49 protein-coding genes (2 of these 49 cut by a window edge) are annotated in these 57,671 nt (G+C 73.7%); 35 read left to right on the top strand and 14 right to left on the bottom strand.

Features of this window, described 5'->3' with window-relative positions:
- Positions 1-517: the 3' portion of a UDP-glucose/GDP-mannose dehydrogenase family protein gene (locus tag ABZ858_RS22585; protein ID WP_361381343.1), read on the top strand. It extends 776 nt beyond the left edge of the window; the window shows 517 of its 1,293 coding nt (coding positions 777-1,293); the start codon falls outside the window, past its left edge; its stop codon occupies positions 515-517.
- 93 nt (positions 518-610) lie between these two features.
- Here the strand turns inward: ABZ858_RS22585 and ABZ858_RS22580 are convergent, their stop codons facing one another.
- Positions 611-1,495: a hypothetical protein gene (locus ABZ858_RS22580; protein ID WP_361381340.1), complete on the bottom strand. Its 885-nt coding sequence runs from the start codon at positions 1,493-1,495 to the stop codon at positions 611-613.
- Between the two features lie 299 nt (positions 1,496-1,794).
- On the opposite strand from ABZ858_RS22580, the gene rplM reads away from it, so the two are divergent.
- The 3 genes from rplM to glmM all read left to right on the top strand — a co-directional run bounded on the left by rplM (position 1,795) and on the right by glmM (position 4,395).
- Positions 1,795-2,238: a 50S ribosomal protein L13 gene (rplM, locus tag ABZ858_RS22575; protein WP_361381337.1), complete on the top strand. Its 444-nt coding sequence runs from the start codon at positions 1,795-1,797 to the stop codon at positions 2,236-2,238.
- A 42-nt stretch (positions 2,239-2,280) separates the two neighbouring features.
- Positions 2,281-2,793, top strand: coding sequence for a 30S ribosomal protein S9 (gene rpsI / locus ABZ858_RS22570; RefSeq protein WP_020276276.1), 513 nt, complete (start codon positions 2,281-2,283; stop codon positions 2,791-2,793).
- 243 nt (positions 2,794-3,036) lie between these two features.
- Positions 3,037-4,395 carry a phosphoglucosamine mutase gene (gene glmM, locus ABZ858_RS22565; protein ID WP_361381333.1) on the top strand — a complete coding sequence of 453 codons (1,359 nt, stop codon included), beginning with the start codon at positions 3,037-3,039 and terminating at the stop codon, positions 4,393-4,395.
- A gap of 72 nt (positions 4,396-4,467) precedes the next feature.
- Here the strand turns inward: glmM and coaA are convergent, their stop codons facing one another.
- Positions 4,468-5,436 (bottom strand): type I pantothenate kinase, encoded by a 969-nt coding sequence (gene coaA / locus ABZ858_RS22560; protein ID WP_361381330.1) that lies wholly within the window; start codon positions 5,434-5,436, stop codon positions 4,468-4,470.
- A 221-nt stretch (positions 5,437-5,657) separates the two neighbouring features.
- Here coaA and ABZ858_RS22555 point away from each other — a divergent pair, with 221 nt between their 5' ends.
- The 3 genes from ABZ858_RS22555 (at position 5,658) to ABZ858_RS22545 (ending at position 8,811) form a co-directional block, all read left to right on the top strand.
- On the top strand, positions 5,658-6,452 hold the full coding sequence (locus ABZ858_RS22555) for a hypothetical protein (RefSeq protein WP_361381327.1): 795 nt from the start codon (positions 5,658-5,660) through the stop codon (positions 6,450-6,452).
- A gap of 107 nt (positions 6,453-6,559) precedes the next feature.
- On the top strand, positions 6,560-8,407 hold the full coding sequence (gene glmS, locus ABZ858_RS22550; RefSeq protein ID WP_361381324.1) for a glutamine--fructose-6-phosphate transaminase (isomerizing): 1,848 nt from the start codon (positions 6,560-6,562) through the stop codon (positions 8,405-8,407).
- Between the two features lie 32 nt (positions 8,408-8,439).
- Complete coding sequence (locus ABZ858_RS22545; RefSeq protein ID WP_361381321.1) at positions 8,440-8,811, top strand: holo-ACP synthase; 372 nt, start codon at positions 8,440-8,442, stop codon at positions 8,809-8,811.
- A gap of 9 nt (positions 8,812-8,820) precedes the next feature.
- On the opposite strand, the gene ABZ858_RS22540 is transcribed toward ABZ858_RS22545, so the two are convergent.
- Positions 8,821-10,584 carry a PP2C family protein-serine/threonine phosphatase gene (locus tag ABZ858_RS22540; RefSeq protein ID WP_361381318.1) on the bottom strand — a complete coding sequence of 588 codons (1,764 nt, stop codon included), beginning with the start codon at positions 10,582-10,584 and terminating at the stop codon, positions 8,821-8,823.
- Between the two features lie 240 nt (positions 10,585-10,824).
- On the opposite strand from ABZ858_RS22540, the gene ABZ858_RS22535 reads away from it, so the two are divergent.
- The 5 genes from ABZ858_RS22535 to ABZ858_RS22515 all read left to right on the top strand — a co-directional run bounded on the left by ABZ858_RS22535 (position 10,825) and on the right by ABZ858_RS22515 (position 16,107).
- Positions 10,825-12,261, top strand: a complete 1,437-nt coding sequence (locus tag ABZ858_RS22535; RefSeq protein WP_361381315.1) for an NAD(P)H-hydrate dehydratase — start codon at positions 10,825-10,827, stop codon at positions 12,259-12,261.
- Between the two features lie 347 nt (positions 12,262-12,608).
- On the top strand, positions 12,609-13,859 hold the full coding sequence (gene alr, locus ABZ858_RS22530) for an alanine racemase (protein ID WP_361381312.1): 1,251 nt from the start codon (positions 12,609-12,611) through the stop codon (positions 13,857-13,859).
- 109 nt (positions 13,860-13,968) lie between these two features.
- Positions 13,969-15,198, top strand: a complete 1,230-nt coding sequence (locus ABZ858_RS22525) for an alpha/beta hydrolase (RefSeq protein ID WP_361381309.1) — start codon at positions 13,969-13,971, stop codon at positions 15,196-15,198.
- Positions 15,164-15,718 (top strand): tRNA (adenosine(37)-N6)-threonylcarbamoyltransferase complex ATPase subunit type 1 TsaE, encoded by a 555-nt coding sequence (gene tsaE, locus ABZ858_RS22520; RefSeq protein WP_361381306.1) that lies wholly within the window; start codon positions 15,164-15,166, stop codon positions 15,716-15,718. Before ABZ858_RS22525 ends, tsaE begins: the two co-directional genes overlap by 35 nt.
- Positions 15,719-15,897: 179 nt before the next feature.
- Positions 15,898-16,107 carry a hypothetical protein gene (locus ABZ858_RS22515; RefSeq protein ID WP_361381303.1) on the top strand — a complete coding sequence of 70 codons (210 nt, stop codon included), beginning with the start codon at positions 15,898-15,900 and terminating at the stop codon, positions 16,105-16,107.
- A 44-nt stretch (positions 16,108-16,151) separates the two neighbouring features.
- Here the strand turns inward: ABZ858_RS22515 and ABZ858_RS22510 are convergent, their stop codons facing one another.
- Positions 16,152-16,718 carry a hypothetical protein gene (locus ABZ858_RS22510; RefSeq protein WP_361381300.1) on the bottom strand — a complete coding sequence of 189 codons (567 nt, stop codon included), beginning with the start codon at positions 16,716-16,718 and terminating at the stop codon, positions 16,152-16,154.
- Between the two features lie 149 nt (positions 16,719-16,867).
- Here ABZ858_RS22510 and tsaB point away from each other — a divergent pair, with 149 nt between their 5' ends.
- The 4 genes from tsaB to ABZ858_RS22490 are packed head-to-tail and all read left to right on the top strand — an operon-like array spanning position 16,868 to position 19,444.
- Positions 16,868-17,521 (top strand): tRNA (adenosine(37)-N6)-threonylcarbamoyltransferase complex dimerization subunit type 1 TsaB, encoded by a 654-nt coding sequence (tsaB, locus tag ABZ858_RS22505; RefSeq protein WP_361381297.1) that lies wholly within the window; start codon positions 16,868-16,870, stop codon positions 17,519-17,521.
- Positions 17,522-17,565: 44 nt separating this feature from the next.
- Positions 17,566-18,036: a ribosomal protein S18-alanine N-acetyltransferase gene (gene rimI, locus ABZ858_RS22500; protein WP_361381544.1), complete on the top strand. Its 471-nt coding sequence runs from the start codon at positions 17,566-17,568 to the stop codon at positions 18,034-18,036.
- Between the two features lie 5 nt (positions 18,037-18,041).
- A complete protein-coding gene (gene tsaD, locus ABZ858_RS22495) occupies positions 18,042-19,172 on the top strand; it encodes a tRNA (adenosine(37)-N6)-threonylcarbamoyltransferase complex transferase subunit TsaD (protein ID WP_361381293.1) in 1,131 nt (376 codons plus the stop codon).
- The gene (locus tag ABZ858_RS22490; protein WP_361381290.1) at positions 19,169-19,444 is read left to right on the top strand and encodes a hypothetical protein; all 276 of its coding nucleotides are present in this window, start codon (positions 19,169-19,171) and stop codon (positions 19,442-19,444) included. The genes tsaD and ABZ858_RS22490 overlap by 4 nt, the downstream gene beginning before the upstream one ends.
- Positions 19,445-19,709: 265 nt before the next feature.
- Here ABZ858_RS22490 and ABZ858_RS22485 read toward each other — a convergent pair whose 3' ends face one another.
- The gene (locus ABZ858_RS22485) at positions 19,710-20,135 is read right to left on the bottom strand and encodes an MscL family protein (protein WP_361381287.1); all 426 of its coding nucleotides are present in this window, start codon (positions 20,133-20,135) and stop codon (positions 19,710-19,712) included.
- Positions 20,136-20,315: 180 nt separating this feature from the next.
- Positions 20,316-21,503 carry a methyltransferase domain-containing protein gene (locus tag ABZ858_RS22480; protein WP_361381285.1) on the bottom strand — a complete coding sequence of 396 codons (1,188 nt, stop codon included), beginning with the start codon at positions 21,501-21,503 and terminating at the stop codon, positions 20,316-20,318.
- A 91-nt stretch (positions 21,504-21,594) separates the two neighbouring features.
- Between ABZ858_RS22480 and ABZ858_RS22475 the strand changes: the two genes are divergently transcribed.
- The 4 genes from ABZ858_RS22475 to groL all read left to right on the top strand — a co-directional run bounded on the left by ABZ858_RS22475 (position 21,595) and on the right by groL (position 25,845).
- Complete coding sequence (locus ABZ858_RS22475; protein WP_361381283.1) at positions 21,595-22,572, top strand: polysaccharide deacetylase family protein; 978 nt, start codon at positions 21,595-21,597, stop codon at positions 22,570-22,572.
- Positions 22,569-23,393: a polysaccharide deacetylase family protein gene (locus tag ABZ858_RS22470; RefSeq protein WP_361381281.1), complete on the top strand. Its 825-nt coding sequence runs from the start codon at positions 22,569-22,571 to the stop codon at positions 23,391-23,393. The genes ABZ858_RS22475 and ABZ858_RS22470 overlap by 4 nt, the downstream gene beginning before the upstream one ends.
- A 400-nt stretch (positions 23,394-23,793) precedes the next feature.
- Entirely contained in the window at positions 23,794-24,102 is a 309-nt protein-coding gene (gene groES / locus ABZ858_RS22465; RefSeq protein WP_086729066.1) for a co-chaperone GroES, read from the top strand.
- A gap of 117 nt (positions 24,103-24,219) precedes the next feature.
- Entirely contained in the window at positions 24,220-25,845 is a 1,626-nt protein-coding gene (groL, locus tag ABZ858_RS22460) for a chaperonin GroEL (protein WP_361381276.1), read from the top strand.
- Between the two features lie 88 nt (positions 25,846-25,933).
- Here the strand turns inward: groL and ABZ858_RS22455 are convergent, their stop codons facing one another.
- From ABZ858_RS22455 to ABZ858_RS22445, 3 genes are all read right to left on the bottom strand, one after another.
- A complete protein-coding gene (locus ABZ858_RS22455) occupies positions 25,934-26,632 on the bottom strand; it encodes an ester cyclase (protein WP_361381273.1) in 699 nt (232 codons plus the stop codon).
- Positions 26,633-26,791: 159 nt separating this feature from the next.
- Entirely contained in the window at positions 26,792-27,565 is a 774-nt protein-coding gene (locus ABZ858_RS22450) for an SDR family oxidoreductase (RefSeq protein WP_361381270.1), read from the bottom strand.
- An 85-nt stretch (positions 27,566-27,650) separates the two neighbouring features.
- Entirely contained in the window at positions 27,651-28,331 is a 681-nt protein-coding gene (locus ABZ858_RS22445; RefSeq protein ID WP_361381267.1) for an MOSC domain-containing protein, read from the bottom strand.
- A 79-nt stretch (positions 28,332-28,410) separates the two neighbouring features.
- Here ABZ858_RS22445 and ABZ858_RS22440 point away from each other — a divergent pair, with 79 nt between their 5' ends.
- Positions 28,411-29,307, top strand: coding sequence for a LysR family transcriptional regulator (locus ABZ858_RS22440; protein WP_361381264.1), 897 nt, complete (start codon positions 28,411-28,413; stop codon positions 29,305-29,307).
- Between the two features lie 70 nt (positions 29,308-29,377).
- On the opposite strand, the gene ABZ858_RS22435 is transcribed toward ABZ858_RS22440, so the two are convergent.
- Positions 29,378-29,710: a WhiB family transcriptional regulator gene (locus ABZ858_RS22435; RefSeq protein WP_361381261.1), complete on the bottom strand. Its 333-nt coding sequence runs from the start codon at positions 29,708-29,710 to the stop codon at positions 29,378-29,380.
- A 382-nt stretch (positions 29,711-30,092) separates the two neighbouring features.
- Here ABZ858_RS22435 and ABZ858_RS22430 point away from each other — a divergent pair, with 382 nt between their 5' ends.
- The 4 genes from ABZ858_RS22430 (at position 30,093) to ABZ858_RS22415 (ending at position 35,014) form a co-directional block, all read left to right on the top strand.
- On the top strand, positions 30,093-30,704 hold the full coding sequence (locus ABZ858_RS22430; RefSeq protein WP_003948568.1) for a response regulator transcription factor: 612 nt from the start codon (positions 30,093-30,095) through the stop codon (positions 30,702-30,704).
- Between the two features lie 806 nt (positions 30,705-31,510).
- Complete coding sequence (locus ABZ858_RS22425; protein ID WP_361381258.1) at positions 31,511-32,098, top strand: sigma-70 family RNA polymerase sigma factor; 588 nt, start codon at positions 31,511-31,513, stop codon at positions 32,096-32,098.
- A gap of 169 nt (positions 32,099-32,267) precedes the next feature.
- Positions 32,268-33,770, top strand: a complete 1,503-nt coding sequence (gene guaB, locus ABZ858_RS22420; protein ID WP_361381255.1) for an IMP dehydrogenase — start codon at positions 32,268-32,270, stop codon at positions 33,768-33,770.
- 119 nt (positions 33,771-33,889) lie between these two features.
- Entirely contained in the window at positions 33,890-35,014 is a 1,125-nt protein-coding gene (locus ABZ858_RS22415; RefSeq protein ID WP_361381252.1) for a GuaB3 family IMP dehydrogenase-related protein, read from the top strand.
- Between the two features lie 315 nt (positions 35,015-35,329).
- Here the strand turns inward: ABZ858_RS22415 and ABZ858_RS22410 are convergent, their stop codons facing one another.
- The gene (locus tag ABZ858_RS22410; protein WP_361381249.1) at positions 35,330-36,538 is read right to left on the bottom strand and encodes a nucleotide sugar dehydrogenase; all 1,209 of its coding nucleotides are present in this window, start codon (positions 36,536-36,538) and stop codon (positions 35,330-35,332) included.
- 293 nt (positions 36,539-36,831) lie between these two features.
- Here ABZ858_RS22410 and ABZ858_RS22405 point away from each other — a divergent pair, with 293 nt between their 5' ends.
- From ABZ858_RS22405 to ABZ858_RS22370, 8 genes are all read left to right on the top strand, one after another.
- A complete protein-coding gene (locus ABZ858_RS22405) occupies positions 36,832-38,538 on the top strand; it encodes a glycerol-3-phosphate dehydrogenase/oxidase (RefSeq protein ID WP_361381246.1) in 1,707 nt (568 codons plus the stop codon).
- 235 nt (positions 38,539-38,773) lie between these two features.
- Positions 38,774-41,095, top strand: coding sequence for a serine/threonine-protein kinase (locus ABZ858_RS22400; RefSeq protein ID WP_361381243.1), 2,322 nt, complete (start codon positions 38,774-38,776; stop codon positions 41,093-41,095).
- 122 nt (positions 41,096-41,217) lie between these two features.
- Positions 41,218-44,181, top strand: coding sequence for a protein kinase (locus ABZ858_RS22395; protein WP_361381240.1), 2,964 nt, complete (start codon positions 41,218-41,220; stop codon positions 44,179-44,181).
- 143 nt (positions 44,182-44,324) lie between these two features.
- Entirely contained in the window at positions 44,325-46,031 is a 1,707-nt protein-coding gene (locus tag ABZ858_RS22390; protein ID WP_361381541.1) for a serine/threonine-protein kinase, read from the top strand.
- 262 nt (positions 46,032-46,293) lie between these two features.
- The gene (locus ABZ858_RS22385) at positions 46,294-48,015 is read left to right on the top strand and encodes a protein kinase (RefSeq protein WP_361381237.1); all 1,722 of its coding nucleotides are present in this window, start codon (positions 46,294-46,296) and stop codon (positions 48,013-48,015) included.
- Positions 48,016-48,089: 74 nt separating this feature from the next.
- Positions 48,090-49,883 (top strand): serine/threonine-protein kinase, encoded by a 1,794-nt coding sequence (locus ABZ858_RS22380; protein WP_361381234.1) that lies wholly within the window; start codon positions 48,090-48,092, stop codon positions 49,881-49,883.
- Positions 49,884-50,030: 147 nt separating this feature from the next.
- Positions 50,031-51,644: a succinic semialdehyde dehydrogenase gene (locus tag ABZ858_RS22375; protein WP_361381231.1), complete on the top strand. Its 1,614-nt coding sequence runs from the start codon at positions 50,031-50,033 to the stop codon at positions 51,642-51,644.
- A 189-nt stretch (positions 51,645-51,833) separates the two neighbouring features.
- Positions 51,834-53,582: a GMC family oxidoreductase gene (locus tag ABZ858_RS22370; RefSeq protein WP_361381538.1), complete on the top strand. Its 1,749-nt coding sequence runs from the start codon at positions 51,834-51,836 to the stop codon at positions 53,580-53,582.
- Between the two features lie 191 nt (positions 53,583-53,773).
- On the opposite strand, the gene ABZ858_RS22365 is transcribed toward ABZ858_RS22370, so the two are convergent.
- Entirely contained in the window at positions 53,774-54,445 is a 672-nt protein-coding gene (locus ABZ858_RS22365; protein ID WP_361381228.1) for an LAETG motif-containing sortase-dependent surface protein, read from the bottom strand.
- Here ABZ858_RS22365 and ABZ858_RS22360 point away from each other — a divergent pair.
- Positions 54,444-54,851 (top strand): hypothetical protein, encoded by a 408-nt coding sequence (locus ABZ858_RS22360; RefSeq protein WP_361381225.1) that lies wholly within the window; start codon positions 54,444-54,446, stop codon positions 54,849-54,851. The two genes, ABZ858_RS22365 and ABZ858_RS22360, sit on opposite strands and share 2 nt — an antisense overlap.
- 458 nt (positions 54,852-55,309) lie before the next feature.
- On the opposite strand, the gene ABZ858_RS22355 is transcribed toward ABZ858_RS22360, so the two are convergent.
- Positions 55,310-55,612: a chorismate mutase gene (locus ABZ858_RS22355; protein WP_361381222.1), complete on the bottom strand. Its 303-nt coding sequence runs from the start codon at positions 55,610-55,612 to the stop codon at positions 55,310-55,312.
- Between the two features lie 341 nt (positions 55,613-55,953).
- On the opposite strand from ABZ858_RS22355, the gene guaA reads away from it, so the two are divergent.
- Entirely contained in the window at positions 55,954-57,534 is a 1,581-nt protein-coding gene (gene guaA, locus ABZ858_RS22350; protein WP_361381219.1) for a glutamine-hydrolyzing GMP synthase, read from the top strand.
- Positions 57,535-57,570: 36 nt separating this feature from the next.
- On the opposite strand, the gene ABZ858_RS22345 is transcribed toward guaA, so the two are convergent.
- Positions 57,571-57,671 carry the final stretch of a pyridoxamine 5'-phosphate oxidase family protein gene (locus tag ABZ858_RS22345; protein ID WP_361381216.1) on the bottom strand. Its footprint extends 376 nt past the window's final position, so only the last 101 of its 477 coding nucleotides appear in the window; the start codon falls outside the window, past its right edge; it ends in the stop codon at positions 57,571-57,573.

Genomic DNA, 57,671 nt, shown 5'->3' with positions numbered 1-57,671 from the left:
CAAGGACATCCGCGCCTTCGCGCACCGCGCCGCCGAGCTGGGCGTGGACCTGGGGTTCCTGCGGCAGGTCGACGCGATCAACATGCGGCGCCGGGACCGGGTGATCGCGCTGGCCCGTGAGCTGTGCGCGGGCAGTGTGCTCGGGGCGCGGGTGGCCGTGCTGGGGGCGGCCTTCAAGCCGGACTCCGACGACATCCGCGACTCGCCCGCGCTGAACGTGGCGGCCCGCCTGGACCTGGACGGCGCCGATGTGACGGTCTACGACCCCGAGGCGATGGACAACGCGCGCAAGGCGTTCCCGCTGCTCGGGTACGCGCTCTCCGTCGAGGAGGCGCTGCGCGGGGCGGAGCTGGTGCTGCACCTGACCGAGTGGCCGCAGTTCCGCGAGGTCGATCCGCGGCGGGCCGGCACGCTGGTGGCCCGGTCGCGGATCGTGGACGGCCGGGGCGCGCTGGACGCGGACGCCTGGCGGGCGGCGGGGTGGCGGTTCCGGGCGCTGGGCACGCCCGCGCGGTGACGCGGCGGGTGCCGTGCGCGCCCGGGTCCTGTGCCCCGTGCCCCGGGCCTGCTGGTTCTGCCGGTTCTGCCGGTTCTGCCGGTTCTACCGGTTCTACCGGTTCGCCGCGGCCGACGCCTGGGCCTCGCCGCGCCGGCGGATCTGGCGGAAGGCGAACTCGGCGAGGTCGTCGCCGGTGCGGAACGCCTTGGTGTCCTTGGCCGTCACGTTCTTGGCGCCGGGGAGACCGGTGAGGGTGAAGTAGGCGTAGCGGCCGTAGGAGTTCGTGGTGGAGCGGCAGACCGCGCCGTCGCAGAAGGCCGCGACGCCGCCGCCGGCCAGCGGCGCGACGATGCTCTTCTTGTCGGCCTGGCCCTTGGCCTTGGTGGCCTGCGCCTCGGTGCCGAAGACGGCGACACCGACGGTGACGGCGACGCCGCTCTGCGTGTAGGTGGCGCGGATCAGGCGGGTGCAGCCGTTGTCGGTGAGGACCTTGGCCAGGGTGCCCTGGGCGGCGTCGGCGCAGCTCTTGGTGTCGGCCGTGGGGCCCTTCCGGTACACGTTCGCGCCCATGGTGAGGGTGGTGCCCGGGAAGAGCGTGTCCGGGCCGAGCGGGGCGGTGTCCTTCTTGGCGCTGGATATGAAGTCCTTGGGGTCCAGCGGCGGCGGGGCGCTGGTGGGCGCGAAGGAGGGGGCCGAGGCGGAGCCGCTCGGCAGGGCCGCGGTGGGCAGGCCGGAGGCGTGCGGGCCGGAGGTGCCGCCGCCGCTGTTCGCGGACACCACGGCCACGGCGACGGCCGCGCCGACCGCGACGGTGGCCAGCGCGCCACCGCCGATGAACAGCATCCGGCGCCGTTTGGCACGCGTCTCGGACGCCTCGGCCAGCGCCGCCCAGTCGGGGGTCCGGTCGCCGTCCGCGCTGTTCCACGGCTGCTGCTGGGAATTCGGTTTCCAGGGGTCCCACTGGGACTGTGAGCCGCCCCCCTGCCCATGAGTCATGGGCCGCATCCTAACGGCGGCTCCTGTCGGCGCCGGGGCGCCCGTACACTGGGGTGCGGAACACGCGGGACCAGCGGCGGCGCACCCGTTTTGACCGGGCCGAGCCGCCACGGGTATCCTGCCTGTTCGTTGTGTATTGGCTTGGCTCTTCTCACGGACCCGGCCCTTACACCGGTCCACCGGGCCGATGACCAGCGACCAGCACGCGGTTTGCGTCACCGCTGTGCGGTCAGGGCTGTCGTGATCGTCTTCGGTGACCTTGTCAGGACCATTCACTGAAGAAGCGAAGGCTACGAACCGTGCGTACGTACAGCCCCAAGCCCGGCGACATCACGCGCCAGTGGCATGTCATTGACGCCCAGGACGTCGTCCTGGGCCGCCTGGCGACCACCGCCGCCACCCTTCTGCGGGGCAAGCACAAGCCGATCTACGCGCCGCACGTCGACGCCGGTGACTTCGTCATCATCGTCAACGCCGACAAGGTGCACCTGTCCGGCAACAAGCGGACCCAGAAGATGGCGTACCGCCACTCCGGCTACCCGGGTGGTCTGCGGTCCGTCCGCTACGACGACCTGCTCGCGAACAACCCCGAGAAGGCCGTCGAGAAGGCCGTCAAGGGCATGCTCCCCAAGAACTCCCTGGGCCGTCAGATGCTCTCGAAGCTGAAGGTCTACAAGGGTGACCAGCACCCGCACGGCGCCCAGCAGCCGGTGCCGTTCGAGATCACCCAGGTCGCGCAGTAACTCCGGCCACCCCCAAGACCAGCAGAGAATCTGAGGAGAATCGTGGCCGAGACCACTGCCGAGCAGCCGCTCGAAGAGCTTGACATCGACAGCTACACCACCGAGTCCGAGGTCCCCGTCGAGGGTGAGTACACCTCGGAGTCCATGGCCTCCCGCTTCGGCGAGCCCCAGCCGGCCGCCGGCCTGGGCCGTCGCAAGAACGCCATCGCCCGCGTCCGGATCGTCCCGGGCACCGGCAAGTGGAAGATCAACGGCCGCACCCTTGAGGACTACTTCCCCAACAAGGTGCACCAGCAGGAAGTCAACGAGCCCTTCAAGGTGCTGGAGCTCGAAGGCCGTTACGACGTCGTCGCCCGCATCGCCGGTGGCGGTGTCTCCGGCCAGGCCGGTGCCCTGCGTCTCGGTGTCGCCCGCGCCCTGAACGAGGCCGACGTCGACAACAACCGCGGCCCGCTCAAGAAGGCCGGCTTCCTCAAGCGCGACGACCGTGCGGTCGAGCGCAAGAAGGCCGGTCTGAAGAAGGCCCGTAAGGCTCCGCAGTACAGCAAGCGCTAAACAGCGGCTGCCTGCGGACAGGCCCTACTCCGAACGCCCCGGCGGCACGCCACTGTGCCGCCGGGGCGTTCGTTTATCACCGGCCTTGGGCGTATAACGGCACAAGGTGCTCAACGGCTGGTGTGATCGGATGCCCGGGTCCGGGACCTGTGACGGCAGCGGCGACACGACCCGGTGAACAGTGAACGCGGGCCGCACACCCCCGGCACGGCTTCACGAACTGACGCTTTCTCAGGAGGACAAGTGGGACGACTCTTCGGCACGGACGGCGTGCGCGGCGTCGCCAACGCGGACCTGACCGCCGAGATGGCGCTCGGCCTCTCCGTCGCCGCGGCGCACGTGCTGGCCGAGGCGGGCACCTTCGAGGGCCACCGCCCCAAGGCCGTGGTCGGCCGCGACCCGCGTGCCTCCGGTGAGTTCCTGGAGGCCGCCGTGGTCGCGGGCCTGGCCAGCGCCGGGGTGGACGTGCTGCGCGTGGGTGTGCTGCCGACGCCCGCGGTGGCGTACCTGACCGGCGCGCTCGGCGCCGACCTCGGTGTGATGCTGTCGGCCAGCCACAACGCCATGCCCGACAACGGCATCAAGTTCTTCGCCCGCGGCGGCCACAAGCTCGCCGACGAGCTGGAGGACAGCATCGAGCGGATCTACGAGGAGCACCGCACCGGCGCCCCCTGGGACCGTCCGACCGGCTCGGGCGTCGGCCGGGTCCGCGAGTACGACGAGGGCTTCGACAAGTACGTCGCCCATCTCGTCGGTGTCCTGCCGAACCGTCTCGACGGCCTGAAGATCGTCCTGGACGAGGCGCACGGCGCCGCCGCCCGGGTCTCGCCCGAGGCGTTCGCGCGGGCCGGGGCCGAGATCGTCACCATCGGCGCGGAGCCGGACGGCCTCAACATCAACGACGGCTGCGGCTCCACCCACCTGGACAAGATCAAGGCCGCCGTCGTCGCGCACGGCGCCCACCTCGGCATCGCGCACGACGGCGACGCCGACCGCTGCCTGGCCGTGGACCACACCGGCGAGGAGGTCGACGGCGACCAGATCCTGGCCGTGCTGGCGCTGGCCATGCGCGAGCACGGCGCGCTGCGCTCCGAGACGGTGGTGGCCACCGTCATGTCGAACCTGGGCTTCAAGCTGGCCATGGAGCGCGAGGGCATCCGCCTCGTGCAGACCGCCGTCGGTGACCGCTATGTCCTGGAGGAGATGAAGGCCGAGGGGTTCGCGCTCGGCGGCGAGCAGTCCGGCCACGTCATCATCCTCGACCACGCCACCACCGGCGACGGCACGCTGACCGGCCTGATGCTGGCGGCCCGGGTCGCGGAGAGCGGCCGTACGCTGCGTGATCTGGCCGCGGTGATGGAGCGCCTGCCGCAGGTCCTGGTCAACGTCCCCGACGTGGACAAGTCCCGGGTGCGGACCTCCGCCGACCTGGCCGCCGCCGTCACCGAGGCGGAGCGCGAGCTGGGCGGCACCGGCCGGGTGCTGCTGCGCCCCTCGGGCACCGAGCCGCTGGTCCGGGTGATGGTCGAGGCCGCGGACATCGAGCAGGCCCGGTCGGTGGCCGGGCGGCTGGCCGACGCGGTGAAGTCGGCGCTGGGCTGACGTCCGGCCGGTACGGGGCCGCCGGCACCGCCGGTCCGGTGGCCCCGCCGCGGGATCCCGCGCGGTCTGGGCTCAGAGCTTGCGCAGGCTCAGGCGCTGCACCTTGTGGTCCGGCCCCTTGCGCACGACGAGCGTCGCCCGGCCCCGGGTGGGCGCGATGTTCTCCACCAGATTGGGCTTGTTGATGGTCCGCCACATGGTGCGGGCGTAGTCCAGCGCCTCGTCCTCGGAGACCTGCGTGTACTTGCGGAAGTACGAGGAGGGGTCCTGGAAGGCGGTCTCGCGCAGCTTGCGGAACCGGTTCAGGTACCAGCGCTCGATGTCCTCGGTGCGCGCGTCGACGTACACGCTGAAGTCGAAGTAGTCCGCGAGCCCGACCCGGGTGCGGCCGTCCTGGCCGGGCAGCGCGGGCTGGAGCACGTTCAGGCCCTCGACGATCAGGATGTCCGGGCGGCGGACGGTGAGCCGCTCGCCACGGACGATGTCGTAGATGAGGTGCGAGTAGACGGGCGCCGTCACCTCGGCCTTGCCGGCCTTGATGTCGGCGACGAACCGGGTCAGCGCCCTGCGGTCGTAGGACTCCGGGAAGCCCTTGCGGGACATCAGGCCGCGCGTCTCCAGCTCCCGCGTGGGCAGCAGGAAGCCGTCGGTGGTGACCAGTTCGACCCGGGGGTGCTCGGGCCAGCGCGAGAGCAGCGCCTGGAGCAGCCGGGCCACGGTCGACTTGCCGACCGCGACCGAGCCCGCCACTCCTATGACGAACGGGGTGCCCGACTGGGAGCCCTGCTCGCCGAGGAAGGTGTTCAGCGCGCCGCGCAGGGTGTCGGTGGCGCCGACGTAGAGGTTGAGGAGGCGGGAGAGCGGCAGATAGACGTCGCGCACCTCGTCGAGGTCGATGACATCGCCGAGGCCGCGCAGCCGCTCCACCTCCTGTGCGGTGAGCGGCAGCGGCGTCTTGTCACGCAGCGCGCTCCACTCGGCGCGGGTGAGGTCGACGTAGGGAGTCGCCTCCGGCTTGGACCGGTGGGCGCTCCGGGGCATCGAGGGGACCGGAGAGATCACAGTCCATTGTTAACGGAGTTCGAACGGGGCGGGGGGTGGGGTCGGTCACGTGCCCGCTGCCGCCGGGCCGTGATCACAGCGAAGTCACGGTCGGGTACCGGTGAGGCAAGGCCATGATCAGCTGTAGGGAAGCTGTGCGTAAAGTGCGGGCAAAGTGCTGCGGCGGCCTGTCGCAGCCCGTAGAGAAAGAGCCCCGCTCCGTGAGACCCACCTCGGTGCGCCGGACCGCGCTCGTCGCCTCCGCCGCCGCTCTCGCCCTGTTCGCCACCGCCTGCGGCTCCTCCGGCGACGGCGGCAAGGACACCGGCGGCAAGACCGTCCAGCCCGGCAGGACCGCTGCGCCGTCCTCGGCCGCGCCCGCCGCCGCGCCGCTGAGCGCCGCGGAACTGGAGAAGGCCGCGCTGACGCAGGCGGACGTGAAGAGCGGCAAGGTCGCCAAGGTCTCACCCAAGGAGGAGACGGCGCAGGATCAGGTGAAGGTGAATGACGCGGCCTGCGTACCGCTCGGTCACCTCCAGAGCGGTGCCTACGTCGGCAAGCCGTCGGCTGCGGCGGGGCGGCATTGGACCGGGGACCCGAAGAAGCCCGCCGCGGACGCCTCGGACGAGGAGAAGTTCCTCGCCGGCGTGGACAGGCCCGTCGTCGGGGTGACGCTGGCCGCCTACGCGGACGGAGGCGCCGAGCAGGCGATGAAGGACCTGAACGCAGCGGCGCGTTCCTGTGCCGGTGGCTTCGCGTCCACCGCGGACGGAGAGGAGACGAAGGTCCTGAAGGTGACGCGGACCGACGCGCCCGAGGGAGGTGACGAGGCACTGGCCGTGACCTTCACGCTGGACGTCAGTGACGGCGACAAGATGTCGGTGAAGGCTGCCGTGGTGCGTAAGGGAGCCACCCTGGCCCACTTCATCACGACCAACTTCGCCTCCGCCGGTGCGGGCAAGGACTTCCCCTTCCCCACCGAGATCGTCGACGCCCAGCTCGCCAAGCTGAAGTGACGGGGTGCCACCCTTCCCGCCGGGGTGTGCGTAACCCGGCGGGAATTTCCGATTTCGGGCACGGAGTGCCGCATTTCGGCGGCTGACGGGCCGTAGGCTGCGGAGCCATGTGCGGAATCGTGGGATACGTGGGGTCGCAGTCGGCGCTCGATGTCGTGATGGCCGGGCTGAAACGACTGGAGTACCGGGGCTACGACTCGGCGGGCGTCGCCGTGCTCGCGGACGGCGGCCTCGCGGCGGCGAAGCGGGCCGGGAAGCTGGTCAACCTGGAGAAGGAACTGGTCGAGCGGCCGCTGCCGGCCGGTTCCACCGGCATCGGGCACACCCGCTGGGCCACCCACGGCGGCCCCACGGACGCCAACGCCCACCCCCACCTCGACGACGCCGGGCGCGTGGCCGTCGTCCACAACGGCATCATCGAGAACTTCGCCCTGCTCCGCGCCGAACTGGCCGAGCGCGGCCACGACCTGTCCTCCGAGACCGACACCGAGGTCGTCGCGCACCTGCTCGCCGAGGAGTTCTCGGCCTGCGCCGACCTCGCGGAGGCGATGCGGCTGGTGTGCCGGCGCCTGGAGGGGGCGTTCACGCTGGTCGCCGTGCACGCCGACGAGCCCGGCGTGGTCGTCGGCGCCCGCCGCAACTCCCCGCTGGTGGTGGGCGTCGGCGAGGGCGAGGCGTTCCTCGCCTCGGACGTCGCCGCGTTCATCGCGCACACCCGCTCGGCCATCGAGCTGGGCCAGGACCAGGTGGTCGAGCTGCGCCGCGACGGCGTGAGCGTCACCGGCTTCGACGGGCGGCCCGCCGAGGTCCGCTCCTACACCGTCGACTGGGACGCCGCCGCCGCCGAGAAGGGCGGCTACGACTACTTCATGCTCAAGGAGATCGCCGAGCAGCCCAAGGCGGTCGCGGACACCCTGCTCGGCCGGATCGACGCGGCGGGCAGCCTGACCCTGGACGAGGTCCGCATCTCCGCGTCCGCACTGCGCGAGACCGACAAGGTCGTCATCGTCGCCTGCGGCACGGCCTTCCACGCGGGCCTGATCGCCAAGTACGCCATCGAGCACTGGACCCGGATCCCCTGCGAGGTCGAACTCGCCAGCGAGTTCCGCTACCGCGACCCGATCCTGGACGCGCAGACCCTGGTCATCGCCATCTCGCAGTCGGGCGAGACCATGGACACCCTGATGGCGCTGCGGCACGCCCGTGAACAGGGCGCCAAGGTGCTGGCCATCTGCAACACCAACGGCTCGACCATCCCGCGCGAGTCCGACGCGGTGCTCTACACGCACGCCGGGCCCGAGGTCGCGGTCGCCTCCACCAAGGCGTTCCTGACCCAGCTGGTCGCCTGCTATCTGGTCGCGCTGTACCTGGGCCAGGTCCGGGGCACCAAGTGGGGCGACGAGATCCGTGCCGTCATCCGCGACCTGTCGCAGATCGGCGGGGCCGTCGAACGGGTCCTGGAGACCATGGAGCCGGTACGGGAACTCGCCCGCTCGCTGGCCGGCAAGAACACGGTGCTCTTCCTGGGCCGGCACGTCGGCTACCCGGTCGCCCTCGAAGGCGCGCTCAAGCTCAAGGAACTCGCCTACATGCACGCCGAGGGCTTCGCCGCGGGCGAGCTGAAGCACGGGCCGATCGCCCTCATCGACGAGGACCTGCCGGTGGTCGTGGTGGTCCCGTCCCCGCGCGGCCGGTCCCTGCTGCACGACAAGATCGTCTCCAACATCCAGGAGATCCGCGCGCGGGGCGCCCGGACCATCGTGATCGCGGAGGAGGGCGACGAGGCGGTGGTCCCGTACGCCGACCACCTGATCCGGGTCCCCGCCACGCCGACGCTGCTCCAGCCGCTGGTGGCCACCGTGCCGTTGCAGGTGTTCGCCTGCGAGCTGGCGACCGCCCGCGGCAACGAGGTGGACCAGCCCCGGAACCTGGCGAAGTCGGTCACGGTGGAGTGAGCGGGCCGGGCACCGGCCCGTAGGCTGCGCGCATGAGCATCATCGGGGTCGGGATCGACGTGGCCGAGATCGACCGGTTCGCGGTGTCCCTGGAGCGGACGCCCGCACTGGTCGCACGGCTCTTCGTGGAACGCGAGCTGCTGCTGCCCAGCGGCGAGCGCCGGGGCATGGCCTCGCTCGCGGCCCGGTTCGCCGCCAAGGAAGCGGTCGCCAAGGCGCTCGGCGCCCCGGCCGGACTGCTGTGGACGGACGCCGAGGTGTACGTCGAGGACAGCGGCCGCCCCCGGCTGCGGGTCAAGGGCTCGGTCGCCGCGCGCGCGGCCGAACTCGGGGTGCGCTCCTGGCACCTGTCCCTCAGTCATGACGCGGGGGTGGCCTCCGCGGTGGTGATCGCGGAGGGGTAGCCGGGCGGCTCAGCCCGCGCCGGCGTCCACGACCCGGTAGGCGAGCACCGTGGCGTCGTCCGCCGTGTGCGCGCCGGTCAGCCGGTCGACCACCGCCCGGACGAACGCCTCCAGCGCCCGGTCGCCCGGCGGGACACCGGCGCCGGCGCACGCCTCGACCGTGCGCAGCAGCCGCGCGGAGTCCCGGTCGAGGTCCGAATCGCGGCGCTCGATCAGCCCGTCCGAGTACAGCAGGACGATGTCACCGGGGCGCAGGACGGTCTCGGCGGCCGTGTAGACCGCCTCGGGCAGTACGCCCAGCGGCAGGCCGGGGCCGCCCGGCGGCGGGTCGAGCAGCCGCGGCCGGCCGTCGCGCACCAGGACGGGCGGCGGATGGCCCGCGCACGTCCAGCGCAGCAGGCCGCGGGCGGGGTGGTAGCGGGCGATGACCGCGGTCGCGGTGGACTCCTCGCCGTCGTCGCAGGCGACCGTGTTCAGCCATGCGGTCAGCCGTTCCACCGGCTCGCCGGTGTACGCCAGACCGGCCAGCGCGTACCGCAGCTTCGCCATCAGCGTGACCGCGTCCAGCCCGTGCCCGCGGGCGTCGCCCAGCGCGACCAGCAGCTTGCCCGAGGGCAGCACGCGGGTCTTGTACCAGTCGCCGCCCACCCGTGCCGTGCGCCCCTCGGGGCGGTAGACCGCGGCGGCCTCGATCCCGTGCTCGGCCAGTTCCGCCGGGAAACCGGGCAGCACCGCGTCCCGCAGCCGCTCGGCCACCTCGGCGACGGTGTCCGCCCGCTCCCGCTGGGCCCGGGCCTCGCGGGTGGCCCGTTCGGCCAGCGAGCGGGCCACGCGGTCGCCGGTCACGTCGTGCAGCACCGCGCGGACCACCCACACCGGCCCCGCCGCCTGCCGCACCGGCTCGGCGACGAAGCGCACGACCCGCCGCCCGCCCGTGGCCAGCCGCAGATCGCAGTCCGCGAACCGGGTGGTGGACAGCAGGATGTCGTGGACCGCCCGGTACAGGGCGTCCAGGCTCTCCGGCGTCACCATGGCGCCCAGTTCCAGCAGGCCGGGCGGCGGCTCCCCGGCCGGCAGGCCCAGCACCTCGCGCAGCCCCGAGGACTCCTCGACCGTGCCGTCGCCGAGGTTCCACTCGACCCAGCACACCCGGGCCAGGCGCTGCGCCTCCTGCGCCATCAGCGCCTCGTGCCCGCGCTCCCAGCTGAGCAGCAGCAGCTCCTCGAACGGGATCACCCAGACGTCGCTGCTGATCCGGATCACCTCGCCGCCGGGCACGGGCAGCGGCCAGTCGGCGGGCTCGGGGCCCTGCGCGAGCCCGGTGCGCCACGCCTCGCGGAGCAGGCGCAGCACCGGCGTGCCCGCCATGGTGGGGAAGCGGTCGAACAGCAGGACCGGGCCGGTCCACGGCGGCATCGCGCCGCGCGGCAGCTGGTGCTCGGCGTACTCGCGCGCGGCCCGGTTGTGGCCCATGTAGAGGAACTCCGGGTCCGCGCCCGGCTCGCCGGGCACCGGGCGGATGATCGTGAACGGCACCGGCACGGCGTCCACCAGCTCACGCAGCGGGGAGTCGACCGCGGTGGCGGGGCGCGGCAGCGGGCCGGGGCCGGGCGGTTCGCGGCCGGGCGCGGAGCGGGCGTGGACATGCCGGCTGATCCGGAACCGCTGCTCGGTCAGCAGCAGTTCCAGCGCCTGGAGCCGCAGCCGGCGCGATGGGCCGCCGGGTGCCGCCCGCGTGTGCGGCACGTCGGACCCGGCCGGTTCGTCCGCCATGTGCTCGCGCCTCTTCCCTCGGGTGTGCGGGCCCGGTACGGGCGATCACCTCACGCCGGTGATCCCTCCAAGCCGGTGATCACTTCCTGCCGGTGATCACTTCATGCTGGTCGAGCCGTTCGCGGACGGCCACCCGGCCGCGCCCCGGACATCCCGGCTTCATCCCGAATCGTCCCGATACATCCCGCGCGTGCCGGGTGCCCGTGCACGCCCGCACGTATGCGGGGCAGACTCGACCGCATGCGTACCGCGTACAGCGTCGAGACGGTCAGGACAGCCGAGCACGCCCTCATGGCGGGACTCCCCGACGGCGCGCTCATGCGGCGTGCCGCCGCCGGGCTCGCCGCGGCCTGCGCGGACCTGCTGGGACGGGTCTACGGCAGCAGGGTGGTGCTGCTCGTCGGCAGCGGCGACAACGGCGGCGACGCCCTGTACGCCGGGGCGCGCCTGGCCCGGCGCGGCGCCGGTGTCACCGCCGTCCTGCTCGCCCCCGACCGCGCCCACCCCGGCGGCCTCGCGGCCCTGCGCCGGGCGGGTGGCACGGTCACCCGTCCGGACGCGGCCGGTCCGCGGCTCGACGGGGCCGATCTGGTCGTCGACGGCATCGTCGGGATCGGCGGCACGGGCGGGCTGCGCCCCGAGGCCGCGGCCCTGGCCGGGCGGGCGGCCCGCTCGCGCGCCGCCGTGGTCGCCGTGGACCTGCCCAGCGGGGTCGAGGCGGACAGCGGCGAGGTGCGGGGGGCGGCCGTCCGCGCCGACCTCACCGTCACCTTCGGCACCCACAAACCGGCCCTGCTCGTCGACCCGGCCCGCGAGTACGCCGGCACGGTCCGCCTGGTGGACATCGGCCTCGGACCCGAACTGCCCGCCGTACCGGAGCTGGCGGCCCTCCAGCACGCCGACGTGGCCGCCCTGCTGCCGGTGCCCGCCGCCGAGAGCGACAAGTACCGCCGGGGTGTCGTCGGCATCGCGGCGGGTTCGGCCCGCTATCCGGGCGCGGCCGTGCTCGCCGTGTCGGGCGCGCTGCGCGGCGGCGCGGGCGCCGTGCGCTACGTCGGACCGGCCGGGGACGCCGTGATCGCCCGCTTCCCCGAGACCCTGGTGTCCGACCGGGGCCCGCACGGGGCGGGCCGGGTGCAGGCGTGGGTGGTGGGGCCCGGCGCGGGGGACGACGCGGCGACCGTGGCCGAGGTGCTGGACACGGACGTGCCCGTCCTGATCGACGCCGACGGCCTGCGGCTGGCCGACCGCGACGCGGTACGGGCCCGTACCGCGCCCACCCTGATGACCCCGCACGCGGGCGAGGCCGCCGCGCTGCTCGGCGTGGCGCGCGAGGAGGTGGAGGCCGCGCGGCTGGCCTCCGTGCGGGAACTCGCCGCCCGGTACCGGGCCACCGTCCTCCTCAAGGGCTCGACCACCCTCGTCGCCGGCCCGGACGGCGGACCCGTACGGGTCAATCCGACCGGTACGTCCTGGCTCGCCACCGCCGGCAGCGGCGATGTGCTGTCGGGACTGGCCGGCTCGCTGCTGGCGGCGGGCCTGCCCGCCCTGGACGCGGGCAGCGCGGCCGCCTACCTGCACGGCCTGGCCGGCCGCCTCGCCGCATCCGGCGCCCCGCTCGGCGCCCACGACGTGGCCGAGGCGATCCCCCGGGCTTGGCGGGATGTACGGGACTGAGGGGGCCGGCGTGGGGGAGCGGGGTGACTGACGTGGCCCTGCGGCTGTGGTGGCGAGCGGCGGTGAGGGGCCGTCAGGCGGGGGAGGAGAGGGGGGCGGGGGCGCGCCGTATGCGGGAGGGCGTGCGCCGGTAGCACCGCGCCCCGCACCCACCGCACCACGCACCACGCACCCACCGCACCACGCACCACGTGACGCACCACGTGCCCACCGCACCACGCGCCTTTGCGCCGCGCCCCCACGCGCCCGCTTCTCTCCACCCCTCCACCCCCGCCACGCCCCGCACCGCACCCCGCCGCCCCTACGGCCTCCACCCCCGCCCGCCCCTCTGAGACACTGGGGGCGCGATGAACGAGACAGCACACCCGCGGACGGCCCCGTTGCGCGCCCGCGCCGAGATCGATCTGGCCGCTCTGCGGGCCAATGTGCGCGCCCTGCGCGAGCGGGCGCCCGGTGCGGCCCTGATGGCCGTGGTCAAGTCCGACGCGTACGGCCACGGCGCCGTCGCGTGCGCCCGCGCGGCCGTGGCCGCCGGGGCGGCCTGGCTGGGCACCGCCACGCCCGAGGAGGCGCTCGCGCTGCGCGCCGCCGGGCTGACGCCCGCTCAGGTGCGCGTCCTGTGCTGGCTGTGGACGCCGGGCGGCCCGTGGCGGGAGGCCGTCGAGGCCGACGTGGACGTGTCCGTGAGCGGCCTGTGGGCCCTGGCGGAGGTACGGGAGGCGGCGCGCGCCGCAGGCCGGCCCGCGCGCGTGCAGCTCAAGGCCGACACCGGACTCGGCCGCAACGGCTGCCAGCCCGCCGACTGGCCCGCCCTCGTCACCGAGGCGCTGCGCGCCGAGGCCGAGGGACTGGTCCGCGTCACCGGACTGTGGTCCCACTTCGCCTGCGCCGACGAGCCGGGCCACCCCTCCATCGCCGCGCAGCTCGCCCGCTTCCACGAGATGGTCGCCCACGCCGAGGCGCGGGGCGTACGCCCGGAGGTGCGGCACATCGCCAACTCGCCGGCCCTGCTCACCCTGCCCGAGACCCACTTCGACCTCGTCCGGGCCGGCATCGCCCTCTACGGCATCTCGCCCAGCCCCGAGATCGGCACCCCGGCCGACTTCGGGCTGCGCCCGGTGATGACCCTGACTGCCTCGCTGGCCCTGGTGAAGCACGTGCCGGGCGGCCACGGCGTCAGCTACGGCCACCACTACGTCACCCCGGGCGAGACCACGCTCGGCCTGGTGCCCGTCGGCTACGCGGACGGCATCCCGCGTCACGCCTCCGGCACCGGACCGGTCCTGGTGGGCGGCAAGCTGCGTACGGTCGCGGGCCGGGTCGCCATGGACCAGTTCGTGGTGGACCTGGGCGGCGACGAGCCCGAGGTCGGCTCGCCTGCCGTGCTGTTCGGGCCCGGCGACGCCGGCGAGCCCACCGCCGAGGACTGGGCGCAGGCCGCGGGCACCATCGCGTACGAGATCGTCACCCGCGTCGGCGGCCGCGTGCCGCGCGTCCATGTGCACGCGGACGAGGACGGGGCAGACGAGGACGGGGCAGACGGGCACGGGGCGAGGGAGACGGCAGGGGACGGGGAGCGTTCCACGCGGGGAGCGTGACGCGCGTCGCGGAACACTTCCGGTCAGGCGCGTACGCTGCGCGGGACCGGCCGCCCTCGCGCGGACCGAACACCAGTACGTCATACGTCGTCACACGGAGGAGCGGTACGTGAGCGAGAGCAGTGCGGTGGCCGCCGCCTCGGCCGCGGGCGCCGGCGGCTGGCGCCGGGCGACCGGCATAGCGGGCGCCGCGCTGGGCGTGGTGGCCGCGGGCGCCGCCGCCACCGTCGCCGTCGAACGGATGACCGTCGGCCGGGGCATGCGCCGCAAGGCCCGGCTCGCCCTGGACGCCGCGGGCCCGTACGGGACCCTGCGCGGCCGGCCGGGCAAGGCGTACGCCGACGACGGCACCGAGCTGTACTACGAGGTCGACGACCTCGACCCGGACACCGCCGCGCACCTGTCCCCGCGCCGCCGCCGGCTCTTCGGCAGCAGGCAGCCCGCTCCCGTCACCGTCGTCTTCAGCCACGGCTACTGCCTCAGCCAGGACTCCTGGCACTTCCAGCGCGCCGCGCTGCGCGGTGTCGTCCGGACCGTGCACTGGGACCAGCGCAGCCACGGGCGCTCCGGGCGGGGCGTGGGGCAGGCCCGTGACGACGTGCCGCTCACCATCGACCAGCTCGGCCGCGATCTGAAGGCCGTGCTCGACGCCGCCGCGCCCGAGGGTCCGATCGTGCTGGCCGGGCACTCCATGGGCGGCATGACGGTGATGGCCCTGGCCGCCCAGTACCCCGAGCTGATCCGCGAGCGGGTCGTGGCCACCGCCTTCGTGGGCACCTCCTCCGGGCGGCTCGGCGAGGTCAACTTCGGGCTTCCGGTGGCCGGCGTCAACGCGGTGCGCCGGGTGCTGCCCGGTGTGCTGAAGGCGCTCGGGCAACGCGCCGAACTGGTGGAACGGGGGCGGCGGGCCACCGCCGACCTGTTCGCCGGGATCATCAAGCGCTACTCGTTCGCCGGGCGGGACGTCGATCCGGCGGTCGCCCGGTTCGCCGAACGGATGATCGAGAACACGCCGATCGACGTGGTCGCGGAGTTCTACCCGGCCTTCACCGACCACGACAAGACCGGCGCGCTGGCCCTGTTCACGGACATACCCGTGCTGGTGCTGGCCGGGGTGCAGGACCTGGTCACGCCCAGCGAGCACAGCGAGGCCATCGCCGGCCTGCTCCCCGACGCGGAACTGGTGCTGGTCCCGGACGCCGGCCATCTGGTGATGCTGGAGCACCCCGAGGTCGTCACCGACCGGCTCGCGGACCTGCTCGCGCGCGTCGGCGCGGTCCCGGCAGGCGCTACCGTGGGTGGACATGGAAGCACCAGCAGCACCGCACAGCCCGGCTGAGCCCGGGTCCGCCGCGATCACCATCACCTCTCCCGACCAGATGCGGGAGCTGGGCCGCCGGCTCGCCGGGCAGCTGCGCGCGGGGGACCTCGTGATGCTCAGCGGCGAACTCGGCGCGGGCAAGACCACGCTGACCCGCGGCCTGGGCGAGGGCCTCGGCGTGCGCGGCGCCGTCACCTCCCCGACCTTCGTGATCGCCCGCGTGCACCCCTCCCTCGGCGACGGCCCGCCGCTCGTCCATGTCGACGCGTACCGCCTGTCCGGCGGGCTCGACGAGATGGAGGACCTGGACCTGGACGTCTCGCTGCCGGAGTCGGTGATCGTCGTGGAGTGGGGCGAGGGCAAGGTCGAGGAGCTGACCGACGAGCGGCTGCAGATCCTCATCCACCGGACCGTCGGCGGCGCGCCCGCCCGGGAGGCGGAGCCCGGCGGCCAGGACGCGGACGAGGTGCGGCACGTGACGGTGACGGGCATCGGCCCGCGCTGGACGGACGTGGACCTCGGCGCGCTGACCGTCTGACCGCCTGACCGCCTGACCGCCTGACCGCCTGAGTGTCCGACCGCCGGACCGGCTGACCGGCGTGTTCCGACAGTGCGTCGGCAAGTCTTGCGCCGGGCGTCCCGGGCGTGGTCACATGGGATCCAGCTCGTGGTTAGGTCTACCTAACCACGCCCGCCCCCGGCCTTCAGGAGGCGCCCATGCCGGCCACCGAGCACCAGCCGCGGCCGTACGCGACCGCCGGTGTGCGCATGAGCGACCTGCTGGCCTCCTGCGCCGCGGCCGAGGCGGTCTCCCGCCCGCCGCGCGCCCCGGAGCCCGCCGCGCCGCACTCGGACGCCCGCCAGGACGCACTGCCGGACACTCGTCCGGACACCCGTCCGGTGGACGAGCACCGGCGAGCGGCGTAGCCCTGTCGGATGACGGCTCGGCCCTGCCGGTTGACGGCTCGGCCTCACCGGATGACGACGACCTTCTGGCCGATCGTCGCGAACATCCACATGGCCTCGCCGTCCGGCCGCGACTCGCGGATGCCGCCGGTCTGCACCGTCCCGGACGTGTCGCTCTCCGGCGTCGCCTCGTCGTCCACCGGCGCGCTGAAGCCGATCACGACCCCGTTCACGCCGGCGAAGCGCACGACGTGCTCGACGGGCACCCCGTCGGTCCCGGTGATCGCCTTCGACCGCGAGGTGACCGCGTACGTCCCCGGCGCCGGGTCGACGGTGCCCGCGGTGACCCGGAAGGTGTTCTCGACGTGGCCGCCCGCCCCGACCAGCCACACCCGGTCGTCGTCCACCGAGTACACGACCCGCTCCCCGGTGCCGGAACCCCCGGGCAGCGCGGCCGGGTGCCGCCGGTCGCGCGGGGCCTTGGTGGCGCCGGCCGTCGGTGACGCCGTGGCACCGGCCCTGCTGCCCAGGCCCGGCGGCACGGTCGCCTGGGCCCGGTAGGCGAGGAAGCCGACCGCGGCGACGGCGGCCGCCGTGAGCCCGGCCACGAACCCCGCGCTGCTCCTCGCCACGGTCGCCCACCTCCGCGTCAGTCACCGCGCCGGCCGCTGTGCCGGTCCGTCCCGGTCGCCGCGCGATTTACCGGTTTGTGACGGTAGCAGCCGGAATGTGGCCGCCCCGGGCGACCGTGCCGACGCCCCGGGAGCCGTAGGCTGTTCGCGTGCTCTTGCTCGCTCTGGATACCGCCACCCCCGCCGTGACCGTCGCCCTGCACGACGGCACGGACGTCATCGCCTCCGCCGCCCAGGTGGACGCGCGCCGGCACGGAGAGCTGCTGCTGCCGGCCGTCGACCGGGTCCTCGCCGAGGCCGGACTGAAGCTGGACGCCGTCACGGCCGTCGTGGCCGGCACCGGCCCCGGCCCCTACACCGGACTGCGCGTCGGCCTGATGACCGCCGACACCTTCGGGCTCGCCCTGGGCGTCCCGGTGTACGGCGTGTGCACGCTCGACGGGCTCGCCTACGCGGCCGACGTCCCCGGCCCCTTCGTGGTGGCCACCGACGCCCGCCGCAAGGAGGTCTACTGGGCGCGCTACGCCGACTCCCGCACCCGGCTGACCGACCCGGCCGTGGACCGTCCCGCGGACATCGCCGGCCAGGTCGCGGGGCTGCCCGCGGTCGGCGCGGGCGCGCTGCTCTACCCGGACACCTTCCCGCAGGCGCACGAGCCCGAGCACGTGTCGGCCGCCGCTCTCGCCTCGCTGGCCGCCGAGCGGCTGGCCGCCGGTGAGGAGCTGCCCGCGCCCCGGCCGCTGTACCTGCGCCGGCCGGACGCCCAGGTGCCCAAGAACTACAAGGTGGTCACCCCGAAGTGACCGGACCGACGACGACCGGGAGCGCCTCGCACGTGCTGCGCGAGATGCGCTGGTGGGACATCGACCCGGTGCTGGACCTGGAGAAGGCCCTCTTCCCGGAGGACGCCTGGTCGCGGGGCATGTTCTGGTCCGAGCTGGCGCACTCCCGCGGCCCGGAGGCGACCCGGCGCTATGTCGTGGCCGAGCAGGACGGCCGGATCACCGGGTACGCCGGCCTCGTCGCCTCCGGTGACCAGGGCGACGTCCAGACCATCGCGGTCGCCCGTGACCACTGGGGCAGCGGGCTCGGCGCCCGGCTGCTGACCGAACTGCTGCGCGCCGCCACCGCCTTCGAGTGCACCGAGGTGATGCTCGAATGCCGGGTGGACAACGTCCGCGCCCAGCAGCTCTACGAGCGCTTCGGCTTCGCCCCCATCGGCGTCCGGCGCGGCTACTACCAGCCGGGGAACGTGGACGCCCTGGTCATGCGCCTGTCCGATCCAGCAACCTCCGTCAACGGCGTACAAGGAACCTGAAGACCATGGCTGACACCCGGGACGAGCCGCTCGTCCTCGGCATCGAGACCTCCTGCGACGAGACCGGCGTCGGCATCGTGCGCGGCACCACCCTGCTGGCGGACGCCGTCGCCTCCAGCGTCGACGAGCACGCCCGCTTCGGCGGTGTGGTCCCCGAGGTCGCCTCGCGGGCGCACCTGGAGGCGATGGTCCCCACCATCGACCGCGCGCTGAAGGAGGCGGGGGTGAGCGCGCGGGACCTGGACGGCATCGCGGTCACCGCCGGTCCCGGCCTGGCCGGCGCGCTGCTGGTCGGTGTCTCGGCGGCGAAGGCGTACGCCTACGCGCTGGGCAAGCCGCTGTACGGCGTCAACCACCTCGCCTCGCACATCTGCGTGGACCAGCTGGAGCACGGCCCGCTGCCCGAGCCGACGATGGCGCTGCTGGTGTCCGGCGGCCACTCCTCGCTGCTGCTGTCCGCCGACATCACCTCGGACGTCCGCCCGCTGGGCGCGACGATCGACGACGCGGCCGGCGAGGCGTTCGACAAGATCGCGCGGGTGCTGAACCTGGGCTTCCCCGGCGGCCCGGTCATCGACCGGTACGCGCGCGAGGGCGACCCGGCGGCGATCGCCTTCCCGCGCGGCCTGACCGGCCCGCGCGACGCGGCGTACGACTTCTCCTTCTCCGGCCTCAAGACGGCGGTGGCCCGCTGGATCGAGGCCCGGCGGGCGGCGGGGGAGGAGGTCCCGGTGCGGGACGTGGCGGCCTCCTTCCAGGAGGCGGTGGTGGACGTCCTGACCCGCAAGGCCGTGCGCGCCTGCAAGGACGAGGGCGTGGACCACCTGATGATCGGCGGCGGCGTGGCCGCCAACTCCCGGCTGCGCGTGCTCGCCCAGGAGCGCTGCGAGCGGGCCGGCATCCGGCTGCGGGTGCCGCGCCCCAAGCTGTGCACGGACAACGGCGCGATGGTCGCCGCCCTCGGCGCGGAGATGGTCGGCCGCAACCGCGCGGCCTCCGACTGGGACCTGTCGGCGGACTCCTCGCTGCCGGTCACCGACCCGCACGTCCCGGGCGCCTCGCACAGCCACGGTCACAGTCACAGTCACGGGCACGACCATGTGCACGAGGTCAGCAAGGAAAACCTGTACCCGTGACGGTCGCGCTGATGTGGGAGGCCCGCGCGGCGGACGGCCGGGGCGGGGAACTCCTCGACTGGGCCCGGCGGCAGGCACTCTCCCCGCGGCCGCTGCGCCGGGAGACCCTGCGCGCCCCGCAGGACCGGGTCCTGGTCATCACGTGGTGGGACGCGGCGTACGACGCCGAGCTGCCGGAACTGCCCGAGCCGGACGCGGGGTTGGTCACCCGGGCCGTGCACCGCTGGCGGTTCGAGGCGGTGCCGGACGAGCAGGGCGGCCCGGTCGGCTGAGATCGGCTGGGCGTGGTGCGCCACCGCCCGGATGCGCTATGATCATTACACGCAAGCGGGTGAACGAAAGCCCGCGAGCAGTGCGTTGGTGGTCCAAGGAAAGACGCCCCGCTTCCTGCGGGGAAATGCAGGTGCAAGGCCTGCCCGGCGCTCCATGAGAACCCCGTCCCGGTCTTCCGGGGCGGGGTTCTGTCGTTTTGTAGTCCTGTAGTCCTGTAGTCCTGCCGTTCTGCCGTTCCGGACGACGCTGCCGCCGTCGCTCCGCTCAGGGCGCCTGCTGCTCGGTGCCGCAGTGCAGGCACTTCAGCGCGGCCTCGGGCAGATCGTCCGACAGGCAGGCCGGGCAGGACTTGGTGCGGACCGGGTCCTTGAAGACCGTCACGCCCCTGCGGCCCTGGAAATGCTTGTAGGGCAGCACGATGAGGAAGTACACGACCGCCATGAAGATGAGGAAGTAGACCAGCGCCGAGAGGAACGCCCCGATGTCCAGGTAGGTCGCCTTGTTCCCCGGCCTGCCGAGCTGCCAGCCCAGGCCGGGCGAGGTGCCGCCCTGGGCCCGGGCGATGACCGGGCCGATCACCGAGTCGGTGAACGCCTTGATCAGCGTGCTGAACGCCAGGGCCACGATCAGGCCGACGGCCACGACGACGACATCGCCGCGCATCAGGAAGTTCTTGAAGCCCCGCAGCATCGATGCCCTCGCCTCCGCGCCCGTCCGGCACCGCGCGGCGGCCGGGCCACCCGGCCGCCGACGGCTCCCGCTCGTCGCCTCCACCCTCGGCGCGCACGGCACGGCCCGCACCCGGAGCGCCGCCGACCGGGGGCTCGGGCGACCGGGGCTCGGTCGGCCGGAGTCGAGGCGGCCGGGGGCTCAGGCGGCCGGGGCGGGGTGCCCGAGCAGCATGGTGGGGGCGCCCGCGACGCGGGTGAGGAAGACGGTGAGCGCGGCGCGGCCGTGCGGCTTCGGCAGTGCCTTGCGGCGCAGTTCCTCCGGCTCGACCGCCGAGCCGCGCTTCTTCACGGTCAGCGTGCCGACCTCGCGCTCGCGCAGCAGGGCCTTCAGCTTCTTGAGGTTGAAGGGCAGCTGGTCGGTGATCTCGTAGGCGGTGGCGTACGGGGTGGGGCGCAGCGTGTCGGCGGTGATGTAGGCGATGGTCTCGTCGATCAGGCCGCCGTCGAGTTCCGCCGCCGCCTCGGCGACCAGATGGGCGCGGATGACGGCGCCGTCGGGCTCGTACAGGAAGCGGCCCAGGGGGCGTACCGGCGGATCGGGCAGGCCGCGGCCGCGCAGGGTGCGCGGGCCGGGCAGCAGGGTCGCCCGCACCAGTCCCGGCTCGGTGCCGAACCACAGCACCGCCTCCTTCACGTCCCCGCCGTCGGAGATCCACTCCGCCTCGGCCTGCGCCGGGACGGCCTCGTGGGGGATGCCGGGGGCGACCTTCAGGGCGGCGCGCGGTGCCTTCAGGGCCGCCTCGACGGCCCAGGACAGCGGCGGCGAGTACGCCTCCGGGTCGAACACGCGCCCGCGCCCGCCCCGCCGCGCCGGGTCGACGAAGACCGCGTCGTACGCCGAGGTGTCCACCTCCGTCACATCCGCCTCCCGCACCTCGATCAGGCCGGACAGGCCCAGCGCCTCGGCGTTGGCGCGGGCGGTGGCGGCCGTCACCGGGTCCCGGTCGACGGCGAGGACCCGGACCCCGGCGCGGGCGAGCGCGATCGCGTCACCGCCGATCCCGCAGCACAGATCGGCGAGCGAGGTGACGCCCAGGTCCTTCAGCCGCCGCGCCCGGTACGCCGCCACACTCGCCCGGGTGGACTGCTCGACCCCGTTGGCCGTGAAGAACATCCGCGCCGCGTCCTCGTCCCCGAACTTCGCCGCCGCCCGCTGCCGCAGCCGGGCCTGCCCGAGCGCCGCCGACACCAGCTCGGCGGGGTGGTCGCGGCGCAGCCGGGTGGCGACGGCGAGTTCGTCGGCGGGGGCGGTGCCGCGCACCTCGTCCAGGAGGGCGCGGCCCTCGGGGCCGAGCAGGGCGGTGAAGGCGTGGAGTGGGTCGGTCACCGGCTCATTGTCGGCCAATCCGGTGGATGGTGTGCCGCCGGCCGAGGTGTCGCGGCGGAGGCGGGGGCGCGGGCTGCGAGGATCCGGCGCCATGAGTGTAGTAGTACAAAATGACAAAAATCGCACCCTGGGCCCGCTGCGCCACCTGCGCCCCCTGCGCCCCCGGGGACGCAAGGCGGCGCCGCACGCCGCCCTCGCCGTGCTCGCCGCGGCCGCCCTCGCCTCCGGCTGCTCCGGGCCGCAGAGCGGCGCGGACGCGCCCGTCCAGCCCGCCCAGGGGCAGCAGCGCCTCCAGGCGCCCCCGGCGCGCGCCCTCGACTCCTACGCCACCCGGCTGCGCGCCTCCGCCGCCGCGCGCGCCGCCGCGGCCAAGCGCTGGGGGCTCGCACAGGTCCCCCTCACGCCCCCCGCGCCCCCGGCCGTCAAACCGGTCATCCAGGCCCGCGCCGGCTTCGAGGTGGACCACCAGGAGGACTGGGGCCTGCCCCCGGTCTTCACCACCGTCCCCACCAAGGACAAGATCCTCTTCCTCACCATCGACGACGGCGCGGAGAAGGACCCGGCGTTCCTGCGCATGATGGACGAGCTGAAGGTCCCCTACTCGGCCTTCCTCAGCAACTACCTCGTCAAGGACGACTACGGCTACTTCCGCAGGGCGCAGTCCCTGGGCAACACCCTCAACAACCACACCCTGCACCACCCCTACCTGCCCGGTCTCTCCTACGACGAGCAGCGGCGCGAGATCTGCGACATGCAGGACATCATGCAGAAGCAGTTCGGCAAGCGGCCCCGCCTGCTGCGCCCGCCCTACGGCAACTACAACCAGGACACCCTGCGGGCCGCCAAGTCCTGCGGCATCCGGTACGCGCCGATCTGGAACGAGGAGGTCTACGTCGACCACTGGGAGTTCCGCGAGGACGACCAGCGGCTGCGCCCCGGCGACATCGTGCTCACCCACTTCCGCGGCACCGACGAGTGGAACGGCACGATGGTCGACGACATGCGCCGGTTCCTGAACTACGCGACGGCCCACGGCTACGCGGTGGCCCGGCTGGAGGACTACCTGTGAGACCGCGGCCGTGGCCGCGGCGCACGGCCGCCGCCCTGCTCGCGGCCGCGCTGCTGCTCCTGGCCGGCTGCGCGCCGTCCGTCGACCCGATCGAGCGGCTGGGCCGCAAGGCGGCGCAGCGGGTGCGGCCCGCGAGCCCGGCGGCCGACCGGCCCTACCTTCGCTGGGGCCTGGCGGCCCCGCTGCCCGTGCCGCCGCGCCCGCCGGCCCGCACCACCGCCGCCCGCACCCGCACCGGCCCCCCGGTCCTGGACCACGTCGACACCCCGGACCGGGTCGTCTTCCTCACCTACGACGACGGCGCCGAACGGGACCCGCGCTTCGTCGACATGGTCCGCGAACTGCGCCTGCCCATCGCCGTGTTCCTCACCGGCAGCGCCGCCGGACCCGGCTCCGGGCACTTCGCCCGGCTGCGCGCGGCCGGCGCGGACCTGCAGAACCACACCCTGGACCACCCCGCGCTGCGCGGGGTGCCCTACGCGGGCCAGCGCGCCGAGATCTGCGGCCAGCGCGACCGGCTGCGCGCCCGCTTCGGCGCCCGCTCGCGCCTGCTGCGGCCGCCCTACGGCTCGTACGACACCACGACCCTGCGCGCCGCCGCCGACTGCGGTGTCCGCGCGGTCGTCCTGTGGCGGGCGTCGATGAAGGACACCGGCCTGCGCTTCGCCCACGGCCCGCACCGCCTCGGCCCCGGCGACATCGTCCTCGTCACCTCGGACGACGACGACCCCGCCGCCTCCCTGCACGAACGCACCACCCGAATCCTGCGCACCCTCCAGACCCAGGGCCTGACGGCGGGCAGGCTGTCGGACTACCTGTGACTCGGACCACCTGTGACCCGGACTACCTGTGACTCGGACCACCTGCGACTCGGACCACCTGTGACATGGGGTTGGCATGACCGGCCCGTCCGGCGCTTGAGGGCGAGGCCGTCCAGGCCGAAGCGGGGGCCTGGGGGCGGCGGCCCCCAGGGACGTCCGCCACAAGAAACAGCACCCCTCACCGAGGCCCAGAACAAGCCCCCACCCCGCGACGCGCCACGAGGCAATTGGCACTCCGCTTGACCGAGTGCTAACGACGGTCATAGTCTCGGCTCTGGCACTCCCCACCGGAGAGTGCCAACACAGCGACGGGCAGGTCCGGCACCCGCGACGACGGATCGACCTGGTCGCCACCTCAGACAGTTAACCCCGTGAGATCTCCGAAGGGGGAGGTCGGATCGTGACGACCGCCAGCTCCAAGGTTGCCATCAAGCCGCTTGAGGACCGCATCGTGGTCCAGCCGCTCGACGCCGAGCAGACCACGGCCTCGGGCCTGGTCATTCCGGACACCGCCAAGGAGAAGCCCCAGGAGGGCGTCGTCCTGGCCGTGGGCCCGGGCCGCTTCGAGGACGGCAACCGCCTTCCGCTCGACGTCCAGGTCGGCGACGTCGTGCTCTACAGCAAGTACGGCGGCACCGAGGTGAAGTACAACAACGAGGAGTACCTCGTTCTCTCGGCTCGCGACGTCCTCGCGATCATCGAGAAGTAAGTCACCTCAGCATTCCCGCTGTGAACTGCGCCCTTGGCCCCCGCAACCGATAAGAAGCCGGGCGCCCGGGGCGCAGTTTCTTTTTCACCCAAGATTTCCGAGAGGGCTCCCGCTGCCATGGCGAAGATCCTGAAGTTCGACGAGGACGCCCGTCGCGCCCTCGAGCGCGGCGTCAACAAGCTTGCCGACACGGTCAAGGTGACGATCGGCCCCAAGGGCCGCAACGTCGTCATCGACAAGAAGTTCGGCGCCCCGACCATCACCAACGACGGTGTCACCATCGCCCGTGAGGTCGAGATCGAGGACCCGTACGAGAACCTGGGCGCCCAGCTGGTGAAGGAGGTGGCGACCAAGACCAACGACATCGCGGGTGACGGCACCACCACCGCCACCGTGCTCGCCCAGGCCCTGGTGCGCGAGGGCCTGAAGAACGTGGCCGCCGGTGCCTCCCCGGCGCTGCTGAAGAAGGGCATCGACGCCGCGGTCAAGGCCGTCTCCGACGACCTGCTCGCCTCGGCCCGCCCGATCGACGAGAAGTCCGACATCGCCGCCGTGGCCGCGCTGTCCGCCCAGGACCAGCAGGTCGGCGAGCTGATCGCCGAGGCGATGGACAAGGTCGGCAAGGACGGTGTCATCACCGTCGAGGAGTCCAACACCTTCGGCCTGGAGCTGGACTTCACCGAGGGCATGGCCTTCGACAAGGGCTACCTGTCGCCGTACTTCGTCACCGACCAGGAGCGTATGGAGGCCGTCCTCGACGACCCGTACATCCTGATCAACCAGGGCAAGATCGGCTCCATCGCGGACCTGCTGCCGCTGCTTGAGAAGATCATCCAGGCGAACGCCTCGAAGCCGCTGCTGATCATCGCCGAGGACGTCGAGGGCGAGGCGCTCTCCACCCTCGTCGTCAACAAGATCCGCGGCACCTTCAACGCCACCGCGGTGAAGGCCCCCGGCTTCGGCGACCGCCGCAAGGCGATGCTCCAGGACATGGCCGTCCTCACCGGCGCCACCGTCATCTCCGAGGAGGTCGGCCTCAAGCTCGACCAGGTCGGCCTTGACGTGCTCGGCTCCGCCCGCCGCGTCACCGTCACCAAGGACGACACCACGATCGTCGACGGCGCCGGCAACAAGGCGGACGTCGAGGGCCGCGTCGCCCAGATCAAGGCCGAGATCGAGACCACCGACTCCGACTGGGACCGCGAGAAGCTCCAGGAGCGCCTCGCGAAGCTGGCCGGCGGCGTGTGCGTGATCAAGGTCGGCGCCGCCACCGAGGTGGAGCTGAAGGAGAAGAAGCACCGTCTGGAGGACGCCATCTCCGCGACCCGCGCCGCGGTCGAGGAGGGCATCGTCTCCGGTGGTGGCTCCGCGCTGGTGCACGCCGTGAAGGTCCTGGAGGGCAACCTCGACAAGACCGGCGACGAGGCCACCGGTGTCTCGGTCGTCCGCCGCGCCGCCGTCGAGCCGCTGCGCTGGATCGCGGAGAACGCCGGCCTGGAGGGCTACGTCATCGTCTCCAAGGTCGCCGAGCTGGAGAAGGGCAGCGGCTACAACGCCGCCACCGGTGAGTACGGCGACCTGGTCAAGGCCGGCGTCATCGACCCGGTCAAGGTCACCCGCTCCGCCCTGGAGAACGCCGCCTCCATCGCCTCCCTCCTGCTGACGACCGAGACCCTGGTCGTCGAGAAGAAGGAAGAGGAAGAGCCGGCCGCCGCGGGCCACGGCCACGGCCACGCCCACTGAGGCGACCCGCCCAGCTGACCGCCGGTGCCCGGCATCCCCTCGGGGGTGCCGGGCACCGGCGCGTCCGCCGCCCGGAAGCCCGGTCGGCTCAGCCTTCCAGCTCGCCCAGCTGCTGCATCAGGCCCAGCTGGTCGCGCTGCCACCACAGCTCGGCGAAGGTGCCGCGCGCGCCGCGCCGGAAGAGGGTCGTGCCGGTCATGGTGACCCGCCGCCCGGTGGGGGCGATGCCCAGGAACTCGCCCCGGTGCACGGCGTCCCACCGCCAGCGGGCGCAGGCGCGGTCGTCCTGGACGAGCACGTCCTCGACGGTGAAGGCGGAGTCGAAGGCGTCCCGCCACATCCGGTACTCGCGCCGGATCGCGTCCAGCCCGATGGTGTCCTGCGCGTTGACCGGATCGTGGCTGTGGCAGTCCTCGTCGATGAGGTCGTTGAGCGGGGGCAGCTCACCGGCGGCGGTCAGCGCCGCGAAGAAACGGCGCACCGCGGGCCCGGCGAACCGCTCGTCCCGTACGACCTCCAGGTCGGTGAGGACGGGCAGCTCGTCGCAGAGCGCGACCAGGCCGCGGAAGACGTCGTCGGTCTCGGGCAGGTTCGAGGCCCGCATCGCCTCCTCGTACGACGCGAACTCCACCATCTCCACGATGTGCGCGCCGTCCGAGCGGTCCTTGCCGACCAGCGCGTGGGTCGCGGCCCGCCTGCCGCCGGTCCGCTCGACCCAGGTGTCCAGCAGCCGGTTCATCTCGTCCAGCCGGCTCGTCCGGCACTCGATGAGCTGTACGAAGGTCATGGCACCGCCTCCGGCCCCCCTGACCCGGTCGTGTCACCGCCATTTTCCCACCGGCCGGCCGCCGGGGCGACGACGCCGCCCGGCCGCCGCCGGCCGCGCGCGGCACCGCCGGACGGGCGCGGCACCGCAGCCGCGCGCGTCACAGCGGGCCGCCGTGCGTCACTGCGGGCCGTACTTGCGTCCCGTCTTCGACGTGACCCCGCCCAGCAGGCCCCGCGGGGCCAGCTTCACCAGGCCCATCAGCGCCTTGTAGCGCGGGTCCGGGACCGACAGGGACCGGCCGCGGGCCAGGTCCGCCAGGGCCGCCGCGACCAGCTTGTCCGCGTCCAGCCACATCCAGCTCGGGATGTTGTCCGTGCCCATGCCGGCCCGCTGGTGGAACTCGGTGCGCACGAAACCGGGGCACAGCGCCATCAGCCGTACGCCGCTGCCCGCCAGGTCGCGCGCCGCGCCCTGGGTGAACTGCACGACCCACGACTTCGACGCCCCGTAGGTGCCGCGCGGCACGAACGCGGCCACCGAGGCCACGTTCACCACGCCGCCCCGGCCGCGCTCGCGCATCGCGGCGGTGGCCGCCGAGGTCAGCCGCAGCACCGCCTCGATGTGCACCTTGAGCATCCTCAGCTCGTCGGCCATCGGCACGTCGAGGTAGCGGCCCTTGTTGCCGAAGCCCGCGTTGTTGACCAGCAGGTCGACCGGGTTCCTGCGGTCCGCCAGCCGGGCGGCGACCGTCTCGATGCCCTGGTCGGTGGCCAGGTCGGCGGTCAGCACCTCGGCCTCGACGCCGTGCCGGTCGTGCAGCTCGGTCGCCTGCTCCGTCAGCCGCTCGGTGTCGCGCGCCACCAGGACGAGGTCGTGCCCGTCCGCCGCCAGCCGCCGCGCGAACGCGGCACCGATGCCGGCGGTCGATCCCGTAATCAGAGCCGTTGTCATGGCGAAAGGTTAGTGGTCCCGGCGGCCGGTTCCCGATCTGCGCACAGGCCCTCCCCATCCGTGCACACCGGCTGCCGAGCGGACGTCAGCCCACATACGTGTCCGCGTACTTCCGCGCCGCCGCCAGTGACTCCGGATGCAGCGCCGTACCCGCCGCCAGCAGGCGCGGCAGCAGGGACCGCTCGGTCGTGGAGGCACGGAACTGCAGCGCCACGGTCACGTCGTGGTCCGGCCGGTGCACGATCTCCACCGGATCACCCGGACGGACCTCACCCGGCTCGATCACCCGCAGGTACGCGCCCGGCGCACCCCGGAGCGTGAACCGCTTCACCCACCCCTTCTCACCCAGATGGCCCTGGAAGGTCCGGCACGGGATCCGCCCGCTGGTGACCTCGAGCAGCACCGAGGGACCGGCCGCGGGCCCGATGCGCCACCGCTCGCCGATCAGCGCGCCGGAGATGTCCAGTCCGATGGTGGTCAGGTTCTCGCCGAACGAGCCGTCGGGCAGGGCGCGGCCCAGCTCGCGCTCCCACGCGTCCAGGTCCTCGCGGGCCACCGCGTACACCGCCTGGTCGTCGCCGCCGTGGTGCCGCGTGTCGCACACCGCGTCCCCGGCCAGCCCGCTCGCGCCGACGCCCTTGGGGCCGGGCGCCGCCACCCGCACCGGCCCGGCCACCGGCCGCTTGTCGATGCCGGTCACGCCCTGCGCCTGGTCGGTGTACGGCACGGCCCGCGCCCGGCCCACGTTGACGGAAAGAAGCCTCATACCCGCACGGTAGCGACCGCTCGTCAAAGTGTCGACGCGTTATTCGGTATCACGCCCAAGGTTGGCTTATGCTCGAAGGGTGATCGAGGCCCGCCATCTGCGCGTACTGCGCGCCGTCGCCGCCAGCGGCTCCTTCTCCGCGGCGGCCCGGGAACTGGGCTGCACCCAGCCCGCCGTCAGCCAGCAGATGAAGGCCCTGGAAGGCTCCGTCGGCACCCCCCTGCTGGTCCGCACCGGCCGCGAGATGCGGCTGACCGAGGCCGGCGAGGCCCTGGTGCGGCACGCGGGCGGCATCCTCGCCGGACTCACCGCCGCCGAGGAGGAGGTCGCCGCCATCGCCGGGCTGCGGGCCGGCCGGGTCCGCCTGGTCTCCTTCCCCAGCGGCAGCTCCACGCTCGTCCCGACCGCCCTGGCCGCGCTGCGCGCCGCCCATCCCGGCACCCGGGTCTCCCTGGAGGAGGCCGAACCGCCGCGCTCCGTGGAACTGCTGCGCGCGGGCGACTGCGACGTGGCGCTCGCCTTCCGCTACGAGGGCGCCGCGGGCGCCGAGGAATGGGACGACCTGGCCGTACGGCCGCTGCTCACCGACCGCCTGGTCGGCCTCGTGCCCGAGCGGCACCGGCTGGCCGGGGCCGACTCCATGGCCATCGCGGACCTCGCCGGCGAACCGTGGATCGCCGGCTGCCCGCGCTGCCGCGGCCAGCTGGTCGAGGCATGCGCGAGCGCCGGGTTCACGCCCCGTATCGACTTCGCCACCGACGACTACCCGGCGGTGGTCGGGCTGGTCGGCGCGGGCCTGGGCGTCGCCGTACTGCCCCAGCTCGCGGTCGAGTCCGTGCGCCCGCGAGGCGCCCGCACCGTCGCACTGGAACCGGCGGTGCGCCGGGAGATCGTCGCCCTGACCCTGCCCGACCTGGCCCAGGTGCCGACGGTGGCGGCCACCCTCGACGAACTGGAACGCGCCGGGGCCAGGTGACGGTAACGATGACGGTGACGGTGTGCGGTCCTGCCGTGTTGATCGTGACTGAATAAGAAGAAACGTTCCTTCAGTTGTTCGAGGCGGCGTCCCCGCTGGACGACGACGCCGCCGTCACCAGCCGGTTGCGCGCCCGCCCCATCAGTTCTTCGCGCTCGTCCTCGGTCAGCCCGCCCCACACCCCGTACGGTTCGCGCACCGCCAGGGCGTGTGCCGCGCACTCCGCGCGGACCGGGCACCTCATGCAGACCTCCTTGGCCGAGTTCTCACGAGCGCTCCGAGCCGCCCCGCGCTCGCCCTCGGGATGGAAGAAGAGCGAGCTGTCCACCCCGCGGCAGGCAGCAAGGAGCTGCCAGTCCCACAGGTCCGCATTCGGTCCGGGAAGGCGGGAGAAATCTGCCATTGCGTGACCCCTTGTAGCCGTTCGGTGGCGGATACGGTGCCGACGACCGTACATCTCCGATCTAAGGAGATGAAAATATGACTCATTGCGAATCTAGCCCTAGACACCTGGAAACGGGAAGAAAAGGGGCTGAATGGGGCATAGCTTGTGATGAAAAGTTGAGGGTATGACGTCTGTGTCTGCACTGTGTCCGCTCCCTCACGTAGAGTGCCGAAAACGGCGTACGGCCCCGTAACTCTTTCGAGTGACCGTCGTTGAGAGTGCGGAGGCGGTTGACCACACAAGCGCTCGGGCAGGCGTCCGAGGCGGTCGACCGCACAGGTGACGATTTCGTACCAGCCTGGAGGCTCAAGGTGACGCGCATCAGCTGCGGAGGGCGGCCATGACATCCGTCCTCGTCTGCGACGACTCCCCGCTTGCCCGAGAGGCGCTCCGCCGCGCGGTCGCGACCGTGCCCGGTGTCGAGCGTGTGACGACGGCGGCCAACGGCGAGGAAGTCCTCCGCCGCTGGGGCGCCGACCGCTCGGACCTCATTCTGATGGACGTACGCATGCCCGGACTGGGCGGCGTCGAGACGGTGCGGCGGCTGCTGTCCGCCGACCCCGGTGCGCGGATCATCATGCTCACGGTCGCCGAGGACCTCGACGGTGTGGCGCTCGCCGTCGCCGCCGGTGCCCGCGGCTACCTGCACAAGGACGCCTCGCGCGCGGAGCTGCGGGCCACCGTGACCCAGGCCCTGGCCGACCCCACCTGGCGGCTTGCCCCGCGCCGGCTGCGTTCGGCCGAGATGGGCGCGGCGCCCACGCTCACCGCGCGCGAGATCCAGGTCCTGGAGGGCATGAGCCACGGCCGCTCCAACGCGGAGATCGGCCGTGAGCTGTTCCTCTCCGAGGACACCGTCAAGACGCACGCCCGCCGGCTGTTCAAGAAGCTCGGCGCCTCGGACCGCGCGCACGCGGTGGCACTCGGTTTCCGGTGGGGCCTGGTCCGCTAGGGCCGATCCCCATGGGGGCCTGTCCGAAGGCCGGGCCGCACCCGAGCGGGCCCGGCCCGGTGAACGGGCCGTCTTTCGGACGGGTCGCCAGGCGGGTCGCCCGCGGGTCTTCGGCGGTTCTGCCGGCTGTTGCTCCGGCGGATCTGCCGATGATTCTTCTGATTTTCTGGTGGGTCTGCCGCCGGTGCCTTCGGCGGTTGTTCCGGCGGCGGGGACCGGCCGGTCCGGTGTACATCCAGCCGGTCGGTTGTGCGGGTGGACGCGCTGTGCGCGCCGCGCGCGGGGCGGCGCCGGGCGAGCGCGCCGTGCGGGGCAGGCGGGACGCGAGGGATGCGTGGGGCGTGCCGGTCGGCACGGGCCGCCGGAGGTCACCGGGCCGCCGGTCTTCGCCGGACCGGCGGTGTCACCGGCCCGCCGGCTGTCGCCGGGTCGTCGGACGCCCGGTGCCGTGAAGTGGTCCGCGGACAATGGTCTGCGGGAAGTGGTCCGCGGAAAATGTCCTGCGGGAACTGGTCCGTGGAAATCGGTCTGCGGGAAGTCGTCTGCGGGAAGTGGTCTGTCGGGGGTGTGGTCGGCGTCGCCTACCGCAGGCCGGTCACCAGTGGCAACGCGGCCCGCCGGGCGATGGCTGCTCGTTTCGCCGCGGATGCCGCATCCTTGAGGGTGTGGAGTTCCTCGGGGACGAGTCGGTCGAGCGGAATGGGAGGGCGCAGGGGATGGGTTCCGGCGCACCTGCTCATAACGCTTCGGTGCACAACCACGAAGGCGGTGCCACGGAGCGGACGACGCCAAGGCACCATGGACCGATGCGTGACGACGAGGCGGCAGTTGCCCCAGGGGCGATCGGTGGCCTCGTGCACCGTGCCGTCGACGGCGACGAGCGGGCCACGCACGACCTGCTGGCCCGCGTCCATCCGCTCGCGCTGCGCTACTGCCGCACCCGGCTGTCCCGGCTCCCCGGCGACGCGCGCCACTTCGTCGAGGACCTGGCCCAGGAGGTCTGCGTCGCCGTCCTCCTCGCCCTGCCGCGCTACCGGGACACCGGCCGTCCCTTCGAGGCGTTCGTCTTCGCCATCGCCTCGCACAAGGTCGCGGACCTCCAGCGCGCCGCCATGCGCCACCCCGGTTCGACGGCCGTGCCGTCCGACGAGATGCCCGAGCGCCCGGACGACTCCCTCGGCCCGGAGGAACGCGCCCTGCTCAGCAGCGACGCCGAATGGGCCAAGAAACTCCTCGCCAACCTCCCCGAGAACCAGCGCGAACTGCTGCTGCTGCGCATCGCCGTGGGCCTGACCGCGGAGGAGACCGGGCAGATGTTGGGAATGTCACCGGGCGCGGTCCGGGTCGCCCAGCACCGCGCGCTGAGCAGGCTGCGGGCCTTGGCCGAGCAGTAGCCGCCGCCCCCGGTCCCGTCGCGGCACAGTGGGCGTACGGCCTCGTGCTCGTACGAAGACTCGTACGAAGGCATGAAGCCGAAGGTGATCTTCGTTCGTGGAATGAGACGCCTCCACTTCCCGTTAGCATGGACATCCGCACCGATCAAGGCCATTTGGGGAAGGTGTCATGACTGCCAACGTCGACGGAGTGCCCGGAAAATTCGCGACACTCGGGCTGACCTACGACGACGTGCTGCTTCTGCCGGGCGCATCCGAGGTGCTCCCCAACGCGGTCGACACATCGTCCCGTATCTCCCGCAATGTGCGGGTCAACATCCCGCTGCTCTCGGCGGCGATGGACAAGGTCACCGAGTCCCGCATGGCGATCTCGATGGCCCGGCTGGGCGGTGTCGGCGTGCTGCACCGCAACCTCTCGGTCGAGGACCAGGTCAATCAGGTCGATCTGGTCAAGCGGTCCGAGTCCGGCATGGTCACCGACCCCATCACCGTGCACCCGGAGGCGACGCTCGCCGAGGCGGACGCGCTGTGCGCCAAGTTCCGCATCAGCGGGGTGCCCGTCACCGACCCGGCCGGCAAGCTCCTCGGCATCGTCACCAACCGTGACATGGCCTTCGAGACCGACCGCGGCCGCCGGGTGAGCGACGTCATGACGCCGATGCCGCTGGTCACCGGCAAGGTCGGCATCTCCGGCGTGGACGCCATGCAGCTGCTGCGCAAGCACAAGATCGAGAAGCTTCCGCTGGTCGACGACGCGGGCGTCCTCAAGGGCCTGATCACCGTCAAGGACTTCGTCAAGGCGGAGCAGTACCCGAACGCGGCCAAGGACGCGGAGGGCAGGCTGCTCGTCGGCGCCGCGGTCGGTGCCAGCCCCGAGGCCCTGGAGCGCGCCCAGGCGCTCGCCGAGGCCGGGGCGGACTTCCTGGTCGTGGACACCTCGCACGGCCACAACAGCAACGCGCTGAGCTGGATGTCGAAGATCAAGTCGAGCGTCTCCGTCGACGTGATCGGCGGCAATGTCGCCACCCGCGACGGCGCGCAGGCCCTGATCGACGCCGGTGTCGACGGCATCAAGGTGGGCGTGGGCCCCGGCTCGATCTGCACCACGCGCGTGGTGGCCGGCATCGGCGTCCCGCAGGTCACCGCCATCTACGAGGCGTCGCTCGCGGCCCGCCCGGCGGGCATCCCGCTGATCGGCGACGGCGGCCTGCAGTACTCCGGCGACATCGGCAAGGCGCTCGCCGCCGGTGCCGACACGGTCATGCTGGGCAGCCTGCTCGCGGGCTGCGAGGAGTCGCCCGGCGAGCTGCTCTTCATCAACGGCAAGCAGTTCAAGTCCTACCGGGGCATGGGCTCGCTGGGCGCCATGCAGTCCCGCGGTCAGGCCCGGTCGTACTCGAAGGACCGCTACTTCCAGGGCGAGGTCGCCTCCGACGACAAGCTGGTGCCCGAGGGCATCGAGGGCCAGGTGCCCTACCGCGGCCCGCTGGCCAACGTGCTGCACCAGCTCGTCGGCGGCCTGCGCCAGACCATGGGCTACGTCGGCGCGGCCACCATCGAGGAGATGGAGACCAAGGGCCGCTTCGTCCGGATCACCTCGGCGGGCCTCAAGGAGAGCCACCCGCACGACATCCAGATGACGGTCGAGGCACCCAACTACAGCAGCAAGTAGGCGGCGCCGAGCAGGCGCTCCGCCGTGCAGGGCGGCCCCGGAAGCCTCCGGGGCCGCCCTTGCCATGGGCGTCGGCGATACTGGAAGACGCTGAAACGCATCAGGGAAAGGCCACAGACGTGACTGAGATCGAGATCGGGCGCGGCAAGCGCGGCCGCCGGGCGTACGCCTTCGACGACATCGCCGTCGTCCCCAGCCGCCGTACGCGGGACCCGAAGGAGGTCTCGATCGCCTGGCAGATCGACGCCTACCGCTTCGAGCTGCCCTTCCTGGCCGCCCCCATGGACTCCGTCGTCTCCCCGGCCACCGCGATCCGCATCGGTGAGCTGGGCGGCCTGGGCGTGCTCAACCTCGAAGGGCTGTGGACGCGGCACGAGGACCCGCAGCCGCTGCTGGACGAGATCACCGGGCTGCCCGCCGAGGCCGCCACCCGCCGCCTCCAGGAGATCTACGCGGCTCCCATCAAGGAGGAGCTGATCGGCGCGCGCATCAAGGAGGTGCGCGACTCCGGCGTGGTCACCGCCGCGGCGCTCTCCCCGCAGCGCACCGCCCAGTTCTCCAAGGCCGTCGTGGACGCGGGCGTGGACATCTTCGTCATCCGCGGCACCACGGTCTCCGCCGAGCACGTCTCCTCCGCGCACGAGCCGCTGAACCTGAAGCAGTTCATCTACGAGCTGGACGTCCCGGTGATCGTCGGCGGCTGCGCCACCTACACCGCGGCCCTGCACCTGATGCGCACCGGCGCGGCCGGTGTCCTCGTCGGCTTCGGCGGCGGCGCCGCGCACACCACGCGCAACGTGCTCGGCATCCAGGTCCCGATGGCCACCGCCGTCGCCGACGTGGCGGCCGCCCGCCGCGACTACATGGACGAGTCCGGCGGCCGGTACGTGCACGTGATCGCGGACGGCGGTGTCGGCTGGTCCGGCGACCTGCCCAAGGCGATCGCCTGCGGCGCCGACGCGGTGATGATGGGCTCCCCGCTGGCCCGCGCCACGGACGCGCCCGGCAAGGGCCACCACTGGGGCATGGAGGCCGTCAACGAGGAGCTGCCGCGCGGCCAGAAGGTCGACCTCGGCACGGTCGGCTCCATCGAGGAGGTCCTCACCGGCCCCTCGCACACCCCCGACGGCTCCATGAACTTCTTCGGCGCCCTGCGCCGCGCCATGGCCACGACCGGCTACAGCGAGCTGAAGGAGTTCCAGCGCGTCGAGGTGACGGTCGCGGACTCCCAGCACAAGCGGTAGCCCACGGGCTCCGGTCCGCAAAAGGGTCCGGTCACTCGCTCAGGCGAGTGGCCGGACCCTTTCGCGTGTGCTGTGCCTGCGCAGGCGGCGTCATGCAAGGGGGCGTCCATGGGGCGTCACCGCAAGCCCACCCGCTGGGACCGCATCCGTCTTCGGGTGGTGAGCGGCCGCCCCCATCAGAGGTAGGGGCGGACACCGACAGCCGGGGTCGCGAGAGTCCGTCGCCGGGCCGACGGACTCCGCGCTCGTACGCTACCGAGGCGTGAAACCCCCTGGCCACCGGCTGCGGAGCAGCACGCATCCACGCGCCCCCTTTCACAACCGATGCGCCGCCCCCAGGGGAGCCGCGCCGCGGGTGTCCAGGAGGAGCTGGGCCTTGACGGACAGGCCCTGGAGGTCGTACGTCCGGTGGTGCTGGAGGAGGATCGTCAGGTCGGCGTCGGCGACCGCCTCGTACAGCGCGTCGGCGCGGGGGACGGGCCGGTCCTGGACGCTCCAGGCGGGCACGTACGGGTCGTGGTAGCTGACGGAGGCGCCGAGGCCGGTGAGGCGGACGGCGATCTCCTCGGCGGGGGTGCCCTGGAGGTCGGCGAGGTCGGGCTTGTAGGTGACGCCCAGGAGCAGGACGCGGGCGCCGCGCGCCGACTTGCCGTGCTCGTTGAGGAGGGTGGCGGCGCGCTGGACGACGTAGCGTGGCATGCGGCTGTTGACCTGCTGGGCGAGTTCCACCATGCGCAGCCCGCGCCCGCCGGGCCCGGCCAGGTCCTGGGGGAGGCCGTGGCCGCCGACGCCGGGGCCGGGGCGGAACGCCTGGAAGCCGAACGGCTTGGTCTCCGCGCAGCGCACCACGTCCCACAGGTCCACGCCCAGGTCGTGGCAGAGGACGGCCATCTCGTTGACGAGCGCGATGTTGACGTGCCGGTAGTTGGTCTCCAGGAGGTGCACGGTCTCGGCCTCGCGCAGCCCGCGCGCGCGGACCACCTTGTCGGTGAGGCGGCCGTAGAAGGCGGCGGCGGACTCGGTGCAGGCCGGGGTGAGGCCGCCGATCACCTTCGGCGTGTTGGCCGGCGTGATCGCGCGGTTGCCGGGGTCGACGCGGCTGGGGGAGTAGGCGAGGTGGAAGTCGCGGCCCGCGAGCAGTCCGGAGCCCTCCTCCAGGAGCGGGCGCAGGAACGCGTCCGTGGTGCCGGGGTGGACGGCCGACTCCAGGATGACGGTGGTGTGCGGGCGCAGCTGCCCGGCGAGGGCGCGGGCCGCGGTCTCCACCTGGCCGAGGTCGAACCCGCCGTCGGCGGCGCGCGGGGTGGGCGCGCAGATGACGGCGGTGCGGACCCGGCCCAGCTCGGCCGGGTTGGTGGCCGGCCGGAAGCCCCCCGAGAGCATCCGGCGCAGTTCGGCGGCGCTGAGGGCGCCGGGTTCCTCCCCGGTGCGGTACCCGAGCGTGGGGATGCCGGCGGCGACGGCGGCCTGGGCCAGGGGCAGGCCGAGAGGACCGAGTCCGATGACGGCGAGATCTGCGGGCATGGCGTGGGCCGTCCTTCCCAATAACCGAGGTGGGGCTGGCACGCAAGTCCGGTGGACAGGACGAGCGAGTGCAATGTCAGACTAGGAGTAAATATGACCGTTTTGCGGGATTGACCAGCGTGTTTCTCGGTGCGCCGCCCGGAGTTGTCCACAGGCTGGGGGCGACTGGTGGCTGAAGACGGGCAACCCGGTCAGAATTCAGGCATGGGGAGAACGCGGGGGGTACAGGGGACGGATGGGACGGGGCTTCGCCCGACGGGTGCGGCCGGCTCGACCGAGAACGGGAGGCAGCGGTGAGGACAGCGACACTGGGGCCGGCGCAGCGCGCCGAGTCACTGGCGGCAATGGCCGAGCGAGAGCTTGACATCCTGGTCGTGGGTGGCGGCGTGGTGGGCGCGGGCACGGCCCTGGACGCCGTCACACGCGGCCTGTCCACCGGCATAGTGGAGGCGCGCGACTGGGCGTCGGGCACCTCCAGCCGGTCCAGCAAGCTCATACACGGCGGACTGCGCTATCTGGAGATGCTCGACTTCGCGCTCGTGCGGGAGGCCCTCAAGGAGCGCGGACTGCTGCTGGAGCGGCTGGCCCCGCACCTGGTCAAGCCGGTGCCGTTCCTGTACCCGCTCCAGCACAAGGGCTGGGAGCGGCTGTACGCCGGCTCGGGCGTCGCGCTCTACGACGGCATGTCGATGGCCCGCGGCCACGGCAGGGGACTGCCCCTGCACCGCCACCTGACCCGCCGTCACGCGCTGCGCGTGGCGCCCTGCCTGAAGAAGGACGCCCTGGTCGGCGCCTTGCAGTACTACGACGCCCAGATGGACGACGCCCGCTTCGTGGCGACCCTGGTGCGCACCGCCGTCTCCTACGGCGCGCTGGCCGCCAACCGCGCGCGGGTCACCGGGTTCCTGCGCGAGGGCGAGCGGGTGGTCGGGGCCCGGGTGGAGGACGTGGAGGGCGGCGGCGAGTACGAGATCCGCGCCAAGCAGGTCGTCAACGCCACCGGTGTGTGGACCGACGACACCCAGGCGCTGGTGGGTGAGCGCGGCCAGTTCCACGTCCGCGCCTCCAAGGGCATCCACCTCGTGGTCCCCAAGGACCGCATCCACTCCAGCACCGGGCTGATCCTGCGCACCGAGAAGTCCGTGCTGTTCGTCATCCCCTGGGGCCGGCACTGGATCATCGGCACCACCGACACCGACTGGGACCTCGACAAGGCGCACCCGGCCGCCTCCAGCGCCGACATCGACTACCTGCTGGAGCACGTCAACTCGGTGCTCGCGGTGCCGCTCGGCCGCGACGACGTGGAGGGCGTCTACGCGGGCCTGCGCCCCCTGCTGGCCGGCGAGTCCGACGCCACCAGCAAGCTCTCGCGCGAGCACACCGTGGCCCACCCGGTGCCCGGCCTGGTCGTGATCGCGGGCGGCAAGTACACGACGTACCGGGTGATGGCCAAGGACGCCGTCGACGAGGCGGTGCACGGCCTGGACATGCGGGTCGCCGACTGCGTCACCGAGGAGACCCCGCTGTACGGCGCGGAGGGCTACCAGGCGCTGTGGAACGCGCGGGCGCGCATCGCCGCCGACACCGGCATCCACGTGGTGCGCGTCGAGCACCTGCTGAACCGGTACGGGTCGGCGGCGCAGGAGGTGCTCGCCCTCATCGCCGAGGACCCGTCGCTGGGCGCGCCGCTGGAGGCCGCCGACGACTATCTGCGCGCCGAGGTCGTCTACGCGGCCTCGCACGAGGGCGCGCGGCACCTGGACGACGTGCTGACCCGGCGCACCCGGATATCCATCGAGACCTTCGACCGGGGCACGCGCAGCGCCCGGGAGGCAGCCGTGCTGATGGCGCCGGTGCTGGGCTGGGACGAGGGCCAGATCGAACGCGAGGTCGAGCACTACCAGAAGCGGGTCGAGGCGGAGCGGGAGTCGCAGCGCCAGCCCGACGACCTGACGGCCGACGCGGCGCGGCTGGGCGCGCCGGACATCGTGCCGTTGTAGGGCGGTTTCGGGCGAGAAGGGGGAGTGACGGGGGAGTTCTGCGGGAGAGGGGGAGAAAGGGAGCGGCGGAAAGCGGGAGTTTCGTCACCGGTCGTCAGCCCGCCGCGCCGCGCGCGCTGTTCAGCGGCGCCCCCAGGGTGCCCCCAGGGTGTCCCCAGGGGCACCCTGGGCGTTGAGCACTTGTCGGGTGAGAGACAATGGAGGCTCTGTCAGGGCGGGTTGCATGAGGGGACGCATGTCGGAGGCGGAGCGGGCGGGGGCATCCCGTCAGGACACTCGTCAGGACAACAGCGAGCGTCTTCTCGCCGGGCGGTACCGGCTGGGAGACGTGCTCGGCCGTGGCGGCATGGGCACCGTGTGGCGGGCCGAGGACGAGACCCTGGGCCGGACGGTGGCCGTCAAGGAGCTGCGGTTCCCGACCAACATCGACGAGGACGAGAAACGGCGGCTGATCACGCGGACGCTGCGCGAGGCCAAGGCCATCGCGCGGATCCGCAACACCAGCGCGGTGACCGTCTTCGACGTGGTCGACGAGGACGACCGGCCGTGGATCGTCATGGAGCTGGTCGAGGGCAAGTCGCTGGCCGAGGTGATCCGCGAGGACGGCCTGCTGGAGCCGCGGCGGGCCGCCGAGGTCGGGCTCGCCGTCCTGGACGTGCTGCGGTCCGCGCACCGCCAGGGCATCCTGCACCGCGATGTGAAGCCGTCCAACGTGCTGATCGCCGAGGACGGCCGGGTCGTGCTCACCGACTTCGGCATCGCGCAGGTCGAGGGCGACCCGTCCATCACCTCCACCGGCATGCTCGTCGGCGCGCCCTCCTACATCTCCCCGGAGCGGGCCCGCGGCCACAAGCCCGGCCCGGCCGCCGACCTGTGGTCCCTCGGCGGCCTGCTGTACGCGGCGGTCGAGGGCACCCCCCCGTACGACAAGGGGTCGGCGATCGCCACCCTGACCGCGGTGATGACCGAGCCGCTGGAGGAGCCCAAGAACGCCGGGCCGCTGCGGGACGTCATCTACGGCCTGCTCAACAAGGACCCGGCCAAGCGTCTTGAGGACGCGGACGCCCGGGCGATGCTCAAGGCCGTCGTCCACGCCCCCGAGCCGAGGGCGGCGGAACCGGAGCCTCCGGCGGACGCGACGAGGGTCGTACCGCTGCCGGCGCAGCCGGACCGGCGGGCGGGCAAGGGCGGTACGAAGGGCGGCGGCGCGGGCTCCGGTCCGGGCGCCGGTGGCTCCGGTGCCGGGGGCGGCAGGCGGGGCGAGGAGGCGGGCGACCGGCTGCGCGGCGCGCTGCGCTCGGTGCGCAAGGCCGCCGGGGCGGCGGGCGCGGCGACCTCGGCCGCGGCCTCCCGGGCCAAGCCGGGGGCGGGCGGTACGACGGGCGGCGCGGACGCGGCGGCTCCGGCGGCGAACGCCACGGGTCCGGCCGCGGGCGGCTCCACGTCCGGTGGCAAGGCGGCGAGCGGCGGGACGGCGACCGGCAAGACGGCCGGTGACAGGTCGGCCGGTGACAAGACGGCGGGCGGCAAGGCTGCTGGGGCTGGGGCTGGGTCTGGGGCTGGGACCGGGGCTTCTGCCGGTGCGGGCGCCGGGGCCGGTACCGGGAGTGGTGCCGGTGCGGCGGCCCGTGACGCGGCGGGCGGCGCGGCCGCGGGCGGCAGTGGCGGCGGCGACCGGAGCGAGAAGGCGGGCGGGAAGGCGTCGGGGAGCGGTGCGCGGGGGACCCGGTCGGGCTCCGGGTGGCCCGTGGTGCCGCCGCCGGACCTGGACCTGACACCGCGGCCGGTGCCCAGGGCGCCGCTCACCGACGTCGTGCCCAAGCGGACGCTGGTGATCATCGCGGTGGTCGTCGCGCTCGCCGTGATCGGTGCCGTGCTGGCCATCGCGCTGAGCGGCGACGACGAGGACGCCGCGGGCGGCGGGAGCGGGGCCGCCCGTACGTCGGCCGCCGCCGGTACGTCCGCGAGCACGCCGGCCGGCCACGGCAAGGGCGGCGCGAGCGGCACGGACGGCAAGCAGACCGGCTCCGCGACGGGGACGGCCGGCGGATCGCCCGCCGCGAGCACCGGCGCCGGCACGCCCGGCGGGGGCGACGCGTCCGCCGGTTCCGGCGCCGGCGCCGCCGCCGCGCCGGAGACGACGTACAAGAGCGGTCAGGGCTACACCATCGGGCTGCCCAAGGGCTGGAAGCACACGGCCACCGACGACGCGGGGGACCGCTTCACCGGTCCGGACGGGCAGAAGCTGCTCATCGGCTGGACGTCGACGCCCAAGGACGACCCGGTGGCCGACTGGCAGGACCAGGAGGGCTCCATGCGCCGCTCCGCCTACCACCGCCTCCGGATCGAGAAGGTGGACTACCGCGGCTGGAACACGGCCGACTGGGAGTTCACCTACACCGACGGGGGTACCCAGTACCGCACGATCGACCGGGGCTTCGTGGTCAGCGATCACCTCGGGTACGGCCTGATGTACACGGCGAAGGCCGGTGACTGGGACGGCGACCTGCGCAAGGGCACCTTCGAGACGCTGACGAAGTCGTTCCAGCCCAAGTGAGATCCGGCTTCCCCTCTTGCGGGTTGCCTCCGGCACGTATCGTGAGTGGTCGCGGACCGTGAGCGTCGGGAACGGGCCGTGCAGCGAACGGAAGTGACCGACCGTCGGCCGGGGGAGGCAACGTGGACGACTACGCGGGCCGGGTTCTCGCCGACCGCTACCGCCTGCCGCTGCCCCCCTCCGAGGAGTACGAACTCACCGAGACCCGGGCCTTCGACACCTACAGCGGCCAGGAAGTGCTGCTGCGCCAGGTGCCGTTGCCCGAGGTGGTCGAGGCCGAGGTGCTGGACGCGGACGGGCTGCCCGAGGGGTTCACCGCCCGGGAGGGCGGCTTCCGCGGGCCCGGGCCGCGCACCGGACGCGGCACGTCCCCGGCGCGCGGCGCCCGCGCGGCCGCCGGGGCGACGCGGCGGCCCGCCGATCCCGCGGTGCGCCGGGCGGTCGAGGCCGCGCAGGCCGCGGCGCGGATACCCGACCATCCGCGGCTCGACCAGGTCTTCGACGTGTTCACCGAGGGCGGCTCGCTGTGGGTCGCCAGCGAACTGGTCGCCGCCCGTCCGCTGGCGGCCCTGCTGGCGGAGAGCCCGCTGACGCCGTACCGGGCGGCCGAGGTCGCCTCCGACCTCCTCATGGCGCTCCGGGTGCTGCACGGGCACGGCTGGGTGCACCGCAACATCACCGCCCGCACGGTCCTCGTCTGCGACGACGGCCGCGTGATGCTGACCGGCCTCGCGGTCGGCGCGGCGGAGGAGGCGCTGTGCGGCTACGACCCGGTACCGGCGCCGGACGGCGAGGGCGGCGAGGAGGGCGAGGACACCGGAGGGGGTGCCCAGGGGGGCGCCCGGGGCGGCTTCCAGGGCGGCGGGGGCGGCTTCGAGGGCGGCGGGGGCGGCTTCGAGGAGGGGCCCTCCGGGGCGGCGGGGAGCCGTGGCGGTCCGGGGGCGTACGGCGGGCGAGGTCCGTACGCGCAGGCGGGTCCGTACGGCGGCGAGGCGGGTCCGTACGGCGGTGGCGGTCGCGGAGACGCGGGAGCCGCAGGGGTCGAACGAGCCGCGCCGGCCGTGGGTGAGGCGGGGGCCGATCCCGAGGCCGCGCGGCGGGCCGCGATCGAGGCGCGGGCGGCCGGTGCGCTGCCGCCGCCCGGCGGCGACCCGGGTGGCGGCGCGGGCGCGCTCGTACGGCGTACGCCGGAGAGCGGTGGGGACGTCCGGGCGGCGCGCGCCGGAGCGATCGCCGCGTATCGCGCGGGCGCGCGGGCGGCGGCCCGGGTGCAGGAGGCGCAGCAGAGCGCGCGGCCCGCGCTGCCCGGTGCCCGGCCGCCCGCCGAGGGCGAGAACCGGGGCACGCCGCCGGGCCGGATCGCCGACCCCTACGGCGTCGGCGCCGCTCCCTGGAACAGCGCCGCACCGGACCCGGGAACCGGCGGCGCGCCCGCCACGGGCGCCGGGAGCGGTGCGGCCGGCGCCGGTGACGAGGGCAGGGCGGCCACTGGGACCGGCGGGGCGACCGGGGCAACCGGGGCCAGCCGCCCGGGCGTCGCTCCTGGACCGGGCACTCCCGGCGGTCCTGCTGGTCCGGGCACGCCCGGTGGCCCTGCGGGTCCTGCTGGTCCTGCCGGTCCTGCGGGTCAGGGCATCCCCAGCGGTCCGCGCACCCTCGGTGGCCCGGCCGGGCCCCCCGGTCTTCCCGCCCCCGCCCATCCCGCCCAAGCCGCCCCCCCCGCCCCCTCGAACCGCGCCGCCCTCCCCCCGGCATCCCCGGCCGTCCCGGCTGCTCCGGCCGCCGCCCCCTGGGGCGACCCCGTCGCCGGTGTGCCCGTGCGGCCGCGGCCGGGGTCCGGTACCGCGCTGGCCGCCGAGCGGGCGCGGCAGGCGCGGATGACCGTGGTGGGGCCGGTGACCGAGCGCTGGGCGCCGGAGCAGGCCGGGCCCGTGCACGAGAACTGGCAGCTGGCCGCGCCGATCGGCCCCGCGACCGACCTGTGGGCACTGGGCGCGCTGCTCTTCCGGGCCGTACAGGGCCACGCGCCCTACCCGGAGGACTCGACCGCCGAGCTGGTGCAGATGGTGTGCGCCGAGCCGCCCGCCTTCGCGGAGGAGTGCGGCCCGCTGCGCCCGGTGGTGGAGTCGCTGCTGCGGCAGGACGCGACCGAGCGGCTGGACTTCGAGGAACTGGGCGGCTGGCTGCGCTCGCTGGTGCGCTCCGCGCCCGAACCGGAGGCGGGGGCCGACGTCGTGGCCGCGCCGCCCGCCGACCCGGCCCGGCTGCCGATCGTCCGGCGCCGGGGCGAGCTGGTGCGCAGGCGGCGCGCCGGGCTCCCCGCCCACCACGGGCGGCACAAGCGGGCCCGGGAGGCGGAGCGTTCACCGCGCGGCCTGGGGCGCCTCCTGCTCCTGCTGGTGCTGGTCCTGCTGGCGGCGGCGGTCGCGTACGCGATGCTGTTCCTGCCGAAGTCCGGTGAGGAGGGGGCCGGTCAGGCGCCGCGCGGCGACCGGACGACGGCCGCCGGCGGGACGGGCGGCGAACAGTCCCCGGGCGGCGGGGAGCAGGGCACGGGGTCAGGTCCGGGTACGGACGACAGCCCCTCGCAGTCCTCCGGTTCGGCCCAGACGCAGACCACCGGGGCCGGGCTGCCCGGCGGTTTCACGCTGCGCAAGGACGCCGCCGGGTTCCGGATCGCGGTGCCCGCAGGCTGGAGCGGCGCGCCGAAGAACGACCACGGCGAGGTGGTCTACTCCCACGGCGGCTTCCAGCTGATCGTGGTGCCCGGCCGGGACGGCGCGGACCGGTTCGGCAGCGACCCGATGGTCTATCAGCGGGAGAAGGAGAGCGAACTGCAGGGCTACCGCGACTCCAGCTGGGCCACCTCCTCGGGGCTGCGGACCACCCAGGTGGGCGGGCGGACCATGGCGGAGGGGCAGTTCACCTGGACCGGCCCGGACGGGCAGCAGCTCTTCGTGCGCAACCTCGCCGTCCTGCTGGGCGGCCGCTACCACGTGGTGCAGGTGCGGGGTCCCGACGCCCAGCGCGACGAGGTGAGCCGGGTGTACGAGCAGGCGTCGGCCACGTACCAATACACCGGCTGAGCCGCAAGTTCGGGGAAATTCCCGGAAGTAGTGGGAAGCGACAACTGTCACAGTGCGGTTTCTTGGCACCCCGCTGGTTCCCAGCCGCGAGGCCGGTCCTTACGCTGGCCCAGTCAAGAACATTGCGGGGAAACGTGAATCAGATGCAGGGCCAGCTGCTCGCGGGCCGCTACCGGCTCGCCGACTCCATCGGCAGCGGCGGCATGGGCCGGGTCTGGCGCGCGCACGACGAGGTGCTGCACCGGGCCGTCGCCATCAAGGAGTTGACCGCCGCGCTCTACGTCTCCGAGAGCGACCAGGCGGTGCTCCTCGCCCGCACCCGGGCGGAGGCGCGCGCGGCCGCGCGGATCAACCACTCCGCCGTCGTCACCGTGCACGACGTGCTGGAGCACGACGGCCGCCCGTGGATCGTGATGGAGCTGGTCGAGGGCCAGTCGCTGGCGGACGCCGTCAAGGAGCGCGGCCGCCTGGAGCCGACCGAGGCCGCCCGGATCGGCCTGTGGGTGCTGCGCGCCCTGTGCGCCGCGCACGCCGCCGGGGTGCTGCACCGCGACGTCAAGCCCGGCAACGTCCTGCTCGGCAACGACGGCCGGGTGCTGCTCACCGACTTCGGCATAGCGCAGATCGAGGGCGACACCACCATCACCCGGACCGGGGAGGTCGTCGGCTCGGTCGACTACCTGGCCCCGGAGCGGGTGCGCGGCCACGACCCGGGCCCGGCGTCCGACCTGTGGGCGCTGGGCGCCACGCTGTACACGGCCGCCGAGGGCCTGTCGCCGTTCCGCCGCACCTCTCCGTTGACAACGATGCAAGCGGTCGTCGACGAGGAACTCCGCGAGACACAGCACGCCGGTCCGCTCGCCCCCGTCATCACCGCGCTGCTGCGCAAGGACCCGGCCGCGCGGCCGGACCCGGTGGCCGCCGAGCGGATGCTCGCGGAGGCCGCGCAGGGCCTGGTGCCGAGCGACACCGGGGCGTACGCGACCGCGCAGCGGGCGGACGGCGGCGAGCAGACCGTCCGGCAGCCCGGCACCGGCCGCACGGTCCCCGCCCAGCGGGGTGCCACCGCCGCCCACGCGCTGCCCGGCGGCCCGGCCGCCGCGCCGTACCGGCCGGTGACCGCGCAGACGGCCGTCGGGCCCGCGCACGCCGGCGGTGGCGGTGCCGCGCCGTCCAGGAGGCGCCGGCTGCGCAACATCGCCCTCGTGGTGGTCCTCGCCGCGGTCGTCGGCGGGGGCACCGCGGTGGTGCTGCGCCAGTGGGACACGGGCGGTTCCCCGGGCGCCGGCACCTCGCCGACGTCGGCACCGCCGGTGTCGGCGTCGGCGTCCGCCGCGCCGAGCCCGTCGCAGACCGAGAAGGACGGTTCGGCGAGCAGCCTCCCGGCGGGCTGGAAGCGGATCAAGGACCCGTACGGCTTCAGTGTCGCGGTGCCCGGCGGCGGCTGGCGGCGGGAGGTGTCCGACAAGGCGCTCCATCAGGTCGACTACTCCCCGGACGGCGGGAAGACCTTCATCCGCGTCGCCGTCACCGACTCGCCGCAGTTCCCCGCCGCGCACGACCACCAGCTCGACCTGGAGCAGCAGTTGCTGCGGCTGGTGGGCTACCGGCGGCTGACCTTGCAGGCCAACACCTTCCGCGACCGCCCGGGTTCCCTGTGGGAGTACACCTGGACGGCGATGGCCAAGGACACGCCGTTCCCGGGGCCGCGGCACGCCATCGAGGAGACGTACTTCTCCCGGGACGGCGTCGAGTACGCGATCTACATGTCCTCGCCGTCGGCGGACTGGGAGACGACGCGCAAGCAGTTCAAGACGGTCCTGCAGAGCTGGCGGCCCGGCTCGCCCTGACCCTCCCGGCCCGCCCTGACCCTCCGGCTCGCACTGCTTCCCCCCCCGGCTCGCACTTCCTCCCCCGGCTCGCACTGCCCCCCGGCTCGCACTGCCCCCCGGCTCGCACTGCCCTCCCGCCCCACCCCCGCACCCGCCCGCTTCCCTCCGCCGGGCCACGGCCCGCCGGGCCACGGCCCGCCGGGCCACGGCCTGATCAGGCCCCCTGCTTGGCCGGTCGGCGCCCCGGAGGAAGGGCGTCCGATACGGCATGATGGGGCGTATGGGGATCGAGGGGGACGACTTCCGTGTGATCGCGGGCCGTTACCGCCTGGAGGCGCGGATCGGGCGCGGGGGAATGGGCATCGTGTGGCGGGCGACCGACCTGCTGCTCGGCCGCCGGGTCGCGGTGAAGGAACTCCCGTTCGACGAGACGCTGTCGGCCGAGGAGGCCCGGCAGCAGCGCGACCGCACGCTGCGGGAGGCCCGGGCCGTCGCCCAGCTGCGGCATCCGCACATCATCGTCGTCCACGACATCGTGGAGCAGGACGAACGCCCGTACATCGTCATGGAGCTGATCGACGGCGGCTCCCTCGCCGACCGGATCGCCGCGCGCGGGCCGGTGGACGCCGGCGAGGCGGCCCGGATCGGGATCGCGCTGCTGAGCGCGCTGGACGCCGCGCACGCCTCCGGGGTGCTGCACCGCGACATCAAACCGGCCAACGTCCTGCTGGAGTCCGGCACCGAGCGGGTCGTCCTCACCGACTTCGGCATCGCCCAGGTCTCCGGCGCCCCCACCCTCACCGAGACCGGGTCCTTCGTCGGCTCGCCCGAGTACACCGCGCCCGAGCGCATGTCGGGCTCCCGCAGCGGACCGCAGGCCGACCTGTGGTCGCTGGGCGCGCTGCTGTGCACGGCGCTCAGCGGCGAGTCGTTCTTCCGGCGCGACTCGCTGGGGGGCATCCTGCACGCGGTCGTCGTCGACGAGATCCGGCCGCCCGTCGAGGCCGGGCCGATCCTGCCCGTCGTGCGGGGGTTGCTGGAGCGCGATCCGGAGCGGCGGCTGAGGGCGGTGGAGGCCGAGCGGATGCTGCTGGCCTTCCTGGAGTCGGGGCGTACGCCGCCGTCCGCGGCCCGGTACACGCCGACGCAGCGCAGTGTGCCCCGCGTCCCGCCGGCGGCGCCGGGGCCGGTGCCCGTCTCGCCGATGGACCCCTCGGCGGTCCCGCGGGTCCCGGCCGGCGGGCCGGGCGGCGCCCTGGTGCCGAGCCGGCTGTCGCCGCGGGGCGTGCTGGTCGCGGCGCTGCTGGCCGCCGCGGTGGCCGGGGCGGGCGTCTCCGCGGCGGTCCTGCTGCTGCACGGCGGCGGGCACGGCGGGGGTACGCCGACGGACTCGCCCCGGCCCAGCAGCACCGCGAGCACCCCGGGTGCCGGCTCGTCGGCCCCGGGCACCACCTCCCCGGCCCCGGGCGCCGGGCCGACCGGGTCCGCGCGGCCCTCCTCCCCGCTGTCGGGCACGGCGGCCCGTACCCGGTCCGCGCAGGCCCCGGCCGTCGCGCCCAGCGCGCCCTCCGGCTACCGGCTGGCCCAGGACCCGGCCGGTTTCTCGCTGGCCGTGCCGGACGGCTTCACCCGCACCACCCAGGGCGCACGGACCTTCTACGTCTCCCCCGGGGAGACCTTCCGGCTGGGCGTCAAGGCCGCGGCCCCGGAGCCCGGCGGCCCGGTCGCCGTGCTGCGCCGCGCGGACGCGGCCGGACCGGACACCAATCCCGGCTACCACGACGGGCAGGTGACCACCGCCGCGCACGCCGGACACCCGGCCGCCCTGTGGCAGTTCACCTGGAACGGCTTCAGCGCCGCCGAGGGCGCGCGGCACACCTACGACCTGTGCTGGGAGCAGGACGGGCGGATGTACGACGTGTGGGTGTCGGCGCCGGTCGGCAAGGTGCGCGAGGCCAAGGAGTACTTCGACGTGGCGGTGGACACGTTCACCCCGGCGTGAGCCGTACGTCACGGGTCTGTGACTGCCCGGCCCCCGAGTGGAGGCGCCCGCGGTGGTCGCGGTATGGGTGGACCATGAGCGACAACGGGGGAGCCCGCGACGGAGTTCGTGACGGGAACGGGAACGGGAGCGGGGGCGGGAACAGGGACGGGGAGCCGACGAGTTTCGTGCTGAGACCGCCGCACGCGCGATCGGCGGACGCGGGGCCGCCGGACGCGCCGGTGCCGGACGCGCCGGTGCCGGGCACGCGGGTGCCGGGCACGCGGGTGCCGGTGCCCCACCCGCACAACCCGTACGCCACGCCGGTCCCGCCCACGCCCCCGGCCGGGTCCGCGGCCCCGCCGGCGCCCCCCGGCCCCGCCGCCGCCCCGCCGCAGGAGCCCGGTGCCGGGCGGCTGATCGCCGGGCGCTACCGGCTGCTGGCCAAGCTGGGGCACGGCGGCATGGGCACGGTGTGGCGGGCCAAGGACGAGACGGTGGACCGCGAGGTCGCGGTCAAGGAGCCCCGCGTCCCCGACCACCTGCCCGAACGGGAACGCGCCAACGCCTTCGAGCGGATGCGCCGCGAGGCCCGCGCCGCGGCCCGGCTCGACCACCCGGCCGTCGTCACCGTCCATGACGTGGCCGTCGTCGACGGGCAGCCGTGGATCGTGATGGAGCTGGTGCACGGCCGCTCGCTCGGCGAGGCGCTCCAGGAGGGCACGCTGGACGCGCGCGAGGCGGCCCGGACCGGACTCGAGGTGCTCGGCGCGCTGGAGGCCGCGCACGCCGCGGGCGTCCTGCACCGGGACGTCAAGCCGGACAACATCCTGCTCGGCCGGCACGGCCGGATCGTCCTCACCGACTTCGGCATCGCCCGGACCGAGGGCGAGACCAGCCTGACCGACACCGGCGGCTTCGTCGGCTCCCCGGAGTACATCGCGCCGGAACGGGTGCTGGGCCGGCGGCCCGGACCGGCCAGTGACCTGTGGTCCCTCGGTGTGGTCCTGTACGCGGCCACGGAGGGCGTCTCGCCCTTCCGCCGCAGCAACACCCCGGCCACCCTCCAGTCGGTCCTCAACGCCGCCCCGGCGCCGCCCGCCGCCGCGTCCGGCCCGCTCGCCGAGGCCGTCGGCGGCCTGCTGCACAAGGACCCCGCGCACCGCCCGGCGGCCCCCGCGGTCCGCGCCCTGCTCCAGGCGGCGGCGGCCCCGCCCGTGCCGGTGCCCACGCGGGCGGACCGGGCCCCCGAGGCCGTACGGCCCCGGCGCCGCCCGGGCCGCGGGGTGCGGCTCGGGCTCGGCGCGGCGGCCGTGGCGGGCGCGGTGACGGCGTACGTCCTGATCGCGCACCCGTCCGCGGGGCCGCTGCCGGGCGGCTGGGTGACCCACCACGAGGGGGACGTGGCCGCGACGCTCGCCGTGCCCGGCGACTACCAGCGCACCCTGCCCGACCGGAAGACCGACAAGGGCCACTGGGTCACCTACACCGACTACAGCGGCAGCGTCTGGATCACCCTGTCGCTCGACCGGAAGGCGCAGGACACCGGCCACCAGATCGCGGACTCGGCGGCGGCCGGGATGTACCAGGACGACACCGGGTTCAAGCAGCACGGCGACTACGGGCTCGACATGCCCTCGGGCCCGCGCACCGACCCCGACGACAGCGCGACGTTCCACGGCCGCAAGGCCGCCGGGAACACGGTCGTCTACACCACCGACGACAGACAGCACCCCCGCCCGCGCGAAGTGCGGATCTTCTACTACCGGACCACCGGCGGCGACCTGTACAAGCTCACGGTCGGCTATCCCGGCAAGGGCGACTTCACCGGGCGCGGGCGCGAGGTGGCGCGGACGGCGATCGCGAACCTGGCCGTCGACACGTTCTGACCGGTCGCCGGGTACGCCCGCCACGGCATGGACAACGCCCTGATCAGCGCATTCGTTGCCAGTGATCGCTGGCGCCGTGCGGGCGCCCGGTGAAACACCGTTACCGACGGGTACACAAACCTTCGGCCACGTCATACGCTGCGCTGCATGACGGACGCGCAGGCCCCGGCCCAGACCGGCACCAACCCCCTGGCCCCCGCTCCGGCGGGCGCCCGCACCGCCGCCGACGTGGTGACCCCCGAGCTGGTCGCCCGGCTCCTCAAGGGGGTCACCGGGTCCGGCCGGACCGCCAACCACACGCCGTTCACCGGCGGGAAGCTCGCGGACCTGCCCGAGTCCACCCCCGAGGACGTGGCGCTCGCCTTCGACCGCGCCCGCGCCGCCCAGCCCGTCTGGGAGCGCACCCCGGTACGGCAGCGCGCCGCCGTCCTGCTGCGCTTCCACGACCTGGTGCTCGCCCGCCAGGCCGAGGTCCTCGACCTGATCCAGCTGGAGACCGGCAAGGCCCGCCTGCACGCGCACGAGGAGGTGCAGGCGGTCGCCGTCGCCGCCCGGCACTACGGCCGCCGGGCCGCCGCGTACCTGCGGCCCAAGCGGCACACCGGCGCCATCCCGGCCCTGACCAAGGTCACCGAACTGCGCCACCCGCGCGGTGTCGTCGGCCAGATCGCGCCCTGGAACTACCCGCTGGAGCTGTCGGTCGGTGACGCGCTGCCCGCCTTCGCCGCGGGCAACGCGGTCGTCATGAAGCCCGACACCGAGACCTGCCTGACCGCGCTGTGGGCGCGCGACCTGCTCATCGAGGCCGGGCTGCCCGCCGAGGTGTTCCAGGTGGTCATCGGTGAGGGCCCGGTGGTCGGTCCGGCGGTCGTCCAGCACGCCGACTACGTCTCCTTCACCGGCTCCACCCGCACCGGCCGCGAGGTCGCCCAGGGCGCCGCCGCCCGCCTGGTCGGCGTCTCCCTCGAACTCGGCGGCAAGAACGCCATGCTGGTCCTGGAGGACGCCGACATCGAGAAGGCGGCGGCCGGCGCGGTCCGCGCCTGCTTCTCCTCCGCCGGCCAGCTGTGCATCTCCATCGAACGGCTGTACGTCCACGAGGCGGTCGCGGACGCCTTCCTGGAGCGGTTCGCCGCCCGCACCAGGGCCATGCGGCTCGGCACCTCCCTCGCCTACGGCGCCGACATGGGCTCGCTGGTCGGGGAACGCCAGCTGGAGACCGTCACCCGGCATGTCGAGGAGGCCGTCGCCAAGGGCGCCACGCTGGTGGCCGGCGGCGTCGCCCGCCCGGACATCGGGCCGTACTTCTTCGAACCGACCATCCTCGACGGCGTCGAGGCCCCCATGTCCGTGTGCACGGAGGAGACCTTCGGCCCGGTCGTCTCCGTCTACCGCTTCGGCTCCGACGACGAGGCGGTGGAGCGCGCCAACGCCACGCCGTACGGCCTGAACTCGTCCGTGTGGACCAAGGACACCCGGCGCGGCCGCGCGGTCGCCGCCCGGCTGCGCACCGGCACGGTCAACCTCAACGAGGGCTACGCGCCCGCCTACGGCAGCGTCCAGTCCCCGATGGGCGGCATGAAGGACTCCGGGCTCGGCCGCCGGCACGGCTCCGAGGGCATCCTCAAGTACACCGAGGCCCAGACCATCGCCCACCAGCGACTGCTGCCCATGGCCCCCTCGCTCGGCATGGACGACGAGCAGTACGCGGCGTTCATGAGCCGGAGCCTGAAGGCGCTGAAGGCCCTCGGGTTCCGTTAGGACCGGTCCCGCGACAGGCCCCAGACCACGCAGCAGGCCCCAGACCACCCCCGTTCTCGACGAGGAGAGCACGTGTCGCAGGAGAACTCCGCCCGCGGGCAGGACGGTACGGCGAACAACGGCGACGGCAGCACGGCGTACGGCGACGGCACGGCCCACGGTGACGACACGGCGTACGACTATGACGTCATCGTCGTCGGCTCCGGCTTCGGTGGCTCGGTCACCGCGCTGCGCCTGACCGAGAAGGGCTACCGCGTCGGTGTCCTGGAGGCGGGCCGCCGCTTCACCCGCCAGTCCCTGCCGAAGAACTCCTGGGACCTGAAGAACTACCTGTGGGCCCCGAAGCTCGGCATGTACGGCATCCAGCGCATCCATCTGCTGGGCAACGTCATGGTGCTGGCCGGCGCCGGGGTCGGCGGCGGCTCCCTCAACTACGCCAACACCCTCTACGTACCGCCCAAGCCCTTCTTCGACGATCCCCAGTGGCGGCACATCACCGACTGGCAGGAGGAGCTGGCCCCCTACTACGACCAGGCCAAGCGCATGCTCGGCGTCCGGCTCAACCCGACGATGACCCCCTCCGACGTGCACCTGAGGGCGGCCGCGCAGCGCATGGGCGTCGGTGACACCTTCCACATGGCGCCGGTCGGCGTGTTCTTCGGGGACGGCGAGGACGCCGGCGGCACGGCCCGGGCGAAGCCGGGGCAGCGGGCCGCCGACCCCTACTTCGGCGGCGCCGGACCGGACCGCAGGGCCTGCACCGAGTGCGGCGAGTGCATGACGGGCTGCCGGCACGGCGCGAAGAACACGCTGAACGAGAACTACCTCCACCTCGCGCAGAAGGCGGGCGCGGTGGTCCACCCGATGACCACGGTCGTCTCCGTCACGGACGACTCCCGGGGCGGTTACGCCGTCGCCACGCTCCCCACGCACGACAAGAAGAAGAGCGCCGGCCGCATCCTCACCGCCCGGCGGGTGGTCCTGGCCGCCGGCACCTACGGCACCCAGACCCTGCTGCACCGCATGAAGGCGGGCCGCCAGCTGCCCTACCTCTCGCCCCGGCTCGGTGAGCTGACCCGCACCAACTCCGAGGCGCTGGTGGGCGCCCAGACCGACAACCGGCGCTACCGCGCGGCGACCGGGCAGACCAGGCCCGACTTCACCCGCGGCGTCGCCATCACATCCTCCGTGCACCCCGACGAGAACACCCACATCGAGCCGGTCCGCTACGGCAAGGGCTCCAACTCGATGGGCAGCCTGTCGATCCTCCAGGTCCCCTACACCGAGGGCGGCTCCAGGGCCGCGGCCTGGCTGGCGAACGCCGCCCGCCATCCCCTGCTCGTACTGCGGTCGCTGTCCAACCGCCGCTGGTCGGAGCGCTCGATCATCGGCCTGGTGATGCAGTCGCTGGACAACTCCCTGACGACGTACCTGAAACCGGACGGCGTCGGCAAGGGCCTGCTCACCGCCCGCCAGGGCCACGGCTCGCCCAACCCCAGGCAGATCAGGGCCGCCACCGAGGGCGCCTCCGCGCTGGCCGCCGAGATCAACGGGTTCGCCGGTTCCAACGTGGGCGAGCTGATGGGCACCCCGCTCACCGCGCACTTCCTGGGCGGCTGCCCGATCGGGGACTCACCGCAGACGGGTGTCATCGACCCGTACCACCGCCTGTACGGCCATCCCGGCATCTCCGTCGTGGACGGCGCGGCCGTCTCCGCGAACCTGGGCGTCAACCCGTCCCTGACCATCACCGCGCAGGCCGAGCGGGCGATGTCGTACTGGCCCAACAAGGGCGAGGCCGACCCGCGCCCGGCGCAGGGCGCCGCCTACGAACGCCTCAAGCCGGTCGAGCCCCGCGATCCGGTGGTCCCGGCGGACGCGTTCGGCGCGCTGCGGCTGCCGTTCCTCGGCGTACCGGCGGTCCCGCCGAAGAAGTGACCGCACCGCGCGGCCGTACGTACGGGAAGCCCGCGTGTCCGCGTGCCCGCGTGGGGGAGGCCGTACGCCGGGAAGGCCGTAGGGCCGTAGGTACGGAAGAAGGACCTGCGCCCCCCTCCTGGTGCAGGTCCTTCTCCCGTGGGCGGACCCCGCCCGGCGCTGCCGCGCGGGGTCCTGTGCGGTGGTTCGTGTTACGCGTCCGCGCCGCTCCTGCGGCGGCGCACGGCGAACAGCGCGCCCGCGCCGACGACGACGGCGACACCGCCCACGATGCCGATGGTGGGCACCATGGAGCTGGAGCCGGTCTCGGCGAGGCGGCCGGTGGCCGGGATCTCCGCGACGCCGCCCTGCGGCTGCTTGCCGCCGGCGGGCCGGTGACCGCTGCCGGGCTTGGCCTGACCCGGGTCGCCGTTGGAGCTGCCGGGCTTGAGGACCGTGAAGGCCCAGTAGCCGAACGCGTTGTGGACGCAGTTCTTGTCCTGGTCGACATAGCCGCCCAGGCCCACGCTGAAGGCGGTGCCCGCGGCGGCCTTGGCGGTGATGTCGACGCGCAGCGCGATGTCGACCGTCTGCTTCGGGCCGAGCGGCGTCTCGCCGAAGTAGACGCCGTCGCCGATCTGGTCCGCGAGGGACTCCCACTTCTTGGTGGTGGGGTTGAAGTACTCCAGCAGCGCGTAGTCGCCCGGCCCGTCCTCCTCGTCCGACGACTCGTCGTCGATGAGGGCGAGCCAGTGGACCTGGCCGAGGGACCGGTCGCTGTGGTTGGCCGCGGTGAGCTTGAAGTTGTGCCAGCCGCTGCCCGCGACGATCCTGCCGGGCAGGCCCGAGACCGAGATCGTCAGCTGGGAGTCGGGGTCGACCATGTCGTCGGAGTCGTCCGCGACGCAGGGTGTCGGCTCGGCGGAGGGCTCGGCAGGGTGGCTCGGTGACGCGGCGGGCGAGGTCGCCGAGGACGAGGGGGAGGCGGCGGCGCCGGTGGACGCGGTGGTCCCGGGCGTCCCTGTCGTACCGGTGGACGGAGCGGACGCGGACGTGCCGGCGCCGGGCGTCGACTCCGACGCGCCGGCCGAGGGCGTGGCCTCGGGGCCGGTCGCGGGCGCCGAGGCGGACGTCGGGCTGCCGGGCGTCTCCTCGGCGAAGGCCGACGGAGCCGACAACAGCGCCAGCGGGGCTATCGCTGCCGTCGCGGCGGCAGCCGCCATGGCACGGCGAAGCTTCATGAAGACCTCGTGTGGTCCGGCGTACCGCGAGGACGCGGTACGGAGGTGAGGCGGGGCCCGCGTCATGGGGGTGCGGGTGTGGCCCTGGTTTCTGATGGTGTGACAAGAGAAACCTGTGAAGGGTTGCGGGATCTTCACGAGATCCTTATATGACCTGCACCACATCACCGGACCACGGTGGACCGCGCCGTCCGCCGCTCACGGCGGTGCGCGCGGCGGCCCGGGAAGCACGAACGGCCGGCTCCGGGCGTCCCCGGAGCCGGCCGTTTCCTGGGTGACCGGGCTGCTGTCCCCTGCCGTCCGGTCACTTCCCTGGAGCGAGGTCCCACGACGCGCGGCACGATCCGCACGTCTCATCGCCCCAGAGAGTCACGCGTGTTTTCCTTCGAGCCGCCCCTGGCTGGCACGGACACCGGTTCCAACGACGCCGCACCCGCGACGGTCACGCGCCGGACGGGTGAGACACGGGTGGAATACGGGTGAGGCACATAGGCACGGGAGGGCGTCTCAGACCTTGCCCCGGCACAGTTCGAGCAGGGTCATCGCCAGGGCCGTGCCCGGCCTGCCGAGCACGTCCCGGAAGTGGCCGAGGATCTCCATCTCGCGCGAGAGGCTCACCCGCCGGCCGCCCGAGCCGATCCTCGCCTCCTGGACGACGGCCGAGACCGCCATCCGTTCCTGGACCAGCCCGATGATCCGGTCGTCGAGCGCGTCGATGCGGGCCCGGGCGTCCGCGATCACGCGCGCGGCCTCGTCGGTGCGCGCGCCGGTCTGCTCCGCGTCGGTCTTCTCTGCTGCGGTGACGGTCATGTCAGGGCTCCTCACGGGTGGGTGCGGCGCCCTCGGACGACGAGACCGGGAAACGCCAGACGCCCCGGGCCTTGTCGGCCCGGGGCGCCTGGGAAGTCGCTTGTCAGTTGCTCAAGCAGCACGACCATGGCAGCCGGCGGGCCGGATGCCATAGGTAAAGACGAAGGTCTGGTGCGTGAGCATGTCTCCAGTATGCCCCGGTGGCGGCCGGCGGCCAACGCGGCCCGGATGGTGAGACACGGGCCCGCCCCGCACCCGCTCCGGCTGCCGGGACGCCACCCGCGCCCGCCCCGTTAGAATCGGTGGTACACAGCCCCCGCCCCACCGCCGGAAGGCACCCCGTGTCATCAGCGTCTCCCGCTGCCGCCGCCCCCGACACCGTCCTGGTCGTCGACTTCGGCGCGCAGTACGCCCAGCTCATCGCCCGCCGCGTCCGCGAGGCGCGGGTCTACAGCGAGATCGTGCCGAGCACCATGCCGGTGGCGGAGATGCTCGCCAAGAACCCGGCGGCGATCATTCTCTCCGGCGGCCCCTCCTCGGTGTACGAAGAGGGCGCCCCCCGCCTGGACCGCGAGCTCTTCGAGGCCGGCGTCCCCGTCTTCGGCATGTGCTACGGCTTCCAGCTGATGGCCGAGGTGCTCGGCGGCACGGTGGACAACACCGGCGCGCGCGAGTACGGCCGTACGGACCTCGTCGTCTCCAAGCCCTCCTCCACCCTCTTCGAGGGCACCCCGGCCGAGCAGGCCGTGTGGATGTCGCACGGCGACGCCTGCTCCGCCGCGCCCGAGGGCTTCACCGTCACGGCCTCCACGGACGTCGTCCCGGTCGCCGCCTTCGAGAACGACGAGAAGAAGCTCTACGGCGTCCAGTACCACCCCGAGGTGATGCACTCCACGCACGGCCAGCAGGTACTGGAGCACTTCCTGTACCGCGGCGCCGGCCTCACGCCCGACTGGACCACCGGCAACGTCATCGACGAGCAGGTCGCCGCCATCCGCGAGCTGGTCGGCGACAAGCGGGCCATCTGCGGCCTGTCCGGCGGCGTGGACTCCGCGGTCGCCGCCGCCCTCGTCCAGAAGGCCATCGGCTCCCAGCTGACCTGCGTCTACGTCGACCACGGCCTGATGCGCAAGGGCGAGACCGAGCAGGTCGAGAAGGACTTCGTGGCCGCCACCGGCGTCCAGCTCAAGGTCGTCGACGCCGAGCAGCGCTTCCTGGACGCGCTCAAGGGCGTCTCGGACCCCGAGGAGAAGCGGAAGATCATCGGCCGCGAGTTCATCCGGGTCTTCGAGCAGGCCCAGGTGGAGATCATCGCGGACGCGGGCCCGGCCGTGGAGTTCCTGGTGCAGGGCACGCTCTACCCGGACGTCGTCGAGTCCGGCGGCGGCACCGGCACCGCGAACATCAAGTCGCACCACAACGTCGGCGGCCTGCCCGAGGACCTGGAGTTCCGGCTGATCGAGCCGCTGCGCAAGCTCTTCAAGGACGAGGTCCGGATGGTCGGCCAGGAGCTGGGCCTGCCGGAGGAGATCGTCCAGCGCCAGCCCTTCCCGGGTCCCGGCCTCGGCATCCGGATCGTCGGCGAGGTCACCAAGGAGCGGCTCGACCTGCTCCGCGACGCCGACGCCATCGCCCGCGAGGAGCTGACCGCGGCCGGTCTGGACCGGGAGATCTGGCAGTGCCCGGTGGTCCTGCTCGCGGACGTCCGCAGCGTCGGCGTCCAGGGCGACGGCCGCACCTACGGCCATCCGATCGTGCTGCGCCCGGTCTCCAGCGAGGACGCGATGACCGCCGACTGGTCGCGCCTGCCGTACGAGGTGCTCGCGCGGATCTCCACCCGGATCACCAACGAGGTGCGCGACGTCAACCGGGTCGTCCTCGACGTCACCTCCAAGCCCCCGGGCACCATCGAGTGGGAGTAGTCCCGCCGCCCCGACCGGCGGGAGCCGTCCCGCCGGTCAGGTCCGCCGGAGAGTGCGCACCGGCTCTCCCGGCTTGAAGACCTGGACGACCAGACACGTGTCGTCCTCGACGCAGGTCCGCACGACCTCCGTCAGCT

The sequence above is a fragment of the Streptomyces sp. NPDC047017 genome (genome assembly GCF_040644175.1).
Classification (GTDB): Bacteria; Actinomycetota; Actinomycetes; order Streptomycetales; family Streptomycetaceae; genus Streptomyces.
This window is presented reverse-complemented; position numbering and strand designations above follow the sequence as displayed.

Coding starts and splice junctions, on each gene's coding strand:
- ABZ858_RS22485 (WP_361381287.1), bottom strand. CDS start 20,135: ATGCTGCGGGGCTTCAAGAACTTCCTGATGCGCGGCGATGTCGTCGTC.
- ABZ858_RS22400 (WP_361381243.1), top strand. CDS start 38,774: ATGTCGGAGGCGGAGCGGGCGGGGGCATCCCGTCAGGACACTCGTCAG.
- ABZ858_RS22580 (WP_361381340.1), bottom strand. CDS start 1,495: ATGACTCATGGGCAGGGGGGCGGCTCACAGTCCCAGTGGGACCCCTGG.
- ABZ858_RS22540 (WP_361381318.1), bottom strand. CDS start 10,584: ATGGCGGACGAACCGGCCGGGTCCGACGTGCCGCACACGCGGGCGGCA.
- ABZ858_RS22450 (WP_361381270.1), bottom strand. CDS start 27,565: ATGACAACGGCTCTGATTACGGGATCGACCGCCGGCATCGGTGCCGCG.
- ABZ858_RS22535 (WP_361381315.1), top strand. CDS start 10,825: ATGCGTACCGCGTACAGCGTCGAGACGGTCAGGACAGCCGAGCACGCC.
- ABZ858_RS22390 (WP_361381541.1), top strand. CDS start 44,325: ATGCAGGGCCAGCTGCTCGCGGGCCGCTACCGGCTCGCCGACTCCATC.
- ABZ858_RS22365 (WP_361381228.1), bottom strand. CDS start 54,445: ATGGTCGACCCCGACTCCCAGCTGACGATCTCGGTCTCGGGCCTGCCC.
- ABZ858_RS22455 (WP_361381273.1), bottom strand. CDS start 26,632: ATGACCTTCGTACAGCTCATCGAGTGCCGGACGAGCCGGCTGGACGAG.
- ABZ858_RS22360 (WP_361381225.1), top strand. CDS start 54,444: ATGTCGTCGGAGTCGTCCGCGACGCAGGGTGTCGGCTCGGCGGAGGGC.
- coaA (WP_361381330.1), bottom strand. CDS start 5,436: ATGCCCCGGAGCGCCCACCGGTCCAAGCCGGAGGCGACTCCCTACGTC.
- guaB (WP_361381255.1), top strand. CDS start 32,268: ATGACTGCCAACGTCGACGGAGTGCCCGGAAAATTCGCGACACTCGGG.
- ABZ858_RS22410 (WP_361381249.1), bottom strand. CDS start 36,538: ATGCCCGCAGATCTCGCCGTCATCGGACTCGGTCCTCTCGGCCTGCCC.
- ABZ858_RS22425 (WP_361381258.1), top strand. CDS start 31,511: ATGCGTGACGACGAGGCGGCAGTTGCCCCAGGGGCGATCGGTGGCCTC.
- glmS (WP_361381324.1), top strand. CDS start 6,560: ATGTGCGGAATCGTGGGATACGTGGGGTCGCAGTCGGCGCTCGATGTC.
- groL (WP_361381276.1), top strand. CDS start 24,220: ATGGCGAAGATCCTGAAGTTCGACGAGGACGCCCGTCGCGCCCTCGAG.
- rimI (WP_361381544.1), top strand. CDS start 17,566: ATGCGCTGGTGGGACATCGACCCGGTGCTGGACCTGGAGAAGGCCCTC.
- ABZ858_RS22435 (WP_361381261.1), bottom strand. CDS start 29,710: ATGGCAGATTTCTCCCGCCTTCCCGGACCGAATGCGGACCTGTGGGAC.
- ABZ858_RS22430 (WP_003948568.1), top strand. CDS start 30,093: ATGACATCCGTCCTCGTCTGCGACGACTCCCCGCTTGCCCGAGAGGCG.
- ABZ858_RS22385 (WP_361381237.1), top strand. CDS start 46,294: ATGGGGATCGAGGGGGACGACTTCCGTGTGATCGCGGGCCGTTACCGC.
- tsaE (WP_361381306.1), top strand. CDS start 15,164: ATGGAAGCACCAGCAGCACCGCACAGCCCGGCTGAGCCCGGGTCCGCC.
- ABZ858_RS22545 (WP_361381321.1), top strand. CDS start 8,440: ATGAGCATCATCGGGGTCGGGATCGACGTGGCCGAGATCGACCGGTTC.
- tsaD (WP_361381293.1), top strand. CDS start 18,042: ATGGCTGACACCCGGGACGAGCCGCTCGTCCTCGGCATCGAGACCTCC.
- ABZ858_RS22375 (WP_361381231.1), top strand. CDS start 50,031: ATGACGGACGCGCAGGCCCCGGCCCAGACCGGCACCAACCCCCTGGCC.
- ABZ858_RS22515 (WP_361381303.1), top strand. CDS start 15,898: ATGCCGGCCACCGAGCACCAGCCGCGGCCGTACGCGACCGCCGGTGTG.
- ABZ858_RS22355 (WP_361381222.1), bottom strand. CDS start 55,612: ATGACCGTCACCGCAGCAGAGAAGACCGACGCGGAGCAGACCGGCGCG.
- ABZ858_RS22380 (WP_361381234.1), top strand. CDS start 48,090: ATGAGCGACAACGGGGGAGCCCGCGACGGAGTTCGTGACGGGAACGGG.
- ABZ858_RS22475 (WP_361381283.1), top strand. CDS start 21,595: ATGAGTGTAGTAGTACAAAATGACAAAAATCGCACCCTGGGCCCGCTG.
- alr (WP_361381312.1), top strand. CDS start 12,609: ATGAACGAGACAGCACACCCGCGGACGGCCCCGTTGCGCGCCCGCGCC.
- ABZ858_RS22445 (WP_361381267.1), bottom strand. CDS start 28,331: ATGAGGCTTCTTTCCGTCAACGTGGGCCGGGCGCGGGCCGTGCCGTAC.